Below are 56,159 nucleotides of genomic sequence, written 5' to 3'. Positions count from 1 at the left end.
GCGCACGAGCGGTCGTCGTGGGCGAGCGCCCGGACCGCGAAGACCAGGCCGGCCACCAGCGCGGCGGCCAGCAGCAGGGCCAGGTAGCGGCGCAGCGGGATCTCCCAGACGCTCTCGCGCAGCCGCGCACCGAATCCGCGTGCCATCACGCCTCCCCGTCCTCGTCGTGGTCCGGGATGTGCAGGGGACGCCCGGCGAGCGCGTCGCCGGGCCAGTCGCGTGAGGCCCGCCACAGCAGCGCGTTGCCCGCGGGCCGCAGGTTGGACAACTGCTCCAGCTCGAAGCGCAGCCGGTCGCACACCTTCGGGTCGGGCAGCGCCAGCGGGTCGGTCAGCTGCCACACGGCGTGCAGCAACCGCCTTACCCGCAGGTGCAGTACGGCGTCCACCCCGTCCGGCGGGGTGTGGCCGGCGTCGGTGCGGCCGAGCGCGACGGCGGCCCGCCGGTCGTCGTGCCCGGCGTGGTCGTGGCCCTCGGCGTCGTGCGCGTGGAAGTAGGGGGCGGAGGCGATGAAGCGCAGCGACCGCAGCCAGGTCCGGGTGTCCTGCGCGGGGAAGGTGTCGCGCAGGTGGGCCACCGCCGAGTCGGCCGCGCCCAGGGCGAGTTCGTGGTGCAGCCGGTAGGGGGCGCGGGCCGGGTCGTCGTCCTGGGCGGTGGGCGCGTAGTGCGCGACGAGCGTCTCGTGCGCGGTGCGCCACTGGGTGTGCCCGGTGTCGCGGTGGTGCAGCCGCAGCAGGAGCAGGGTGCGGACGAACGGGTCGCCGACGAACCGGCCGGGCACGGCGGGCAGGCCCTCCTCGGCGAGCCGGGTCTCCAGTGACCGGACGTCCGCCGGGCCGAAGTCGTCGGGCAGCAGGGCGGTGGCGAGCGCGCACGCCGAGTCGTGGTCGTGGGCGGCGGCCAGCACGGTGAGTTCGCCGAGGCGGTCGGCGGGCACCAGCCGGTCAAGGAGCGCCAGATGGGCGGGCGTCCCCTCGTGGTCCTCGTGCAGCCGTAACTCGGCGGTGAGCAGCTCGCCCAGCGAGGACACCTCCGGCAGGTGCTGGGCGGCGGACTCGGCGAGCAGCGTGATCCCCAGCGGATTGCCGCCCGTCAACCGGTGTGTGGAGTGGGGGAGTTCAGGTGGCATGGGAACGTCGGCGCAGGCGGCGCCCATCAGGTGCAGGGTGTCGTCGGGGCTGAGCGGCGGCAGTGACACCAGCAGCGCACGCGAGGAGGGGGCCGCCGGGTCCGGCGTCCAGTCGTCGCGCCGGGCCACCTCGGGCAGGGCCCGCCGTACGGCGTTGCGCAGCGCCGGGCGGCCGGTGCCGCGCAGCGCGCCGACGAACGCCACCTGGTCGGCGACGCCGTCGGCGCGGTCGTGCAGCACGGCGTCGGTGAGCCCTGGTCCCGGCGCGCTCTGGAGGTTGTCGAGCAGGACGAGCGGGCGCCCCAGGCGCCGCATCCGCGGCAGCACCCCGGTGTAGGCCTCGGTGAGGTCGGCGAGCAGCGCCCGCACCACGTACCGTTCGGCGTGCTCGCGGGAGGTGCCGCCGGCCCGGAAGTGCCCGGACAGCAGCATCAGTCCGCGCCGGGCGTTGCGGCCGGCGTTGGGGTAGTCGCGCCACCAGGTCGCGGCCTTCTGGTGGCGCCGGTGCACGAAGCTGTCGGAGACGGACTCCAGGGTCGCCTCGATGGCGGAGGACACCAGCGGTCCGGTGCCGGTGGCCGCGGCGACGACGTTGGCGGCGACCCGCCCCGCCCACCGCCCGGCGAACCCGGCGATCCACGTCCCGCTCTCGTTGAGCAGCAGGATCCGCTCGACCTCGCGCCGGATGCGTTCGGAGTCGGCGTCGCCCCAGCCGCCCGCGGCGATGGCGACCAGTCCCGACATCAGCCGCGGGAAGGTGATCCGCCCGGCGCCGGTCACCGGCTCGGCGAGCTGCTCGGCGAGCACCAGCAGGGCCTGCGACACCGGGGACCAGGCCTCGGCGGGCCGGCCGCCCGGCGCCGCCGTGAACTGGGGGTCCTCGCAGTCGATCAGGGCGACCGGGGTGTGCCCCTGGTACGCCTCGCGCAGTTCGCCGAGCGCCGCGCTCTTGCCGAGCCCGCGCCCGCCGGTGAGCACGACGAAGGGGAGTTCCCGAGGGTGTTCGACCGGGTGCGCGCGATGCTGGTGCGGTCGCAGCCCCACCAGGCGTGCGGCCAGCCCGGCCGGTTCCGTGTCGAACAGTGCCCCGCGTCCGTGCAGCCGTCTGCCCACCGCATCTCCCCCCGCCCCCCGTGGTGTTCTGCTTCAGGGTAAGGAGAGGGAGTTGGTTCGGACTAGATCGCGTGATGTCCCTTGGGTCACGAACGGGCGGGTTCGGTCAGCCGACGGTGATCGAGTCCAGCTTCTCCCGCAGGTAGGTGTGCGAGTCGACGGCCTCGTACGCCACGCGTCCCACCGGCGCGGGCACCGACTCGACGCGGGTGCCCGGGGTGCACTCGCCGAAGTAGACCAGGGACATCAGCTCCTCGGCCGGGGCGTCCGCGGGCGGCGGCAGCACCCGGTGCCGGCCCGAGCGCCAGCGGTCGCCGGTCCAGCGGGCCATCAGGTCACCGATGTTGATGGTGAAGGCGTCCGGGTCGAAGGGCGCGTCCTCCCAGCCGCCGGCGTCCGTGTGGACCTGGAGTCCGCCCTTGCCGGCCTGCCGGTCGAGGATCGTCACGGTGCCGAAGTCGGTGTGCGGGCCGATGCGGAACTGGCCGGGCTCGGGCTCCCCGACGACCTCGGTCCCCGGGTACCAGTTGATGTTGAAGCCGTACGTCGGATGGTCCATGTGCCGGGAGAAGAAGTCGGGTTCGAGCCCGAGCGCCTCCCCGAGCAGGGACAGCAACTGCTTCTCCAGCTCGGCCATGCGCCCCAGGTACTCCTCGCACAGGTCCCGCAGCTGCGGCACCTCGTCCGGCCACACGTTGGGCGCGTACCACTCGGCGTTGACGACCGGGTCCGCGAACGGCTCGTGGGTGGCGAAGGTCAGCGACTCCTTGAGGTCGGGCGGGGTCTCGGTCCCCTCCGAGTAGCCGTTGGCCTCGGCGCCCGGCCCGAGCCATCCGCGCCCGCCGACCTTCGCGGCGTAGGGCTGCTTGGCGGGGGCGGGGAGGGTGAAGAAGGTCCGGGCGGCCGCCCGGATGCGCTCCCGCAGGGACGGGTCCACTCCGTGGCCGGTGACCAGGAGGAATCCGGCGGTCTGCAAGGCCTCATCGACGGTACGGGCGATCCGCGCCCGCGCCTCGGGGCCGCCGTCGAGCCAGGGCCCGAGGTCGACGGTCGGGATGCGCGGGGCCGGGGTGACGGGGGTGGCGGGGGCGTCAGTCACCGATGTCCTCATTCCACAGTGCGGGGTTCTTCCTGATGAAGTCGCGCATCATCGCGGCGCACCCGGGATCGTCGAGCAGCACGATCTCCACGCCGTGCTCGGCCAGCCACTCGTGCCCCCCGTGGAAGGTGGCCGCCTCGCCGACGATCACCCGCGAGATGCCGAACTGGCGGACCAGACCGCTGCAGTACCAGCACGGCGAGAGGGTGGTGACCATGGTCGTCCCGCGGTACGACCGCTGCCGTCCGGCCGCCCGGAAGGCGGCCGTCTCCGCGTGCGTGGAGGGGTCGTCGTCCTGGACGCGGCGGTTGTGGCCGCGCCCCAGGAGGGTGCCGTCGGGGCCGTAGAGGGCGGCGCCGATGGGGATGCCGCCCGCGGCGAGACCCGTGCGGGCCTCGGCGACGGCGGTGGCGAGCCACTCGCGTGCCTGTGCCTGGTCGATGCGCTGCATGGTCCCACTCTGGGGTGGCCGAAACACGAGGGCAACGTGCGGAAAGTACTCTCCCGGCAACCCGCAGCCGGACGAACTGTCAGCGCCCTGGAGGTTCCCGTGCCCGCACTCACCCTCCGTGAAGTACTGGCCCTCGACCCGGTCCGGGCCGCCGAGCCCGAGCTGCTCGCCGGAGGCGGAGCCCTGGACCGGCCGGTGCGCTGGGTCCTCCCCCTTCTTCTCGGCTTCGCCCGAAGTGGGGGGACCCCCGTCAGCGAGGTGTACGAGGGCGCGAACTTCCTCGACGGCGGTGAACTCCTGCTCACCAACGGCTTCGGCCTGGTCGGCGCCGACGAGGAGACCCGCCGCCGCTACGTCCGCGAACTGGCCGCCCGGGGCGCCGCCGGCCTCGCGGTCGAGATCGGCCGCTCCCTGCCCGGCATGCCCCCCGAGGTCAGCGACGAGGCCACCCGCCTCGGCCTGCCGCTGCTGGCCCTGCGCCGGGCGGTGCCGTTCGTGCGGATCACGGAGGCCGCCAACCGGGCCATCGTCGCCCGCGGCCTGTCCGGGCGCTCGGTCGTCCGGCCGTGGGGCGACGACCACACCGCCGCCCTGCTCGCCGACCTGGCCGACCGCCACGCCCTCAACCAGCCGGAGGTGGAGGCCCGGGCGGCGCTGGCCGGGTTCCACCCCGCGCCCGGCGCCCGGCTGATCGGGGTGTCCGTGCACGGCACCCGCGAGAGCGGCCCCGTCGACCGGGCGGTACGGCTGCTCGGCGGGGCGGGGTTCCTGCGCGCCGCCTTCCCCGGGGACGTCCTGGCCCTGCTGGCGCTGCCCGCGTCACCGGTCCGCCCCGGCGACCCGGTCCGGGCCGTGCAGGACGCCTTCCGCGCGACCGCCGAACCGGGCCTCACCGTCGCGGTCGGACACCCCGTCGCGGCGGGCGGCGGCTGGCTGCGCTGGAGCGACACCCTGCGCGCGGCCCGTACGACGCTGGAGCTGGCGCTGACCGTCCCGGCCGCCGAACCCGGCGCAACCGACGGCCCGCTGGTCACCTCCTCGCGCGCCCTCGCCCTGGAGCGGGAGCTGACGCGCGGTGGCGTGGACGCCAACCGGGAACGCCTGGCGGGCCTGGTGCAGCACGCCCTCGGCCCCCTGCTGGCCTGGGAGGCCGCCCACCCCAGCGACCTGGTCCGCACCCTGGAGATCCACCTCCGCAACGGCTGCTCGCCGACCCGCACGGCGGCCCTGCTGCACATCGGACGCCAGTCGCTCTACCAGCGCCTGGAGCGGATCGAGTCGCTCCTCGGCCTGGAGATCGACGACCCGGACCTGCTGGGCGAGCTTTTGGCGGCGGCCTGCGCCCACCGGGTGGTGCGCGGCACGGCGGCCGCGGTCCCCGCCGGGCTGCGGACGGTGGCCTGAGGGACGCGCCCGCCGACCGGCTCTGTAACCTGTGCCGATCACCGCCGCGCGCGCGGCAGTTGAGCCTCGGTGGAAGGACAGGTCATGGGTGCTGCTCCGGTTCTGGAGGAGCTGCGGGAGGTCTGCCAGCCGCAGGCCAAGCTCGCGAGCCGCAACGGCGAACACTGGGCGGGCCGGCTCTACATGCGCAGGATCTCGCTGCGGGCCACCCGACAGCTGGTCCGCACCCCGGTCACCCCCGACCAGCTGACCTGGACCATGGTGGTGTGCGGGGTCGCGGCCGGAGCCGCCCTCATGATCCCCGGCCTGACCGGCGCCGTACTGGCCGTCGTCCTGATGCAGCTGTTCCTCCTCTTCGACTGCGTGGACGGCGAGGTCGCCCGCTGGAAGGGGCAGAACAGCGCCGCCGGCATCTACGTCGACCGGCTCGGCGCCTACCTCGCGGACGCGGCCCTGCTGGCCGGGGCCGGCTACCGCGCCGCCGCGTCGGGGGTCGGCGGCTGGCTGTCGATCGGTATCGCGACCTCCCTCGGCGTGGTCCTGCTGAAGGCGTCCACGGACCTGGTGGACGTGGCCCGCGCCCGCCGCGGGCTGACCGTCGTCGGCGACGAGGCCACCCGGCCCCGCTCGCAGGGCGTCGCCACCGTCCGGCGCCTCGCCGCCGCGTTCAGGATCCACCGGGTGACCAACGGCATCGAGGCGTCCCTGGTGCTGCTCGTCGCCGCCGTCGCCGACCAGGTCACCGGCGGCCTCGAACCCACCCGCTGGGCGCTGGGCGCCCTGGCCGTCATCACCTGGGTGATGGTCCCCGCCCACCTGCTGTCGATCCTGTCGTCCTCGCGCCTGCGGTGAGCCGCGCTCACCCCATGCGCTCCAGTACGGCGTAGTCGGCGAAGCTGCGGCGGTAGCGCAGGTGCCGGGTCTCCTGGGTGTGCCGGCGCTGCCACTCCTCGACGTCCGCCGGGTCCTGGCACGGCCCCGACCCGGCACCGCAGTCCGCCTCGTCCCCCGACACGCAGCGGGCCTCGTACTCCGGCCGCGCGGACGGGTCCTGCACGATCGAATACGGCACGTACCGGAACACCCGGCGTCCCGGCCGCGGTTCACCGCCGTGCTCCCGCCGCTGGTGCTGACGCAGGCGGACGTTCGCGTCCGTCTCCGCGCTGCCGTCGAAGCCGGCCCGCGCCTCCTGGCGCCGGGCGGCGAGCCCCTCGCAGTCCGCGCAGCCGGGCACCGGCTCGGGCGGCCTGCGGGTCGCCGCCTCGTCGAACGCGAGGCCCGCCCCCTCCCTCCCCTCCCGCGAACGGCCGTTCCGCCCGCACCCCCGCGCTCAGCCGCTCCTGTGCCGTCGCCAGCCGCAGCCGCGCGGGATCGGCCTGCCACTCCCGGCCACCGCCCACCGGCCGCAGCAACGCGTACGGCCCCGACCTGTCCTGGTACTCGCCGAACTCACCGAACTCGCCCCGCTGCGGGTCGTGGACGAGCGTTCCCGGTTCCCACCGTTCAACCATGTCCCACTCCGTGCTCCATACGTCACTCTGGGTGTACCGAGCGTCGCGCAGGGGAACGGTCGGTATCAATGCCCGACGCGTGCCACTGGCCCACTGTCACGAAGGAGACGTCCGTGAGTCGACGCAACGCCGACGGGGGAGCGGGGCTCAGCACGAGCACGGCCGCCGTGTTCGGCGAGGTGCTCAAGCACTTCCGCGAGGCGGCCCCGCTGACCCAGGAGGGGCTGGCGCGGGAGATCCCCTGCGACCGCTCCCACGTCGCCCGCGTGGAGGCGGGCACGCGGGTGCCGCAGGACACGTTCGCGAAGAAGTGCGACGAACTGCTCGCCACGGGCGGGGTGTTGCTGCGGTTGTGGAGCCGGATCGACTGGTACCCGCAGGTGGAGCATCCGGACTGGTTCGAGCGCCGGGCCCGCATGGATGCCGAGGCCGTCGCGGTGCGGGCCTATCAGACGCAGGTGATTCCCGGACTGTTGCAAACGCCTGAGTATGCGCGGGCGTTGTTCTCCCGTCGCCTGCCCAAGAGGGCGGAGGTCGAGGAGCGTGTCCGAGCGCGTCTGAGTCGACAGCAGCGGTTCTTCGTCGAGGGCGGCCCGCTCTACCTCGTGGTGTTGGACGAGAGTTGTCTGCGGCATCGGGTGGGCGGTGTCGACATCATGCGGGGCCAGTGCGAACACTTGCTGAGCGTGGGCAGGCTGCCCAACATCCGGATTCAGATCGCTCCCGCGAGCCGCGCTGACATCGACCGCCCTGACACCTCGCTGTCGTTGATCGAGCTGCCGGACGGTCATCGATGGCTGTATTCGGAGTCGCTCGACCGTGGGCACTTCACCGATGATCCAGCCATCTTCGGTTGGCACAGCCGGACTTATGATGTGCTCCGGGCGGACGCCCTGTCAGCCCCCGGTTCCGCCGCTCTGATCAGCGACGTGATGGAAGGGTATGGCCACCATGACCAGTCACGATCTGAGCGCCGCGATCTGGATCAAGAGCAGCTACAGCGGCGCAAACGGCGGGGACTGCGTCGAAATCGCCCCCGGTTTCCCCGCCCTCGTCCCCGTCCGGGACAGCAAGACTCCTGACGGCCCGGTACTGCTTCTCACCCGGGCCGCCTGGGCCGCGTTCACGGCCGCTCTCCACTGATCCGCGTCACGACACCGGAGCGACCGCCGGCCGGCTTCCGCGGGCCGGCACCGCGCACATCACCGCGTACACCCCCGCACTCACGGCGAAGCCCACCAGCGGCGTCACGTCGCCGAAGGCCGGGTGGTGCTTCGGTACCCAGCCGACGTACTTCTCCTGGTTGGAGAAGAGCGGGACGGACACCGCCACGCCGATCAACAGGGCTGCCAGACCGCGCCAGTTGGTGAAGGAGCGGTCGGTGAGGCGGGCGGTGAGCTCCTGGACGCCGGTCCGCGAGCGCAGCCCGCGCTCGACCAGGACCACACCCAGCCAGGGCGCCACCCAGTAGGCGATGACCAGCAGGAACGCCTCGTACGCCGACCCCGCGTCCGACAGTGAAGCCCAGGCCGCCGCCGTACCCACCACGCCGGACAGGACCACCAGCACGCTGCGGCCCAGCCACGGGGGGAGCTTCAGGCCGAGCGAGGTGACCGAGATGGCGGAGGAGTAGACGTTCAGGGCGTTCGCCGAGACCGCGCCCAGGATGATGGCGATCAGGGTCAGGTCACCCAGCCAGCCCGGGAGATGGCCGGTGAACGCCGCCGTCGGCGTGGCGTCCCGCGGTGCCGCGATCGTCGCCGAGGCCGCGCCGACGACCGCCACGATCGACACCGACACGAACAGGCCGAGCGCCGGGTACAGCACGGTCCTGAACCGGTCCGCGGTGCGCGGGAGATAGCGCGAGTAGTCGGTGGCGTACGGGTTCCAGCCCGCCGCGTAGCCCCAGGCCGTGCTGAACGCCAGCAGGAAGCCGCCGATTCCGCCGCCCGTGCCGCCCCCGCCGAGGTGGCCGTCCTTGAACGTCCACACCCCGGCCAGCAGGAAGATCAGCGCGAGCGCCGGGAACGCGTACCGCTCGAAGACGTGCACGAAGTTGTGCCCGACGAAACCGATCGCGATCTCGGCGGCCACCACCAGCAGCAGCGAGGGCAGCGGCCGCAGGCCGGTCAGCGTGTTCAGGGCGAAGGCCGCGCTGAGACTGTTGACCGCGAACCAGCCCACGCCGGCCAGCAGCGCGTTGACCCCGGACGGCAGCAGATTGCCCCGGTGGCCGAAGGAGAACCGGCCGATCACCATCTGCGGGACACCGAACCGCGGCCCGTCCAGGGACAGCACGCCCTGGGTGAGCGCGCCGAGCGCGGTGCCCAGCAGGATCGCGGCGGTGGCCTGCCAGAAGTCCAGCCCGAAGAAGAGGACGGAGATCACGCCGATGTAGACGGTCGCGAACTCGATGTTGGGGGAGGCCCAGGTCCACAGCAGCTGGAGCGGGGAGCCGTGCCGTTCGGCGTCGGGGATCGGTTCCGACCCCGCCGTCTCGACGGCGATGACCTTGTCACCGTAAGCGGGGGCCGGTGTGCCGGCGGTGTCGGCGGGAGCAGTCGTCATGCGAGGTAAGTGTCCGGCCCGCCCGGGCCCCGGCCCAGGGGCGCACTGTCCGCTTCGGGCGGCTCACCGGCGTACAACCTGTAGGGCCCGCCACCGGGCGGGAGACCTCGCTCAGTCGCTCTTCGGTTCCTCGCCGGTCTCCTTGCGCCGCAGTTCCTCCTCGCGGCGGCGCAGGTCCGCCTCCCAGTCCTCCAGGAGGGCGGCGTCATCCTTCTTGCCGTCCTTGCCGTCCTTGGCGTCCCCGTTGAGGGACTTGAGGAACTCCGGGTTGTCGTCGGGCGCGACGAACCGGGCGCGCTGGTCGCGCTGCCAGGGGCCGCCGGCCGGGCCGCCGGTCGCGCCGCCGCGCTGCTTGCCCGCCACCAGCCACGCGACCGGGCCGACGAGCACCTCGCCGAACAGCAGGATGATGATGACCCAGACCACCTTCGGCAGCCCCCGCACCTGCTCCTCGGGGGTGTTCAGGCAGTCGATGAAGGCGTAGATCCACAGCGCCAGGACCAGCAGGAACGGCAGATACCTGAGCATGGCGGTGCGATCCCCCAGGAGAAGGCGACAGGGCGCGGGACGGCCCCGGTGACCGGGCCAGAGTAGCGGGTGCCCGATACTGGACCGCATGGCTTACGACGATCTCCGCTCCCTGCTCAGGGCCCTGGAACGCGAGGGTGACCTCAAGCGCGTCAAGGCCGAGGTCGACCCGTATCTGGAGGTCGGGGAGATCGTCGACCGGGTGCAGAAGGCCGGCGGGCCCGCCCTGCTCTTCGAGAACGTGAAGGGCTCCTCGATGCCCCTCGCGATGAACGTCTTCGGCACCGACCGCCGCCTGCTGAAGGCGCTCGGCCTGAAGTCGTACGGCGAGATCTCCGAGAAGATCGGCGGACTGCTGCGGCCGGAGCTGCCGCACGGCTTCGTCGGGGTGCGCGAGGCGTTCGGGAAGCTCGGCGCGATGGCGCACGTACCGCCGAAGAAGGTGAAGGCGGACAACGCGCCCGTGCAGGAGGTCGTCCTGCACGGCGACGACGTCGACCTCGACCAGCTGCCCGCCCTGTTCACCTGGCCCCAGGACGGCGGCTCCTTCTTCAACCTCGGGCTGACCCACACCCGCGACCCCGAGTCGGGCATCCGCAACCTCGGCCTCTACCGCCTCCAGCGCCACGACAAGCGCACCATCGGCATGCACTGGCAGATCCACAAGGACAGCCGCAACCACTACCAGGTGGCGGCCCGGCGCGGGGAGCGCCTCCCGGTCGCGATCGCCTTCGGCTGCCCGCCCGCCGTCACCTACGCCTCCACCGCCCCGCTCCCCGGCGACATCGACGAGTACCTCTTCGCCGGCTTCGTCGCGGGCAAGCGGATCGAGATGGTCGACTGCAAGACCGTGCCGCTCCAGGTCCCCGCGCAGGCGGAGGTCGTCATCGAGGGCTGGCTGGAGCCCGGCAGGATGCTGCCCGAGGGGCCGTTCGGCGACCACACCGGCTTCTACACCCCGCAGGAACCCTTCCCCGCCCTCACCATCGACTGCGTGACCATGCGGAAGCGGCCGCTGCTCCAGTCGATCGTCGTGGGCCGCCCGCCGACCGAGGACGGACCCCTGGGCCGGGCGACGGAACGCTTCTTCCTGCCCCTGCTGAAGATCATCGTCCCGGACATCGTGGACTACCACCTGCCGGAGGCCGGCGGCTTCCACAACTGCGCGATCGTCGCGATCGACAAGAAGTACCCGAAGCACGCCCAGAAGGTGATGCACGCCGTCTGGGGGGCACACATGATGTCGCTGACCAAACTGATCGTGGTGGTCGACTCCGACTGCGACGTGCACGACCTGCACGAGGTCGCCTGGCGCGCCCTCGGCAACACCGACTACAGCCGCGACCTCACGGTCGTCGAGGGTCCCGTCGACCACCTCGACCACGCCTCCTACCAGCAGTTCTGGGGCGGCAAGGCCGGCATCGACGCGACCAGGAAATGGCCCGAGGAGGGCTACACGCGAGACGGCGGCTGGCCCGAGATGGTCCTGTCCGACCCAAAGACGGCGGCGACGGTCGACCGCCGCTGGAAGGAGTACGGACTGTGACCTCCGCATCCGCGGCGCTGCCCCAGCAGCCGGGACGCACCAAGGCGTTCCTGCGCCTGGTGATGATCGAGCACTCCGTCTTCGCGCTGCCCTTCGCCTACATCGCCGCGCTCACCGCGATGTTCCAGTGGGACAAGAACGTCCACTGGGGCCGGCTGCTCCTGGTCACCGTCTGCATGGTGGGCCTGCGCACCTTCGCGATGGCCGTCAACCGGATCATCGACCGCGAGATCGACGCCCGCAATCCCCGCACCGCCCACCGCGAACTGGTCACCGGCGCCATGTCGGTGCGGCACGCCTGGACCGGCGCCCTGATCGCCCTCGTCGTCTTCCTGGGCTCGGCCGCCCTGCTCAACCCGCTGTGCCTGGCGCTCGCCCCCATCGCCGTCATCCCGATGGTCGTCTACCCCTACGGCAAGCGGTTCACGAACTTCCCGCAGGCCATCCTCGGTCTCGCCCAGGCGATGGGCCCGATCGGCGGCTGGCTCGCGATCACCGGCGAATGGTCCTGGGACGCGGTCGTCCTCGGGCTCGCCGTCGGCGTCTGGATCGGCGGCTTCGACCTGATCTACGCCTGCCAGGACATCGAGACCGACCGCGAGATCGGCGTCATGTCGGTCCCGGCCCGCTTCGGCGTGCCCGCCGCGATCTGGGGCGCGCGCGTCTGCCACGCCGTGACGACGGCCCTGCTCGTCTGGTACGCGGCGGCCACCGGCGCCGGAGGCTTCTTCTGGTTCGGCCTGGCGGTCGTCGCGGGCGCCTTCGTCTACGAGCACTCCATCGTCCGCCCGCACGACCTGTCCCGCCTCAACCGGGCGTTCTTCAGCGTCAACGGGTTCATCGGAATTGCCCTGTTCGTGTGCGCTCTGCTGGATCTCCTGGTGCGTGGCCTGACGGTCTGACGACGGTGGGGCCCGGCCGGTCCTGAGGTCCCTTCCGTCCGCCGGTACGCTCAAGGTGTGAACGCAGGAGAAACGCAGCGCGCGCCTTGGATCGTGGGGGTGTCGGGAGCGTCCGGTACGCCGTACGCGGCGGCCGTGCTGCGCGCCCTGCTGGACGCCGGTGAGAGCGTCGACCTGGTGGTGTCCCGGGCCTCGCGGCTCACCCTGCTCGACGAGACCGGCATCTCGTTCCGGGACGCGCACTGGCGGGACGACCTGCGGGAATGGCTGTCCAGGGGCGCCGACGGCAAGCCCGACACCTTCGACGTGGACCTCACCAGCGTATGGCACTGGGGGGCCGGCGACCTGGCGGCGGGACCGTCCTCGGGGTCGTACCCCTCGAAGGGCATGCTGATCGTGCCCGCGTCGACGGCCTGCGTCGCCGGAGTCGCCCTCGGCCTCTCCAAGGACCTGCTGCAACGGGCCGCGAGCGTGGTCCTGAAGGAGCGCCGCCCGCTGGTCGTGGCCGTACGGGAGACCCCCTTGAACGGCCAGACCCTGCGGCACCTGGTCACCCTGGACGACGCCGGCGCGAGCGTCGTACCGGCCTCGCCCGGCTTCTACGCGGGCGCGACCCACATCCAGGACCTGGTGGACTTCGTCGCCGGCCGGGTGCTCGACGCGGCGGGCGTCCGGCACCGGCTGTACCGGCGCTGGAAGGGCGAACTGGGCGGCTCCCGGCCCGAGTGAGCGGCCCGCGCCACCGACCCGCACCAACTCAGACACTTCTCTTCAGTCTCTTCAGCGGAAGGCTTCGATCGCATGGACGCGGTGGACAGGCAGCTCATCCAGGCCCTGAGAGAGAACGGCCGGGCCTCGTACGCGGAGCTGGGGCGCCTCGTCGGACTGTCGGGACCCAGTGTCACCGACCGCATCAACCGGCTGGAGGCGGCCGGCGTCATCACCGGCTACCGCGCCACCGTCGACGCCGCCTCCCTGGGCCTCGGCGTCATCGCCCTGATCGGCATCTCGCTCTCCGACGCCGCCGACCACGAGGACGTGGCCCAGCGGATGAAGGACCTCACCGAGATCGAGGACTGCTGGTTCATCGCGGGTGACGACTCGTTCATGCTCAAGGTGCGGGCCACCGACGTCGACGGTCTGGAGAGGATCATCCGGCGGCTGTCCGGCACCAAGGGCGTCTCCCGGACCCGTACGACCATCGTGCTGTCCACGAAGTGGGAGAACCGGGTCGGGGAGCTGCCGGAAGAGGTGTAGCGGCGTGGGCGTACGGTTGGCGGAGTCTGTCTCACACAAGAGCAGGAAGAGGTAGGGCATGGACGTCGGGCTCAAGCGCGAGCTGGAGGAGAAGGTCCGTTCCGGTGAGCGGCTGACCCGCGAGGACGGCATCGCGCTGTACGCGTCGGACGACCTGGCCTGGCTGGGCGGACTCGCGCACGAGGTGCGGACGCGGCTGAACGGCGACGTCGTGCACTTCAACGTCAACCGTCACCTCAACATGACGAACGTGTGCACCGCCTCCTGCGCCTACTGCTCCTTCCAGCGCAAGCCGGGCGAGAAGGACGCGTACACGATGCGCATCGAGGAGGCCGTCCGCCTCGCCAAGGCGATGGAGGGCGAGAACCTCACCGAGCTGCACATCGTCAACGGGCTGCACCCCAACCTGCCGTGGCGGTACTACCCGCGGTCCCTGAGCGAGCTGAAGAAGGCCCTGCCGGACGTCTCGCTGAAGGCGTTCACGGCCACGGAGATCCACCACTTCGAGACGATCTCCGGGCTGTCCGCCTCCGAGATCCTCGACGAGCTGATCGACGCCGGCCTGGAGTCCCTCACCGGCGGCGGCGCGGAGATCTTCGACTGGGAGGTCCGGCAGCACATCGTCGACCACCGCACCCACTGGGAGGACTGGTCGCGCATCCACCGGCTGGCGCACGAGAAGGGCCTCAAGACGCCGTGCACCATGCTGTACGGCCACATCGAGGAGCCCCGCCACCGCGTCGACCACGTGCTGCGACTGCGTGAACTCCAGGACGAGACCGGCGGCTTCCAGGTCTTCATCCCGCTGCGCTACCAGCACGACTTCGTGGACGTGAAGGACGGCAAGGTCAGGAACCGCCTCCAGGCCCGCACCCAGATGGCGACCGGCGCCGAGGCCCTGAAGACCTTCGCGGTCTCCCGGCTGCTGTTCGACAACGTGCCGCACGTCAAGGTCTTCTGGGTCATGCACGGCGTCCAGACCGCGCAGCTGGCCCTCCAGCACGGCGCCGACGACATGGACGGCTCGGTCGTCGAGTACAAGATCACGCACGACGCCGACAACTACGGCACGCCGAACAAGCTGACCCGCGAGGACCTGCTCGACCTGATCCGCGACGCCGGCTTCCGGCCGGTGGAGCGCAACACGCGCTACGAGATCATCCGCGAGTACGACGCCCCCGACCCGGCCCGCCGCGAGTCCCCGCAGGCCATGCGGGTGTGAGGCCCGGGGGCGCCCGGGGGCGGGCGGCCCCTTCCGTGTCGTAAGGGTTACGATCCTTCCGTGGCCCTTACCTTCACGCTCGACCCCGCCGTCACCCCCGCCCTGCGCGACGGCGTCCTCGACCTGTGGACCGATGTCTCCAACGCGGGCGGCGCCGTCGGCTTCGTACCGCCCGTGACCCGCGAGGCCGTCCGGCCGGAACTGGTCAGGCACCTCGCGGGCATGGCGGAGGGGCGCGTCCGGCTGCTCGCCGGCCACGACGAGGACGGACGGGTCGCCGCCACCGCCTTCTTCGGCGTGAACACCCACCGGCTGATGACCCACTGGGTGTGGCTCCACACGGTGATGGTCCACCCCCGCCACCAGGGCAGGGGGTACGGCCGGGACCTGCTGGCCGCCGCCGCGGACGCGGCCCGCCGCCTCGACGGCGTCGAGGCGATCCGGCTCACCTGCCGCGGCGGACTCGGCCTGGAGCGCTTCTACGGCTCCTGCGGCTACAAGGAGGTCGGCCGGGTCCCCGGCGCGATCCGCGTCGCGCCCGGTGACGACCGGGACGACGTCACCATGCTCCAGCCCCTGGCGTGACGGCCGCGCCCGCCCGCACCCCCCTGCGGGATCGGGCCACCGCCGTGCTTCACTGGAGGGTGCGCCCTTCGGGACGTTCCGGACTGTTCGAAACGGAAGAGTGGATTGAGATGTTCCGCTACACACTGATGCGCCTCGGGGTCTTCGTGGGCTGCCTCGTGGTCGTCTGGGGCCTCGTCTACTCGGGCATCGCACCGCGCGGCCTCGGCGACGCCAACTACATGTGGATCGTCCTGCTCGCCCTGGTCGTCTCCGCCCCGATCAGCTTCGTGGTGCTGCGCAAGGAGCGGGACCGGGCCTCCATGCAGGTCGTGGCCAAGGTCGACCGCATCAAGGCCAACCTGGACGCCAACCGCAGCCAGGAGGACGGCGCCGACGACTCCGCCCCCGCCCAGGGCCACGCCTCCTGAGACGAGGCGGAAGGACGACGCACGGACCCGGCGGGTTCCGGACGCCTCGCTCCGGGCCGCGCCCAACTACCCTGGGCCCATGGGTGCCGTGAAGACCAAACGCATGCCGCGGGCCGTTCGTGAGCAGCAGATGCTCGATGCCGCCGTGCGGACGTTCGGGCAGCGCGGGTACATGGCCGCCTCGATGGACGAGATCGCCGAACTGGCGGGCGTGTCCAAGCCGCTGGTCTACCTGTACCTGAACTCGAAGGAAGACCTCTTCACGGCCTGCATCCGCCGCGAGGCGAAGGCCCTCACCGCGGCCGTCCGGGCCGGCGTGCGCACCGACCTGCCCGCCGACCGCCAACTCTGGGACGGACTGCGGGCGTTCTTCACGCACACCGCGCAGCACCCGGACGCCTGGTCGGTGCTGCACCTCCAGGCCCGTACCCACGGCGAGCCGTTCGCCGCCGAGGTGGCCGCGATGCGCGAGGAGATCGTCGCGTTCGTGACGCAGCTGATCGTCGTCGCGGCACGCGAGGCGCACCGCGACCCCGACCTGCCCGAGGCCGAGGTCGCCGGTCTCGCCGAGGCCCTGGTCGGCGCCGCCGAGTCGCTGGCCGCCTGGGCCAACGCCACCGCCGGGGTCACCGCCCGGCAGACGGCGGCGACCCTGATGAACTTCGCCTGGGCGGGACTGGGCAACCTCATGGAGGGGCGGCCCTGGTCACCGCCCGAGACCGCTCACGAGGCCAGCGGATAGACCTCGCCGGTCAGGTGCACCCGGTCGCCGCCCCGCAGTTCGAACCGCCCGTCCCGCGCCGCGTACGTCACCGATCCCGGCAGCGCCACCGGAGCCCGGAACCATGCCCGCATCCGCACCGCGTCCGGTGTGCCGTGCGCGGCCAGGCAGCGGGCCACGGTCCACATCCCGTGCGCGACGGCCCCGGGGAAGCCGAACGGGCGGGCGGTGAGCGCGTGCAGGTGGATGGGGTTGCGGTCGCCGGAGGCGGCACCGTAGCGCCGCCCGACGTCCGCCCCGAGCCGCCACTCGGCGAGGACGGGCAGCGGGTCGGGGACGACGGACAGCGCTACGGCGGCGGGCGCGTCGACCGGGACACGGCCGGGCAGCGGTACGGCGAGGGCGGCCGGCGGTTCCGGTCCCCGCGCGGGGACCACCGCCGCGGCGCCGCCGGTGCGGTGCCGGGCCAGATAGGTGCTCCTGGACTCCCACACCACCCTCCCCGCCGACCGCACCTCGGTGACCACACCGGCCTCCGTGCCCCGCCGGTGCGGCGCCAACCCGTCGACGTGCACGGCGAGTTCGTACTCACCGGTGGCCGCCAGCACCGCGCCGCGGGTGATCTCGACCGACGTGTGGACGAGCCCGAGCAGCGGCAGCGGGAAGGCCCGCGCGCTCATCAGGCGCATCGCCAGCGGGAAGCCCAGCACATGCGGATACGTCAGCGGCAGCGAGTCGTCGCCGGTCGCGAACCCGCACACCCGCTCGTAGGCGGCCAGCCGCGTCGGGTCCACCCGTACACCGGGCAGTTCCAGCCGCGTGCGCGGGACGTCCGCGTCCGCGCGGGGCCGCTTGAACGGGGAGAGCAGTGCGCCGCGTGCGAGCAGGGGGCCGAGGGCCGGGGAACCGGTCAGCGTCGTGAGCACTACGCCCCCAGCAGGCTCTGGCCGCAGACCCGCACGACCTGGCCGTTGACCGCGCCGGAGGCCGGATGGGCGAGCCACGCGGTGGTCTCGGCGACGTCGGCGGGCAGTCCGCCCTGCGCCAGGGAGTTCATCCGGCGGCCCGCCTCACGGATGAGGAAGGGGACGGCGGCCGTCATCCGCGTCTCGATGAACCCGGGCGCGACCGCGTTGACCGTCACGCCGTGAGCGGCGAGGGCGCGCGGCGCGAGGCTCCGGACCAGGCCGATCACCCCCGCCTTGCTCGCGGCGTAGTTGGTCTGGCCGGCGTTGCCCGCGATCCCCGCGATGGAGGCGGTCGCCACGATCCGCCCGCCGGGCCGCAGCGTGCCGCCCGAGAGCAGCGCGTCGGTGGTGCGCAGCACGCTCGCCAGGTTCACCTCCAGCACCGGACTCCACCGGTCCGCCGGCATGTTGACGAGCTTCCGGTCACGGGTGACGCCCGCGTTGTGGACCAGGACGTCCAGACCGCCGGGCAGCGCGGCCGCGATCCGCTCGCCCGCGTCGGCGGCCGTGACGTCGAGGGTGAGGGCGGTGCCGCCGAGCCGCGCGGCGACCCGTTCCGCGTCCTGCCCCGCCGCCGGTGTGTCGAGTACGACGACCTGGGCGCCGTCCCTCGCCAGCGTCTCGGCGACGGCCTCGCCGATCCCGCGCGCGGCGCCGGTGACCAGGGCGGTGCGGCCGGCGAGCGGGAGGTCCCGGTCGGCCGGGAGCGTGGGGTCTCCCGCGCCGACCTCGATGACCTGGCCGCTGACGTAGGCCGACCCGGGGGAGAGCAGGAAGCGGAGGGTCGAGGCGGCGGCGGCCGGGTCGGTCAGGCGCACGAGGTTCACCGTCCGGCCCCGCCCGATCTCCTTGCCCAGGGAGCGGACGAATCCCTCCAACGCCTGCTGTGCGGCGGCCTGGTGGTGGTCGGCGGGGTCGAGGGGCGCCCCCAGCACGAGCACCCGGCCACTGGTGGCGACCGACCGCACCACCGGGTGCAGGGCCGCGTGCACCTCGGCGAGCGTCCCGACGTCCCGTACGGCCGTCGCGTCCAGCACGACGGCGCCGGGCCGGTCCGAGGCGCCGGTGAACTTCAGCCCCGTGGGGGCGAGTTCGAGGCGGGACGGGCCGGCGGTGAGGTGCAGCAGTTCGCCGGGCAGGTCGGGTTCCCGGGGGGTCCGGCGCCGGAGCGCGGCCGGCTGGGGCAGGCCGAGCCGGCGGGTGAGGAGGCGGCCGGGCGCGGTGGTGGTGAGGCGCAGATAGCGGTCGGCCATGTCCAACTCCCCGAAACGGTGACGAGAAAACTGACTCCGGAGTAAGGTTACCGGAGGTAAGGGGGTCGACGGGAGCGCCCCGGACGTGAGTCCCGCTCACCTTCGGGAAGCGGGAAAGCCCAGGTGGAACAGGGGAGTTGGCGGTTCGCGCGGGAGAGCGCGCTGGACCCTCGAGGCTGCACAGCCCTGGCCCCGGAACCCCCCGGAAACCGCACAGGCTCCACACGCGAACCCCGTACGATCCCCTCCTAACCGGCGGTAACCCCGATTCTGCGGGTTCTGTCGGTGAACGCCTCGGTGTGCGAGGTACGTACGTCTTGCAGCAGAGCAGTTCGTCGCTGCACGCCACAGGAGCCGCCCGTGTCCACCCCGCTTCCCTCGTTCGCCGCCTCGGCCGCCTTCGACGACGCTCCCGGTCCCGTGCTCGTGCAACCGGAGACCCGGCGACTGGACGGAGCCGTCCGCGAGGCGTACGTGCCGCCGTTCGCCCCACCCGTCAGCCACGGCTCGCTCGCGGAGCTGCCCTTCGACAACGCGGCCGCCGTACCGGACACGGTGGTCCTCAGCCGCAGGGACCAGGACGGCACCTGGAACGACGTGACGGCCACTCAGTTCGCCGACCAGGTACTCGCGTTGGCGAAGGGCCTGATCTCCGAGGGGCTGATGCCGGGCGACCGGATCGCCATCATGGCCCGCACCACCTACGAGTGGACGCTGCTGGACTTCGCCGCCTGGGCGGCCGGCCTCGTGACCGTCCCCGTCTACCCCACCTCCTCCGTCTTCCAGGTCCGCTGGATCCTCCAGGACTCCGGAGCGGTGGCCCTGGTCACCGAGAGCGCGGCCCAGGCGGCGGCCCTCGGCCCCGAACTCGACCGGCTCCCCGACCTGCGCCACATGTGGATCATGGAGAAGGACCACGTGGAGCGGCTCGCGGAACTCGGCCGGCCCGTCCCCGACCAGGAGGTAGCCGTCCGGCGGGGCATGCTCGGGCCCGACACCCTCGCCACCCTCATCTACACCTCCGGCACCACCGGCCGCCCCAAGGGCTGCGTGCTCACCCACGGCAACTTCTTCGCCGAGGTCGACAACGCCGTCGAACTGCTCTACCCGATCTTCAAGTCCCGGGCGGGCGACGAGGAGTCGGTCCTGCTCTTCCTGCCGATGTCCCACGTCTTCGGCCGCATGGTCGCCATCGCCTGCGTCCGCGCCCGGGTACGGCTCGGCCACGCACCCAGCCTCAAGGCCGAACACCTCCTGCCCGACCTGGCGAGCTTCCGCCCGACCTGCCTCCTGGCCATCCCCTACATGCTGGAGAAGGTCTTCAACACCGCCCGCGCCAAGGCCGAGGCGGCCGGCCGGCTGTCGTCCTTCGACCGCGCGGCCTCCGTCGCGAGACGCTACGGCGAGGCCCTGGAGGCCAAACAGACCGGCACCGGCAGCGGCCCCTCCCGGACCCTGCGCGCCGCCCGCGCCTGCTACGACCCGCTGGTCTACCGCCGTATCCGCAACGCCATGGGCGGCCGCGTACGGCACGCGATCTGCGGCGGCTCCCCACTCGGCGGCCGCCTCGCCGCCTTCTACGCCGGCGCGGGCATCGAGGTCTACGAGGGCTACGGCCTCACCGAGACGACCGGCGCGGCCACGGTGACACCCCCGCTCAAACCCCGGCTCGGCACCGTGGGCTGGCCGCTGCCCGGCACCCGCATCCGGATAGCCGCGGACGGCGAGATCCTGATCGCCGGCGAACAGGTGCTGCGCGGCTACTGGGACCCGGCGGCGGGCGGAGTGGTCCCGGCCGCACCCGACGGCTGGCTCGCCACCGGGGACATCGGCAGCCTGGACGACGAGGGCTATCTGACCATCACCGGCCGCAAGAAGGAGATGCTGATCACCGCGGGCGGCAAGAGCGTGGCCCCGGCCCCGCTGGAGAACTGGCTGCGCTCCCACCCGCTGATCTCCCAGTGCATCGTCCTGGGCGACGCCCGCCCCTACGTGTCGGCGCTCATCACCCTCGACCGGGACGGCATCACCCACTGGCGCCAGATGAACGGCAAGCACCCGGTCCCGGCCGAACTCCTCCTCGACGACCAGGAGTTGCACGAGATCCTGCAACGCGCGGTGGACGAGGCCAACAAGCTGGTCTCCCGACCCGAGTCGATCCGCCGCTTCGCCGTCCTGCCCGTCGACTTCACCGAGGAGGCCGGACACCTCACCCCGTCCATGAAGCTGCGACGGGAGTTCGTCCTGCGGGACTTCGAGCAGGAGGTGGAGGCCCTGTACGCGAAGTAGCCGCCCCCGGGCCCGCACGGCCCTTGACTTCCCAAGACCCCCGCGCGACATTCCCAGCCCTCGCACGTCCCCGTCGGGCTGGAGCGGTCATGACCTCTGAACTGCCGTCTCGAAGACGCGTGTTGGCGGGTGCCGGCGTCACCGGGCTCGCGGTGGCCGCCGGGACCCACCCGTCGGCCCGCGCCGCCGACCTGCCGCCGCTCGGCACCTACGACGTCGTCGTCATCGGCTCCGGCGCCGCCGGGATGACCGCCGCGCTGACCGCCGCCCGGCAGGGCCTGAGCTGCGTGGTCGTGGAGAAGGCCGGCACCTTCGGCGGGTCCGCCGCCCGCTCGGGCGCCGGGATCTGGATACCGAACAACCCCGTCATCCTGGCCGCCGGCGTACCGGACACCCCCGCGAAGGCGGCCGCCTACCTCGCCGCCGTCGTCGGCGCCGACGTGCCCGCCGACCGGCAGCGGGCGTTCCTCGCCCACGGCCCCGCCATGATCTCCTTCGTCATGGCCAACAGCCCCCTCCGGTTCCGCTGGATGGAGGGCTACAGCGACTACTACCCCGAGCTCCCCGGCGGCCTGCCCGGCGGCCGCTCCCTCGAACCCGACCAGCTCGACGGCAACGTCCTGGGCGCCGAACTCGCCCGCCTCAACCCGCCGTACCTCAAGGTCCCGGCCGGCATGGTCGTCTTCAGCGCCGACTACAAGTGGCTCGCCCTGTCCGCGGTGAGCGTCAGAGGCGCCGCCGTCGCCACCGAGTGCCTCGCCCGCGGCACGAAGGCCGCCCTGCTCGGGCAGAAGCCCCTCACCATGGGCCAGTCCCTCGCCGCCGGACTGCGCGCCGGCCTGACCTCCGCCGGCGTACCGGTGTGGCTCGACACCCCGCTCACCGACCTGTACACCGAGGGCGGCACCGTCACCGGGGCCGTAGTCACCCGCGACGGCACCCCGGGACTCGTCCGGGCCCGGCGCGGAGTCGTCGTCGGATCGGGCGGCTTCGAGCACAACGCGGCCATGCGCGCCCAGTACCAGCGGCAGCCCATCGGCACGGACTGGACCGTCGGCGCGAAGGAGAACACCGGCGACGGCATCCGCGCCGGACAGCGCCTCGGCGCCGCACTCGCCCTCATGGACGACGCCTGGTGGGGCCCGGCCATCCCGCTCCCCGGCGACCCCTACTTCTGCCTCGCCGAACGCACCCTGCCCGGCGGCCTCCTGGTCAACCAGGCCGGCGCCCGCTTCGTCAACGAGGCCGCCCCCTACAGCGACGTCGTGCACACCATGTACGAGCGCAACCCCACCGCCCCCGACATCCCGGCCTGGCTGATCGTCGACCAGAACTACCGCAACCGGTACCTCTTCCGCGACATCGCCCCGACCTTCCCCCTCCCCGACGCCTGGTACACCTCCGGCGCCGCCGCGAAGGCCTGGACCCTGGACGCCCTCGCCGGCTCCATCGGCGTGCCCGCCACCGCCCTGCGCACCACCGTCGACCGCTTCAACTCCCTCGCCCGCACGGGCGAGGACCCCGACTTCCACCGCGGGGACAGCGCCTACGACCACTACTACACCGACCCCGCCGTCCTCCCCGACTCCTGTCTCGCCCCGCTGTGGCTGCCCCCGTACCACGCCTTCCGGATCGTGCCCGGCGACCTCGGCACCAAGGGCGGCCTGCGCACCGACGCCCGCGCCCGCGTGCTGCGGCCGGACGGTACGACGATCCCGGGCCTGTACGCCGCCGGGAACGCCAGCGCCGCCGTCATGGGCCACAGCTACGCCGGCGCGGGCTCGACGATCGGCCCCGCGATGACGTTCGGGTACATCGCGGCCCGGGACCTCGCCGGGGTGCTGTGACCGGGCCTATCCGGCGGGCCTGCGGACGATCAGGAACGCCTGCGGGGTCGACTCCCCGAGGTCCGGATCGGGCTCCCGCACCGTGCTGGAGTGGGGCGCGAAGCCGGCCGCCTCCAGCAGCCCGGCGACCCGCTCCGGCCGCCGCCGCAGGAAGTCCAGCGTCACCGGGTGCCCCCACGGCCGGTCGTGGCGGCGCGGCTCGTCCCCCACCTGGAAGGCGACCAGCAGGTGCCCGCCGGGGGCCAGGACACGGTGGAAGCCGGCGAACAGTCCGGGCAGCCGGTCCTCGGGGGTGTGGATCGAGGAGTACCAGCAGGACACCCCGTCGAGGGCGCCGTCGGGGAGGTCGAGGTCCAGCATCGAGCCCTGCTCGAAGAGCAGCCCGGGGTTCTCCCGGCGGGCGATCGCCAGCATCGACTCCGACAGGTCGAGCCCGCGCACGGACAGCCCCATCGAGGCGAGCCGCCCGGTGGTCCGGCCGGGCCCGCACCCGACGTCGGCCACCGCGCCGCCGGCGCCCACCAGTTCCGCGAACACGGCGAGCACGGCGCGCTCCACCGGTCTGGCGGTGAGCTCTTCGGTGAACCGGTCGGCGTAGTCGTCGGCCACGGTGTCGTAGAAGGTGCGGGTGGCGGTGAGGAAGTCGGGATCGGTCATGGCCGCGGACCGTACACCGCGGCACTGACAACGGACCGGGAAGGCGACGGGTCCCGCGGGCCGGCCCCGGGAAAGGCAGGAGCCCCGCTGCCTTGCGGCACGGGGCTCCTTGGGTACTGCTATCTGTTCCGGATCAAAGCACCAGGCTCCGAGACCGAAGAACTCAGACGGGGGTGACGTTCTCCGCCTGCGGGCCCTTGGGACCCTGGGTGACGTCGAAGGAGACCTGCTGGTTCTCCTCCAGCGAGCGGAAGCCGCTCGCGTTGATCGCCGAGTAGTGAACGAAGACGTCGGGGCCGCCGCCTTCTTGGGCGATGAAGCCAAAGCCCTTTTCGGCGTTGAACCACTTCACGGTTCCGGTAGCCATAAGCCCTCCTTGGGCCCAAAGGGTTGCCCTGCTCCAGAACCCTGCAAGTGTGAAAACAAAATGCCGCACAACTGCATACGTCTGAATACGACGAGAGCCCGCGGTCACATGCTCCGCAGGCTCTGTACTGCAAGGGAAACCAAACTGCAACTTGCGGCGAGCCTAGCATGAGGGCAGCCGAAAGCAACAGAGGTCAAGATCACGTCACTCGGACGTTTGAACGCACCCCGGAACGGGCTTGACGGGGCGGTCCTGAAGTAGGGCACCTGCCGATACGGCGTCGGTCGACAAGCGGTCGCGACACAGGCACGAGGCCCGTCGGTCACGTCATCCAGCGCGGTCCGGGGGAAACACCGACCCGGACGACGGGGCGTCACCGCGACGACACTCACGCGCCGTCCGCGCACCCCTGGTGCCTGCACCGTACCGCATAGGGTCTAGCCTCGCGATGTGGACAATTCTCGCACCCGGCCGCGCGTCGGCCACATCCAGTTCCTGAACTGCCTGCCCCTGTACTGGGGGCTCGCGAGAACGGGCACGCTCCTCGACTTCGAGCTCACCAAGGACACCCCGGAGAAGCTCAGCGAGAAGCTGGTGCAGGGAGACCTCGACATCGGGCCCATCACCCTCGTCGAGTTCCTCAAGAACGCGGACGACCTGGTCGCCTTCCCCGACATCGCGGTCGGCTGCGACGGCCCGGTGATGTCCTGCGTGATCGTCTCGCAGGTCCCGCTGGACGAGCTGGACGGGGCCCGGGTCGCCCTCGGCTCCACCTCGCGCACCTCGGTCCGGCTCGCGCAGCTGCTGCTCGCCGACCGCTACGGCGTCCAGCCCGACTACTACACCTGCCCGCCCGACCTCAGCCTGATGATGCAGGAGGCGGAGGCGGCGGTCCTCATCGGCGACGCGGCGCTGCGGGCGAACCTGCTGGACGGCCCGCGCTACGGCCTCGCCGTGCACGACCTCGGCGCGCTGTGGAAGGAGTGGACCGGGCTGCCGTTCGTCTTCGCGGTCTGGGCCGCCCGCCGCGACTACCTGGAGCGGGAGCCGGTCATCACCCGCAAGGTCCACGAGGCCTTCCTCGCCTCCCGCAACCTCTCCCTGGAGGAGGTCGGCAAGGTCGCCGAGCAGGCGGCCCGCTGGGAGGCGTTCGACGAGGAGATCCTGGAGCGCTACTTCACCACCCTCGACTTCCGCTTCGGCGCCCCGCAACTGGCCGCCGTCACCGAGTTCGCCCGCCGCGTCGGCCCGACGACGGGCTTCCCGGCGGACGTGAAGGTGGACCTGCTGGAGCCGTGAGCGACGGGAGGCGCCGGGGCGGCCGGTGGGGATCCGGTCCGCCGGAGCCGTGAGCGGCGAGGGCCGAGGGGGTCGACGGGAATCCGGTCGGCCGGAGCCGTGAGCGGCGAGGGCCGAGGGGGTCGACGGGAATCCGGTCGGCCGGAGCCGTGAGGGGTAGGGGTTCGCGGCACTACGCTGCTGGGCAGTGCAGGCGTACGGGGGAAAGGTGACGCCCATGCAGCCGCTCGGAGCCGACGAGCCCACCGTCATGGGGTCCTACCGGCTGCTCGGCCGGCTCGGCTCCGGCGGGATGGGCCGGGTCTACCTGGGCCGCAGCGCCGGCGGCCGCACGGTCGCCGTCAAGATCGTGCACCCGCACCTGGCGCTCGACGAGGAGTTCCGCGCCCGCTTCCGGCGCGAGGTCGAGGCCGCCCGGCGGGTCGGCGGCGCCTGGACGGCGCCCGTCCTGGACGCGGACCCGGAAGCGCCGATCCCCTGGGTCGCCACGGCCTACGCGGCCGGACCCTCCCTCACCGCGGCGATCGCCGACGGCGGCCCGCTGCCCGCGGCCACGGTACGGGCGCTGGGCGCCGGCCTCGCGGAGGCGCTGGCCGCGGTCCACGAACTGGGCCTGGTGCACCGGGACGTCAAACCGTCCAACGTGCTGCTGACCCTCGACGGCCCCCTGCTGATCGACTTCGGGATCGCCCGCGCGACGGACGGCACCGCGTCCCTCACCTCCACCGGCGTCTCCGTCGGCTCCCCGGGCTACATGGCACCCGAGCAGATCCTCGGCAAGGGCGCGACCGGCGCGGCCGACGTCTTCTCGTTCGGCGCGGTCCTGGCGTACGCGGCGACCGGCGAGTCCCCCTTCCCCGGCGACTCCTCCGCCGCCCTGCTCTACCGCGTCGTCCACGAGGAGCCCCTGCTCGGCTCCCTGGGCGGAGACCTGCGGGACCTGGTGGAGGCGTGCCTGGCCAAGGACCCGGGGGCACGCCCGGCCCCGGCCGAGGTGGCCCGGCGGCTCGCCCCGGACGGCGCCGCCCGGCTGGTCGCCGGCGGCTGGCTGCCGGGCCCGCTGGTCGAACAGGTCAGCCGCGGAGCCGTACACCTGCTGAACCTGGAGGCCGCGGGGGCGGTCCACGAGGTCCCGTCGGGCCCGGTGGGCTTCAGCAGTCCCTCCGTGGGCGGACTCGCGCTGCCGGGCGGGGAGGCGGGGCGGGGGGCGGCCGCAGGGCCGGCGAACGGGGAGGACAGCGGCCGGGGGATGGTCGTGGGGCAGTTCGGGCCGGCGCCCGTCATGCCGGTCGGGCCGCCCGCGCCGTCCCTGCCCGAACCGCGTGACGCCCCCCGGGACGAGGGGTCCCGGCCCGGCCGACTCACCGTCAGCGTGGCGGCGTCGACGGGCGCGGGCGAGGGCGGCCGGGGCCGGAGACTGAGCTGCACGGTCGCCCTCGCGGTCGCGGGCGCGCTGGCGGCGGTGACCGTCGGATCGGTGTTCCTCTTCGACCTGCTGCCGAAGGACGGACACGACAGCGCGAGCGGCTCCGACGGCGGCCACACCGCCGCCGGCACCCCGGCGCCGTCCGCCGGCCGGTCCAGCACCGCGGCGGACCAGCCCTCCGCGGTCCCGGCCCGCTACCTCGGCACCTGGGAGGGCGAGGGCAGCGGCCTCGACGGCACGGTCCCCATGGGCACCTTCCGCCTCACCGTGCGCCCGGCGGCCGTGGGCGGCGAACTCGGCCGGCTGCGCCAGACCGACATCCTGGGCGGGGTCTGCGAGGACGTCCTGACCCTGAAGCAGGTGACGAAGACGCAGCTCGTCGCGGACTCGGTCGGCGCCAGGAACAACCACGACGGCTGCAACCCGACCGCCCACACGGTCCGCCTCACCCCGGCCGGCGACGACCTGAAGTACAGCTCGCAGAGCGAGGCGGAGGGGCGGCCGGTGGCGCGGATGTCGAAGGTCGGGTAGGGGACTACATCGGGGTCGTCACCGTCAGGTGCTCGCCGCTGCCCAGGTGCAGCATGCCCTTGCCCGGGGTCACCGGGCCGCCGACCATGCTGCGGTTGGTGCGGATGCCGATCAGCTCGCCCGCGGACGAGTCCTGCGGCGAGAGCAGGATGCCGCGGCGGGCCTTCTTCGTCTCGACCTGCCACCCGGAGAACCCGTCGCAGATCTCCTCCTCGTCACCGGCGATGACGAAGGCCAGCCCCTCGTCGGCGCCGCTCTGCAGGATGCGTTTGAAGACGCCCTCGGCGTCGCAGTCGTCCAGTACCTCGGCGTCGTCGGCCAGGATCACGATCGGCTGCTGCGGCGAGGCCGAGCCGAGGACCTCGTCGAGTTCGTCCTCGTCGACGTCCCGGCCGGTGAAGACCTTCAACACCCCGTCCTGACCCTCCAGTTCCCGCAGGGGCGACGGACGGGGCGCGGCGACGACGAGGCGTACGCCCTGCGCGAGATAGGAACGGGCGAAGTTCATCAGGACCGTGCTGCGCCCGGACTTGGCGGGACCGCCCACGACGAACGCGGGCACACCCTGCGCGAGATCCGGTCCGAAGGCGGTGAGTTCGTCGCCGCCGACACCCACCAGCGCCCACAGCGGGGAAGCCGACGTGGACGCGTCGCGCATCGCCCACGCGTCGGCGAAGGAGATCCTGCTCGGCAGCACGTCCACGCGGAACGGGCGCCTGGAGCGCGGCACTTCGGCGTCCCGTGCCGTCGCCGCCTCGCCGATCGCGGCCAGCGCCGCCGCCTGGCCCTGACCGGTGGTGTCCTCGGACAGCAGGGCGAACTGCGTCTCCGTCGCCGTCTCGTTGCGGTACGCCCGGCCCGGCGGGATCTCCTCCGGGATCTTGCGGGAGTTGATGTCCAGCGTCGAGAAGTCCCCGCGGTCGGCGAGCCGCAGACCGTACTTGTCCTCGGTGAGCGAGGAGATCCGGCCCACCAGCAGCTGCCGGTCACCGGTGATCACCGCGTGGATGCCGACGCTCGCGCCCTCCCGCATCATCGCCATGAGCTGGTCCGTCAGGTCCCCGTGGTTGTGCTCGCCGAGCGTCGGCAGCCAGCCCTCCCAGCGGTCGAGCAGCAGCACGATGTGCGGCAGCCGCTCGTCCGCCGAGCCCGACGCGGCCCGCTGCTCGCCGATGTCGGCGTACCCCTTGTCCGCGAACAGCTCCTGCCGCCGCGTGAGTTCCCCGGACAGTCGGCTGAACAGCCGCTCGACCCGCTCCAGTTGGTTGCGTCCGACGACCGCACCGCAGTGCGGCAGCCGGGTCAGGGCGTTGAGCGCGCCGTTGCCGCAGTCCACGCCGTACAGATGGACGTCGGCCACCGAGTGCGTACGGGCCAGCGAGCCGGCGATGGTGCGCAGCAGCTGCGAGCGGCCGGTGCGCGGGGAGCCGCCGACGATCAGGTGTCCGAAGGTGGCGAAGTCCACCGCGACGGGCCGGCGGGCCTGGTCGGCCGGCAGGTCGGCGACGCCGTACGGGGCCGCGGGCAGCGCGCCCTGGCTGCGCACCGGCGGAATGTCGTCCAGGAGCAGGGACTCCTCCAGGGCGGGCAGCCACGGGGTGTGCTGCTCCGGGATGTTCAGCGCCCGGTTGGCCTCCCGCACCGCGTCCACCAGCACCTTGAGGTCGGTGATCTCGTCGTCCTCGCGCGCCTCGGTCTTCGGCTTCTGCAGCGTGGCCCGGCCCAGGTCCTGCCAGGACAGTGCCCCGGCCCACGGAGCGAGCGCCCGCGGGTCGGCGGCTCCCGGCCGGCGCCCGCCGACGCGGCCGGACTGGAAGGGGACCAGCGAGGCGTGGCCCAGCCGGACGTACGCGCGGCCGGGGGTGCTCTTCGAGATGTGGCCGGCCTCGGGCGCGTCGATCACGTCGGTCGACTCGCCGGCGTCGGTCACCCGCAGCGCGATCCGCAGGTTGGTGTTGGCACGGATCTCGGGGGAGACGACACCGCTGGGCCGCTGGGTGGCGAGCAGCAGGTGGATGCCGAGGGAGCGGCCGCGCTGCGCGATGTTGACCAGGCCCGTGACGAAGTCCGGCAGGTCACGGACCATCGACGCGAACTCGTCGATGACGATGAGGAGTCGGGGGACCGGCGGCTGCGAGGGGTCCCGGCGCACCAGGTCCTGGTAGTCCTCGATGTCCTTGGCGTCGGCGGCGGCGAGGATGTGCTCGCGCCGCTTCAGCTCGGCACCCAGCGACTCCAGCGCGCGCTCGACGAGGTGCGCGTCGAGGTCGGTCACCATGCCGACGGTGTGCGGCAGCTTCACACAGTCCTTGAACGCCGAGCCGCCCTTGTAGTCGACCAGGACGAACGTCATGTTCTCGGGCGTGTTCGCCACGGCGAGCGCCGCCACGATGGTCTGCAGCAGCTCCGACTTGCCCGAACCGGTCGTACCGGCGATCAGGCCGTGCGGCCCGTCCCTGCGCAGGTCGATACCGAAGGGCCCGTCGTACGACTCCCCGATCACGGCCATGGTCGACTGCCCGCCCGTGCGCCAGCGGGCGGCGATCGCGTCCCGGGTCGGCGGCTCCAGCTGCAGCACGTCCAGCAGCCGGCTCGAACCGGGCAGCGCGGAGTCCTCGGTCTCCCCGCTGATGTCCCGCAGCGGCGACAGGGACCGGGACAGCCGTGCGCACCACGCGGCCGAGACGAAGTCGGGCCGCACGCCCGTCCGGCGCCGGGCACCGCTCTGCTCGACCCGCAGCCGGAACCGGTGGACCCGCTCGGTGCTCTCCGGGGCCTCCTGGCCGGTCTGGTGCCAGGCGTGGAAGGAGGGGAAGCCACCGGGGGCCTGCTGCACCGCCGCGGGAACCTCGGGGTCGTCGCCGCCGCGGGGTTCGGCGACCACGACCGCCTGGCACTCGCCGGGCAGGAACCGCTCCTCCTCGTCCAGGCAGATGGCGTACACCGCGACCGACGGGCCCTCGCGCAGCAGCCGTACGACACCGGGCATCGAGCGCAGCCGCCGGGAGCCGTCCCACACGACCACGACGTCGGGGTCGGAGAACGCCGGCCCGTCCTTGCTGCCCCGGCCGCTCTCCTTGAGGGCCTTCTGTCGTGCGTCGAGCAGCTGGGTCAGCTCACCGACACGCGCGCCGACGGTCTCGGCGTCCATCCCTATCAGGACGTTGACGTCCTGCCCGCCGGCCGGGCGGGAGTGCGGCAGCCAGCGCACCCAGTCCCAGCGCGGATGGGCCTCGTTCTCGGTGAGGACGTAGAACTGCACGTCCAACGGGCTGTGCAGTACGGCGGTCTGGGCGACGGCCCACCTGCCGAGCGCCTGCGCGGAGTCGCCGGGACCCGCGATGCCCACGACACCGAGGTCCTTCAGCGGCAGCGCGACCGGCGCGTCCTCGATCTGCCAGGTCACGTGGCGCTTGTGCTCGTCCTGCTCGGGATCGTCGAGCACGACCTCGGAGGGGAGGCGTCCGGTACCGACGCGCAGCAGCAGGTGATCGGCGTCGGTGCGGCGCCGCTCCCAGAGCCGGGTACGGGGACCGGTGCCGAAGGCCAGCACCGAGGCGGGGTCGGGGATGGAGGTCCGCCGGTCGAGCCGCTCCACGCGCAGCGCGTCCTCGGCGTCCTTCTCGATCCGGGCCTTGGTCTCCTTGTACTCCTTGACCTGCTTGGAGTGGGACTTGCGGCCCTGCTTCTTGTCCATGAAGTAGTTGCCGAAGAGCATCAGCGGGCTCATCAGCGCCATGATCATGTAGTACCAGCGCCCGAAGATCATGACCGACACGACGGCGCCGACCAGCGGCATGAGCGCCATCAGCCAGGGCAGCGGACGGGCCTCGTAGTCACCGGGCGGATTCGGCAGCCGGAACATCGTCCGCCGCTCGGCGGGGCGCAGACGCGGCGGGCGGTTGTAGTCCAGCCCGGCACCGTCCTCCGACCACTTGAGCGCGGCGTTGGGCGGGGTGTACCGGGCGATCTCCAGAAGGCTGTTGCCGAGGGCGAGTTGGCCACCCAGGGGCCAGGACCCGCCGTCGAACTCCTCGCCGTCGAGCCGGGGCGTCCACTCCTCGCCCCCGCCGTGCAGAGCCACTTGGCAGGTGCCGTCGATGGCGATGGACAACGTGGCCGCGCGAGCCGGGAGTTCGGGGTCGTCGACCCGGATCTGGGCGGCGGCTCCGCTGCCGATGTCGTACTTCCCGACCCCGAGCCGGTGCACCGCCCCGCCGGCCGGCCCGCCGGCCACCCGGAACTCAACGACACCCGTGGGCTCGCCGTGCAGGCAGCCGGCCGGGTCGTGCAGGCTGACCACGGCGCCCTCGCGGAGCGGGGACCCGACGATGTCGGCGTCGGGATCGAGGGCGTACCCGTCGACGAAGGCGGCGGGCGCCCCACCGTGTTGTCCCCGGGGCCCCCCGATCGGGATGACCTGGGCGCCACCGGCGTCCCCCGGGCCGCCGAGGCCGAGGTGCCGCGCCAGCTCCCGAGTGATGTCACCGACCGAGGACTCCGGATCGGCGTCGAGCACCACGTCGGCACTGGCACCGCCGATGGGGTCGACGACGGTCAGACTCAGGCGCACGTTGGTCCTCCTCGCTGGCTCCACGCCGGCTCCCCGCTGAGCTCGGAAGCCGCCCCCGGAACGCTGAACACAGTGGGACCGACCATAGCCGCCGCACCTTTCCCCCGGGCAACGGGATGCGCGGCGGTTCACGATTCCCCCGCACGACGGCATGGGCACCGGTTCGCGAATCCTCCCCGCACGACGGGACGCGCGGCGGTTCACGATTCCCCCGCACGACGGGCCTGTGGGCCCAACGACCCCACCCGTACACTCTTTGCGCATGCGGACGCGGTCCTCGACCGTCAACTCCGCGACAGAGCCACGGGGGAAGGCCCTGCGGCCACCAACGGGAGGGAGTGCCGTCATGGCCAAAGACACGGATCTCACATATGCCGAGATGGAGAAGGTCGCCGGCGACCTGATCAAGGACATGCACGATCTGGAGACCCAGATCGCAGGCGTCGAGAAGCGCGTCAAGGCGCTGGTGGAGAACGGCTTCACCACGCAGAAGGCCTCCGGCGCGTACGAGGAGTCCATGCGCGACTTCACCAAGGGCGCGACGAAGACCGTCCAGGGCCTCCACGGCCTCTCCGAGTTCCTCAAGAAGGCCAAGCAGGCCTACGAGGACCTGGACGAGCAGCTGGCGAAGAGCGCCAAGGGCTAAGTTCGCCCGGATGCGGACACGTCGGCCCGGCGGCTGTTCCGAGCCGCCGGGCCGACTCTTCGATTGAGTGAACGGGGGAGGCAACTTGTCGGATCAGACGGCCGACATCGAGCGCATCAAGGAGAGCTCGAAGTCGCTCTCCAGGGTCCACCGGGACTTCAGGAACCACTCGAACCCTGCCGCCGGGTTGAGCGTCTCCACTCTGGGAGACAAAGGTCTGGTCGACGTCTTCGACGACTTCGGTGACAACTGGAAGATTCACCGAGAACGCCTGATGGACGAAATCGAGAAGCTGGCGAAGATTCTCTCCACGGCGGCAAAGGCGTACGAGGACATCGATCACCAGCTCGCCGAGGCCCTGCGAAGCACGGACAAGAAGACGTCCGGTGCCGAGGGAGGTGCCGAGTGACCCGCCCTCGCGCTGAGGAGTGGGCGGTAATCGGCGAGCAGGCGGATCCGATCCCGGGGGACCCCGAGGAAGTCGCACGTCTCGGGCGGAGTCTGCGGAAAACAGCAGAATCCATCAAGAAGCAGGCGGACGAGATCAACGCGCTCTCATCTGTCGAGGCGTGGAAGAGCAAGGCTGCCGAGGAGTTCCGAGGACAGGCCGAAGAGGCTGAGGGAAAGCTACGCAAGGCGTACAGACGCTACGAAGTCGCGTCAGACGCGCTCGGCGAGAGGGTGATCGACGGTGGCAGCTCCAAGGAGTACGCCTCCGAACTCCACCGCGCGCAGAAGATGGCCGACAAGGCGCGCCAGGACGCCCAGAACGCCGACGACGAGCACAAGGCGAGCACCGGCGGCCTCGACAAGCTGCCCAAGGACACGGCTGACGACGATCCCGGCAGGAAGAAACTGGCGAAGCGTCAGGAAGCGGCGACTTCGGCGATGGAGCGTGCCAGGAAGGACCTCGAAGCCGCGAAGGACATCCGTGACGCGGCCGCGAAGAGGGCACGCGACTCGATTCGGCACGCGATCGACCATGACGGGCTGAAGGACGGTCGCTGGGACAAGTTCAAGGACTGGGTGCACGACCACGCAGGAGCCATTGACGAAATCCTCAAATGGTCCGGCTGGATCGCCACCGTCTGCGGAACGATGTCCTTGTTGGTGGGCTGGATCCCTGTCATCGGACAGGCGCTGGCGGCGATTCTCGGTACCGTCGCACTCATTGCGACTCTGGTGTCCCTGGTGGGACACGTCGCTCTGGCGTTGGCCGGTGAGGGCAGCTGGTTCGATGTTGCCCTCGATGTTGTCGGCATCGCCACGCTGGGCATCGGCCGTGGAGCCATCGCCGGGGCCAAGGGAGCGTCCCTCGCTGCCAAGAGCGTGGCACGGTCCTCGGCGGCCAGGGCTCTCAGGGCGGGTATCAGGGCCAAGCCCGGCACCGCGGCGTACAACAGAGCCCTGAACCAGGCGTGGAGGCGGGCGAACGAGGCCAGCGGCGGCGCGCTGCGCGGCAAGGCCGGCTTCAACGCGGTCAAGGATGCGCCGAAGGGCTGGAACCCTGGTCTGGCCCGGCTGAAGGACGCCTTCAGCCCCAAGTCGATTGGCAAGGAGGCTTGGGAAAGCCTCAAGGGGGTCAAGGAATTCAGTCCGAGCAATCTCAGGAAACTGGGTGACGCCGATACGTGGGCAGGAGTTCGTCCTAGATTCGGTGATTCCGGCATCGCCTCGATCGAGAAGAGCATGGGAGACATTCAGCAATCCCTCCGGGCTGACGACGCCGTGAAGGCCGCAAGCGACGTGTTCCGGACCCAGACACGGATCTGGGCCGGCTCGACGGCCGTCGCGTCGTCCACCGACCTGCTCGACAAGGGCGAATTGACCGGCTGGATCGGCGACCGCGTGGGGATACCCGGACTGGACGACGGTGTCTGGTCGGCGACCGGGATCAAGGAAGCCACGACGACGAGTGACGGGTGAGCACGGCGAGTGAGGGCTGAGCAGTCAGTGGACGACGAGGAGCAGTGGGAGAGAGCCGGGCATGTGGTGCGCCCAAGGGGTATGCGCCCGTACGGTGTCGATGTGGTGCGGCGGGCTCGGCTCTACGCTGACGGCAAGACCCTTGTCGTGCGCGACCGGCGACGGCGCGAGCGTCGGTTCGAGGTCGGTGCCGCGGGAATCAGGCGAGCCGTCTTCTACCCCCCGCCCGGCGACCTGTGGGACACCGTGTCCACCCGTCCGGCGGAACGCTGGGGCGTGCTTGTGTTCAAGGGAGAGGACGAGCGAGCCATCCTCGAAGTCCCCCTCGCCGAGTGGCTGCCGGAGGCGAGCGTCGTCGGGGCCCTGGACCTGCGGCCGAAGAAGTGCCTGGACCGCACGGGCTTGAAAGAGCTTGTCTCGGCCCTCGCCGTTCCGTTGGAGGAAAGCCCGAAACCTCGAGCCGAGGCAGAGGAGAGACCAGAGGACGGTCGAGGCGACAAGCCCCACCGGGCCGTGAACGGGGAGCTGCCCCGCTGGTTCAGCTGGGTCAGAGGCATCGGCATTCTCGGTTGGTTCGTCGCTCTGGTCATGGCCTTCGCCGCTCATATCGACGTGGCTGTTCCTCTAGCTGCGGGCTTTCTGTTCCTGGTGCCGGCAGCTGACCTCGTGGTGCGTGTCCGTGCCTGGTGGCGCGGCCGGCGGCAGGCAGACACGCGGCTGGCCGACGCCGTGCTCAGCCCCGCCCCGGCAGACGAGGCGACGGCGACGCGGAGATTCCGTCGCACAGCGTCCGTATGTGTGCTGCCCGCCGAAGTGGTGGTGACCGACACCGTCGGCCGGGAACGCCGACTCGGGCGTCACGGCGCCCATGGCGTCGCACGTCTGGTCCGTCTGGTCGTCGCGGACACCCGCCTGCCGTTGGGAGTGGAGTTCCGCGACGGAAACGGTGAGGCGCGGGCGCTGATCCCCTGGGCTCACTGGTTTGCCGGGCCGCAGGGACCCGAACGCTGGGCCGAGATGGTGGCGGCCCTCTCGGTCCCCGTGACGGACGAAGCAGTGAAAGGGACCGGAACCGGTGGGACTCGTTCGGGAAGCACGGAGCCGTGGTGGAGGGGGCATCCCCTCGCTCAGGAGGCCCGCCTGATGTCGCCGATGGCGGCGAAGGAGGCCAGAGCGGAAACCAGTTGGACCGGTTCGGTCATTGGCGGCAACGAGCTGATGCTCATCCCGTTCTTCAGCCTGCTCCTTCTTGTCGGGCTCTTCGCTGACGACGCGGCATGGCGCGTCGCCGGGGTGCTGTCCGCGCTCACCATCGTGGGCGAACTGGTTCCGGCGGCGATGAGCCGGCTGATCAGCTACCTCTCGTACGACAGGCCGTAAACAGGACCCCTGGCGTCAGACCTTCGACCGTACCGACGACATCGGAGCCGTAGTGACCCCGACCTCAGGCGGCAGCGCCGACAGCGCCGCGCCTCCCGCCGACTACCGACTTCTCCTGCCGGAAGGCTGGTTCCGTGTGCGGATCGATCCGGTCGGCCGTGAGCGGTCAGTCGAGGCACTGGTCGACCGAGAGTTCGCGGGCGTCGACAACGCGCCGCACATCAAGCGGCAACTCCGTGACGAATTGCTCGCACAGGCCGCCGCGGCCTTCGACGGTGGCGGAATCGAGCTGTATCTGAGCCTGCAACAGGCAGGGACACTGACCATCCCCGCCTCTCTGCTGATCACGTTGCTGCCGCCACCCTCAGGCGGCACCCTGCCGGGTGTGGCCGACTTCGCGAACGATCTCGCCGGAGAGGCGGACGCGGAGGTTTCGATCAGGGAGTTGTCCGCAGGCCCGGCGCTGCGAGTACGACGGGCCACTGGGCAGCCCGACCGTCAGATGCCCGCCGGAGTCCCGGGAAGCACCGACGAGGTGCTCCCGTCGATCACCCTGGACTACCAGCTCCCGGTTCCGGGAACCGGCGCCCATCTGCTGCTGACCTTCTCCACGCCGCTGGTGCGGATCGCCGACGCGATGACCGAACTCTTCGACGCGGTGGCCGGTTCACTGACCTGGATCAGCGAGGAGGCTTCCCATGAGTGACATGCAGGCCTGCGGCATCGTCTGCCCGACCGACTGGGTGCCGCTGCCGCAGGAGCCGGACGACAACGTGAAGGACTGGGCGAAGCGGACCGCCGCGGAACTGTACGAGCGCAGCAGCACGGCGGGCCACACGCTGGACGAGAAAGCCCTGAGGAAAGACCTGCGGTCCTGGGCCGATGACAGCCGCAGCCGCGCCCCGCTGTATGGCTTCGCCTTCTACCCTGACGGCTTCGACTTCGCGCTCGCCCTCCTCGAAGTCGAGGTGATTCTTCCCGACGAAACGGTCCCGCAGATCTCTCTGGACTGGCTGGCCGAGACGTTCAGCGCGCACGACTTCGGGCCGCCGGACATCTCGCGCACCGACCTGCCTGTAGGCCCTGCCGTACGCCTCCGACAGAACTTCGCCGCCGAGGGCTCGCCGCGCGGCGGTGCGGGGGTCCTGCTCCGGACGGTGACCTACGGGATCCGCCCCACCGGCACCGACGGCGCGCTAGTGCTCCTCGTCTCCTGGACGGCTCCCGGCCTCGAGGAGGAGATGGAGGCGGCGGCGGACAGCATCGCGCAGACGATCACTGTGGAACTGACGGCTTCGGAAGTGACCTGAAAGGACCGAGAAGGTGGGGGCCAGTGCTCCGCTGCCAGAGGTCGTTGGGATCGAATGCGCCGCGGCTGCCGGCCGGACTCATGAACCAGAATGGCTTCAGCATGCCGAACTCGGGTTTCACCGGCTTGGTGGTGGTCACCTCGATCAGAAGCCTCTTGCTCGGACGGCGGGTGATCACAGGTTCGACTGAGGTGTCCCGAACGGCCACTGCCGCCACGTATGAATCCACATAGGCGCGCTGGCGTGCAGCTGTATCGCATCCGCTTTCGAGTGCGCCCCCGACCGCGACGTAGAGTGCACGCAGTCCGAACAGGCCGACGCGGCGGACATGGTGGTTTTTCGCCTCCGGGCGAAGAGAAAAGGCCGGGCCCGCGGGCCAGCCGGACAGCTCACCCTGGATGTCGTGTCGCCGGGTGTCGCGGAGCCATCGCAGACCAAACACCCTTGGTGCCGTGCCGGTTGCGAAGACGGTCGCGTCCCGGGCGAGGAGCGTCTCGCCCGGCTCAGGTGTCCGGGTCGCTAGGGGTCTCGTGCCTGCAGTGTGAGGTGGCGGCCCTGTGGAAGCTGTCTCAGGACGGACCTGTAGTTTGACGCCGGTTCAGCGGTTGACGGACTGGATTTCCTGGACGGTGACGTCCTGGGTGGTTCCGAAGGTGCCGTCGGGCAGGTCGCCTCCGGCTCCGCCGGTGCCGGTCCAGGTGATGGCCCAGGTGATGGTCGCGCGCAGTGTGTAGGTGCCGTCGCCGGAGGAGCGGAGGTAGGTGATTCCGCAGGGTGGGGTCCGGTCGGCTTTCCCCTTCGCGTACGGCTCGCCGATCGATCCGTCGTCGTTGATCGTGCACGCGCCCGAGGCGGGGTGGGTCTCGGCGTCGGTCGTACCCGGTTCGAGTTTCAGGGAGACCGGCTTCGCGGTGGTGGTGGCCTGGATGCTGACGCCGGCGGCGTTGAGGGCGGCGGTCACCGAGACCTGCTTGAATCGGGCCTTGTCCAGCCAGGCCCACGTGGGCAGGTTCACCTTGGTGGTGGCTGTCGGGGCGAAAGTCACCTTGGTGTTCGGCAACTTGATGCGGTTGTAGGCCAGTTCGGCGAGTATTTGCGGTGTGACCGCGTTCTTCACGGCGGGGGTGACGCCGTTGTCGACCCAGAAGGGCAGCTTGTCGCATTCCCAGGCGCCCGGCTCGTCCAGTCGGCTGTCGTCCTGGGTGGCGACCCACCAACTGCCCTTGTCGGCGTCGTCCTTGTTGTAGTCGTGGTACTTGCCGTCCTTGTAGGCGTCCCGGAACTCCGCCTGTCCCGCTTTGGCGTAGTTGGGCTGTCGCGGGTCGTTGACGACCGTGTCGTACGCCTTCTCCATACGGCCGGCGAACTCCGCGACGGACATGGGCTCGTACCAGCAGGCGGGCGGGGTCCAGTCGCCGACGGGCGTCACAGCCTCGGACGAGCTGCCGCTGGGCCTCGTGGAACCGGCGTATGTGATGCGCGACTCGATGGCCCCGTCGGACTGCTTGCCGCTCGCCTCGTAACTGCCTTGCGACGAGCCGCCGTGCCTCCGGTCGGCGAGTGCTGTGCCGGGCAGCAGAGCAAGGGTGGTGGCTGTGCCCGTGACAACGAGCCACTTCGCGCCCCTCGTCATGGCATGCACTTCTTGTTGCCCCTCTCGGAGCTCAGCTTGCTCGTCTGCCAGACACCCTTCGCGTTCCTGTCCATCCGGGTGTTGTAGAGCACGTACGACTTGGCCGTCACGGCCGTCTTGTCGACCTTCTTGGTCTTGCGGTCCTTGTCGTACGCCTTGCTCTCATCAGCGCAGTACACGAGGCCCACGGAGTCCTTGTCGAACTTCGTGAGCGAAGGCTCGTAGTACCGAGTCGTTCCGGTGATCGTGTAGTTGTCGTCCGTGTAGCCCTTGATCCAGTCGGCCGCGCCCAGCAGAGCGCTGCCCGCGTAATAGAACGGGATCGCCTTCGACTCCACGTCACCGCTCGTGATCGCCGCGTCGGTCGCTTCGATACGGTGCTTCGCGTCCGCCAGCACCGCTGCCTCGTCCGCGTCGCTGGAGGTCCAGCTGTCGTACACGTGCTTCACGTCCGCCGGCAGGGACACCTGGGGACGTTCGGCGGCGTCCGCGGAGGTGCTGGGTGAAGCCGAGGGAGCGGCGTCGCCCGTTCCGGCACCCGCGATGTTGCCGCTGTCCTTCGAGTCTTCGTCCCCGCCACCACAGGCTGTCAACAGCAGGGCCGCGCTTGCGGCGAGCGCGACAGCAACGGGCAAAGTGTGGCGCTTCACAGTGGTCTCCCCGTGAGACGAGAGGTCGGTCAAGAGCACAGACGGTATCGATGAGGTTACCGGTTTCGCCGTCGCGAACTTCGACAGGGGGAAGAGGAGGAGCCGATCACTGCGCCGCTTGGTCAGTCGGTGCCTACTGGTTGTCTATCGGGGTCGCTTCGGCGTCGGGGTCGGGGAACGCGACCGTCTGCAGGATGGCAGTAGCCATGTCGCAGAACTCGCCCCAGTACTCCATCGCCGCCGTGTCAATGGTGAAAACCGCGGTGAAGGGCCCGGTCGGGAACGGTATGTGGACCTGGACCTGACCGGTCAGGAGCTTGGCCTGCTCGCCGGTCGCAGTGATGTCGGGGCTCAGGGTGAGCTCCCGCAGCGTGATGCGCGAAACGGCGGGACCGCATGGCAGGTCGAGCCAGCGCGCATCGTTCATCGGATCGGAGCACAGCGCCGCGAGGATGCCCTGTGCGGCGATGTTCGGGTCAGCGTGATCGGAGGCGTAGGCGGCCACGGTGAAGGAGCAGTGGGCGACTCCACCTGTGTCCAGGGCGAAGAGGCCGAAAGCCGAGAAGGCGAGTCCCGCTGTAGCCATGGCCTCCGTGAGCAGTTCGTAAAAGGGAGCCGTCGACTGCCAGAGCGTGTCGTCGCCGCCGGGATAGAGGCCGTGTACGAACTCTCTGGCAGCCGTGGGCCGCTCTTCTGCGGAAGCCGCGACGGGCAGCGCATGAACGCCCTCCGGGACCACGAACGTCATAGGCGGGATGATCTGTGCGTCCCGTGTGACATCCAGCTGTACTGATTCCGTCATTGCGGGTCCTCCTTCGGCATCACGTCGGTACCCGAGGGAGCCACATAGCGGGTGAGTGTCTGAGTGGTGCCGTTCGAGAGCGGGACGCGCAACTCGACCGCCACGGTGCCGTCGGGAAAGCGCTCCAGTGATGGTGATTCGGTGACGGGCAGGACCGTACCGACCGAGCGGGCGACAGACAGAGGAGGGTCCGCCACGAGTTGGGCGACGCGCTCGCGCTGTTGCGGCGTCAGGGCCCCTTGCGCCACGGGTTGCCTTTCCCCCCGAGCCCTGCTTACGAGCTTGGCCGCGTCACCGGCCTTCCACCGGGTCCACGACCCGTCCTCGAACCGAACCCTGACATCGGATCCGTTCGCGGGGTACGCCATCCGATCGATGGCAGTGATGGAGTGCCTGGGCACCTGCCACAGTTCATCGGCGGGAGCCAGCCCCGCGGACGCGTCCACTCCCAAGATGAGCAGCCGCTGATCGGTCAGCACGAACTCGGTGCGGAGACTCTTCGGCCGACGGGCCGGGTCCAGTTGCCAGGGGAGCGTTCGGGCAATAGTGCCCTCGGCCGCCCACATCACTGGAAAGTCATCCACTTCGTTCTCGGGTTCCTGAGGTTTCCCGGGGCTGCCTGGCTCACCGACCAGCCGGCCGCTCGGCGCTGCGACGTTCCCGATCATGTTGATCAGGCGGGGAATGCCCAGCAGCGCGATGTCCAGCGCACGTATGCCTGCCCGGTCGGCCTTGCCGCGAGGAGTGAAACCGTCACCAGGGGGCCAGCCGGTCAGCTGGGCTTCGATGTCCCGCCGTTCGGTGTCGCGGAAGGAGCGGAGGCCTGCCACGCTCGGCGCGAATCCGGTGGCGAAAGCGACGTTGGCTCGCATGAGCAGGCTCTCACCCGGGGGCGGATACCAGTCCACAGGTCGTGTCCTCTCAGTGTGCCGTCGCGGAGTCCTGGAAACGATCTCCAGGGTTCATCATCTCTCCGATGTGCGACGGTATCGAAAACGCCTTGGGAAGAATCTTGATGGTCGCGTCGATTCCCCGCCCGAGCTTGCTCATGGAGTCGATGTTCTTCAGGCCCGGGATGCCGCCGGTGCCGAGCAACTGGCCGTTGCGGATGTTCTTCTCCGCTACGAGGCTGATGCGACTCATGATGCCGCCTTCGGCGGAGATGTGGCCTCCGGCCTTGAGGCCGAAGAGGCCGATGTTCTTGCCTCTGACGGTGAAGTTCACGGCGCCCGCGACATTGTCGCCGAAACCGACGATGTTCCGCCCGATGGTGCTCACGCCCTTGAAGTCCGCGCCCAGTTCCGCCGCGCGTGCGGCGGCGACGGCTCCGTCGGCAACTTTGACGCCCTTGGCGAAGGCGCTGATCCCAGGAATGGAACCCAGCGCGTCGAAGCCGATGTTCACCCAGCTCACGTCGGCGCCGGCGGCCTTGGCCACGAGGTGCGTCACCAGGGCGAGCCCGCTGCTGACCACGGCCGCCGCGGCGAAGATGGCGCCGATCGGCTCGAACGGTGCGGTGAGGATGGCAAGCATGCCGAGGATGCCGCTCAGGTCGCTGAGTAGATCGCCGACCAGTTTGATGGCATCGGCGTGCTGCTCAATCCAGTCGCCGGTGGCGTCCCACGCGTCCGTGATTCCGTTGCCCAGCTTGTCCCAGAAGCCCGGCTCGTCCGGGGCGATGTCGCCGGCCTTGTCCAGTTCCTTGCTGATCTGTGCGGCGGCCCGCTTGAACCGGTCTTCGAGGTCGTGGACGTCGCTGATGACCTTGTCGACCGCGCCGGAGGCCTTACCGAGTTCCTCGCTGCCCTTGCCGTCGCCCTTCTGGTCGGCTTTCGCCTGGGCGTCGGCCTTGGCGTCGAGTTTTTCGCCGGCTCTTTTCTCCAGCAGGTCGGTCTCGTCCTGGAAGTCCTGGAGTTCTCCGGCCCAGCGGTGCAGTGCGCGTGAGGCTTTGTCGAAGGAGTCGTGGCCCTTGCGGATGAGGGGGGTGACGTCCTTGCCGACGTAGTCGACGAACGCTACGGCGGTCTTGCCCTTCCACGCGCCGCATTCGATCCGCTCCAGCTCGCCCAGGGCGGTGCCCAGTTCGCTCGCCAGCCCGCCGAGCTTCTTGGCGAGAGCGCGGGTGTCCTCCACGTTTCCCGGCGTGGGGTCCCAGCCTATGTGGGGAAAGGACCTGCCGCTCATGTCACTTCCCCTTCTGCTTCGTCCGGAGCGATTCGGCGAGATCCACGTCGAGCTTGTCGAACGACTCGCCGATCTTGTCGATCATCTTGACGGCTCCGTGCGTGTGCTTGCCGAGTTGCTTGATGCCGTAGGCCCAGTCGTCGGCGAAGTCCTGTACGTCTTCGATGAGTTGTCCCTCCCCGACGACTTCGGCGTCCGCCCCGCGGAGGGTTTTGCGGGTCGCCTCCATCTGGTCGCTCACGGTGGAGAACGTCTTCCTCAGATGGGCGAATACGGTGTCTTCCAGGCGCAGGTCAGTCATGCCGTGATGTCGGCCTTTCCGGGGAGAACCGATGAGGGCCGTGCCGCTCAGCGGTTGACGGACTGGATTTCCTGGACGGTGACCTCCTGGGCGGTTCCGAAGGTGCCGTCGGGCAGGTCGCCGCCGGCTACTTGCCGTCCTTGTAGATGTCCCGGAACTCCGCCTGTCCCGCTTTGGCGTAGTTGGGCTGTCGCGGGTCGTTGACGACTGTGTCGTACGTCTTCTCCATACGGTCGGCGAACTCGGAGGCAGGCGTGGGCTCGTACCAGCAGGCGGGCGGGGTCCAGTCACCGACGGGCGTCACAGCCTCGGACGAGTTGCCGCTGGGTCTCGTGGAACCGGCGTACGTGATGCGGGACTGCAGAGTGCGCCCCTCGGTCGAGCCCTCCGGCTTGGCCGTTGAGCCTTCGTTCCCACCACCAGGGTCGACGTCAGCATGCGCCGGAGGAGTGACGAGGGCACAGGTGACGCCAAGAACCGCTGCCACGAACCACCCGCCACGGGTCACGGGGTGCACTTGGAGTTGCCCCTCTCCGAGGTGAGCGTGGCGGTCCGCCACACGCCCTTGGCGCTCTTCTCCAACCTGGTGACGAAGAGAAGGTACGACCTGTCGGTCACCGGGGTCTTCTGGGCCTTGCCCGTCTTCAGGTCCTTGACGTACGCCTTGCCCTCGAAGGAGCAGTACGTGAGGGTCGCCTTGCCTGTTGCGTAGACATCGACCGCCGGCTTGAAGTACCGGGTCTCACCCGTCATGGACTTCTTACTGTCCACGAAGTTCCTGACCCATTGGGAGGCTCCCACCAGGGCGTCGCCCGTGTAGTAATAGCTCAGCACCGGTGTGTCGGCGTTGCTCTCGGTGATGGCGTAGTCCAAGGCGTCGATACGCCGAGAAGCGTCCGCCAGGACGTCGTCCTTCGTCGGATCCCCGGCCTTCCAGCCGGCGAACACGTTCGTGACGTCACTGGGCAGTGTGACCTTCGGATACTGCCCGGAAGCAGGGCTCGCGCTCGGAGACGCCGAGGTGGTCGTGTCGCCGGAGTCCGTTCCGGCGATCTTGTCGCTGGCCTTAGTGTCCTCGTCCCCGCCACCACAAGCTGTCAACAGCAGGGCCGCGCTTGCGGCGAGCGCGACAGCAACGGGCAAGGTGCGGCGCTTCACAGTGGTCTCCCCGTGAGACGAGAGGTCGGTCAAGAGCACAGACGGTATCGATGAGGTTATCGGTGGGGTCTCCTGGGCTGAGCCCGGCGCATGGTCTCGTGCTTCTTGTGTGAAGGTGCCTTCACGGAGTGCAGGTGGTCGCATCGGTCCCAGACCATGCTTGTTCTCGCATGAGCCACCCGTGGGATCATCCCATCGCAATCCGATCATCTATCCCAGGGGGACGAGCGCCATGCTGACAACGCGACGGAGGATGGCCGCGGTCGGCCTTCTTGCTGCTGTCACCTTCTGCGCGACCGGTTGCAGCAGCGATGCCGGTGGCGGCTCGGGCAGCGACAAGATCGCGGGAGCCGGTTCGGCGGAGGGCGGTTCGTCGTCGCCGTCTGCGTCTGCCTCCCACCCCGCGGAGAAGAACGCGCCGAGCTTCGATCTGCCGTCGGATCTCAAGATCGACGTCGAGAGCAAAGCGACCGGAGACGCGACCAAGGACGCCATCCTCCGCGATGCCGCGTACTCAGCCCAGGCCAACATCGAAGCCTTCGCTCAGGGGGAGAGTCAGGCCGTCAATCTGAACCGGTACTTCGCGGGAGATGCCCTCACCTACTGGGTCAAGCAGGTCGCGGACTTCAAGAAGAGCGGCCTCACTCTCACGGGTTACTACCGCTACTACGACTTCAAGGTCACGGATGTCGCAAACGGCAAAACGGCCGCGGTCAGTTACTGCGAGGACCAGAGCAAGGGATTCAGCAAGAGGGTCAAGACGGGCAAGGTGCTGCGCACCTCGCCGAGCGACAAGAGTTACGTCCTGTACACGCTGCAGGCGTCGAAAGACCAGGCCGGCGACTGGCAGGTGACGCGGCAGAGTTGGAAGAAGGGGGACGCCACGTGCGTGCAGGGATAGGAACGACCACCCGGCCGGTCCTGCGGGCGGCTGCAGCCGTCGGGCTCGTCATGGCGCTGGGGGCATCGGTCCCGGCGTACGCGGACGACACCCGGGGTGGCGGTGGAGGCACCGGAAACACCGGCGGTGCTGCCCCGGACTCCGGAGCCGACTCCGGCAACGGCACCATCGGTGCCCACATCCGCATCGCCCAGAGCAAAGCCGGTTCCGGGGGCTCCACCACCACCGCGACCTCCTCCAACGTCAACTGGAAGCCCCCGGTTTGCTGGTACGAACCCATGTACACGGCGAAGGAGTACGAGGAGTTCATCAAGTCCGCGTACAACGGGGCAGGCGAACCGGCGGCGAGCTACGCCGAGAAGCGGGACAAGGAGAAGTACCACAAGGGCGACGACGGCCTGTGGTGGCAGGTGAAGTTCCGCAACGACGACTACACCACCGCCTGTCCCGTCACCACGGACAACTGGGAGATCTGGGTTCCGCCGGCCGACCCCCGGCCTGACCCGAACAAGCTGACACCGCAGATCCTCTCGGAACTCGCGTACAACTCCACCAAGTTGCCCACCCCTCCCGTAATCCTGAACCCGAGCCCCGATCGACTCATCGTGAACCTCGGCACTCGGGTGAAGTTCGCGGGGGACTTCGACCGGGTCTGGACGACCGCCAGCATCAACTACAAGGGCGTCGCGATGGCGGCCACCACCGTTGCCACCCCCGTGGCCCTCAAGGTGGACGCCGGTACCGCCGACGCCGACCCGCAGACGTGCACGTACGACCTGCTCAAAGGCGACGGCGGCTACGAGGTCGACAGCAGGGGCGCGGGCTGCAACGTCACCTACCGCCGCTCCTCGGGCGGCGGCACCTACCCGTTCAAGGCGTCGATCACCTGGAAGGTCACCTGGACCGACTCGGCCGACCCGGATGGACCGGCACAGCAGCCGGGTCTGCCGGACGGTCTGTCGACGTTCGAGCAGAACGTGGCGGTCAAGGAGATCCAGTCCGTCAACCGGTAGGTCCGCCCGTCAGCCGGTGGGAAAGATCACGCCACCCCCACCCGCTTTCGTGAGCGCTTCGTGCAGGCATCATGAGCGCCGCGTGACGAACCCCCCACCCGCTGCCCGTCGGTGGGACGGTGGTGGATTCGCTACCGCACAGCGCGTCGGCCGTTGTCGTGCGGTATTCAACGGGGTTGCGGGCCTGTTCAGTTGCAGAGGGGTAACGAGGCGCAGAGTGAGCGGGATGACGTCGGACGCGCCTTGAGGGGCTTATGTGCGGCTGATACGGTGCCATGGCTTGACACTCACCTCTGCGATGGCTATTCGGCCAGGTCGGGTGGTAAGTCCAGCACGTCCCAGAGGGGCGGTCGGGGGTGAAGTGTCTGCATTTGCAGGGAATCTGGCAGACATTTTCTTGGGTGTACGGGGAGCGGTTGCGTGAGGATCCAAGAGCGTACGGGGGCGGGCGCCGGTCGTTCCACCGCTCCGGTTCAGCCGTCGGTCGGTGACCGGCTTCCCACTCCGCCTCGCGAGCGCAAACCCGCGTTGGCGGCGCTCGCGGTGCTGTTGATCCTGCTGGGCGCGCTCGGGGCGACGATGCTCGTGCTGCAGGCCGGCGACCGGATCGAGGTCGTGAAGATCACGAAGCCGATCCCCGCGGGCGGCTCGGTGAACTCCAGCAACACGACGTCCGTCCTGGTCGCCGAGGACAGCGGCATCCACTACGTGTTGTGGGAGCAGTTGGACACGCTGAAGAGGCTCAAGGCGCAGAGCGCCATTCCGGCCGGAGTCGTCGCCGTGGGAGAGATGTTCGGCAACGAGGCCAGGCTCGAAAGCGGGAAGGCGACCGTCGGCCTCGCCCTCAAGGAGGGCCAGTACCCGACCGGTCTCAAGGTCGGTGACGTCGTGGCCGCCTACCGCGTCGGCAGTGACAGCGGCTCCGGCTCCGGCTCCGGCGAGAGCGGTTCCTCGACGGGCGGCAACAGTGTGCTGGCCGACCGGGCGACCGTCCGTTTCGTGAACTCCGACAAGGGCAGCGACGAACTGGTCAGCAGCACGAACCTGCCGATCACGCTGATCGTCGACAACGACGAAGCCGCCGGGCTGGCGCAGGCTGCTTCGAACGGCGAAGTGGCCATCGTTCTCATCCCCGGCAACTGAAGGCGGCGCCGACCCCATGGCCCTCATCGCTCTAGCCGCCGACAAGGGTTCCCCCGGCGTCACCACCGCGGCCGTCGCTCTCGCGGCGGTCTGGCCGCGGCGGGTGCTGCTGGCGGAGACCGACCCGGCCGGTGGTGACCTCGTGTACCGCAGCGCCGCCGCGCACGGCGGTCCGCTGAACCCGAACACCGGCATGCTGTCGATCGCGGCTACCGCCCGGCGCGGTCTCGTGCCGGACCAACTGTGGGACCACGTACAGCCGTTGAGCGGTGGCCTCGAGGTCCTCGTCGGGCTCGGGAGCGCCGAGCAGGCGGCAGGTCTCGCAGGGCTGTGGCCGACCCTCGGCCACGCCTTCGCCTCCCTCGCCGACTCGCCGAACGCGCCCGCCGACGTCATCGCCGACTGCGGCCGTATCAGTGGGGACACCCCGGCGGTCGAACTGTTCCCGCATGCCGCGCTGGTGCTGCTTCTGGCGCGCACCGAGCCGGAGGCCATCGCCCGCGTCCGTGACCGGGCCGCCGCCCTGTCCACCAAGCTGCACGGCGGGCCGCGCGGTGCCGCGAGCCTGTCGAACCCGGTCATCGGTGTCGTGCTCGTCGCCGATCCCGGCGAGGCGGGCAAGCTGGTCAACCAGGTCAACGACATGCTCGTGCACGCCCAGACCGGTGCCCGGGTCGTCGGCACCATCGCCGACGACCCGTCCGGCGCCGAGCAGTTGGCCGGCCGTAAGCGCGGCCGGCTCGACAAGTCCCTGCTCATCCGCTCGGCCCGCAAGGTCACCGCGGACCTCTACCAGCAGTACGGCGCCGCCTGGGCCGTACCGCAGCAGGGCCAGGTCCACGGCCGTGCGGGGGCCGGGCGATGACCGCTGTCGACCACCAACTGGTCAAGCGGTTCCGGCAGGACGCCGGTGACCGGATCGCCGAGCAGCGCCGCCTCGACCAGGCATCCGGCGTCACACCGATGTCCAGCGAGGACGAACGGCACTACGCCCGCGCGGTCATAGCCCAGATCCTGGAGGACTACGCACGCGCCGAGATCAACGCGGGCCGTACGCCGCTGGACGCCGAGACCGAGGAGCAGTACGCGGCCGCCGTGCACGCGGCCCTGTTCGGGGTCGGCAGGCTCCAGCCGCTCCTCGACGACGCCGAGGTCGAGAACATCGACATCAACGGCTGCGACCAGGTGTTCGTCGGATACGCCGACGGGCGCGAGGTGAAGGGTGACCCCGTCGCGGAGACCGACGAGGAACTCATCGAGCTGATCCAGGTGCTCGGCGCCTACTCGGGTCTGTCCTCCCGTCCGTTCGACTCCGCCAACCCGCAGCTCGACCTGCGGCTGCCGGACGGGTCGCGGTTGTCGGCCGTCATGGACGTGGCGCGGCGCCCGGCGCTGTCCATCCGCCGCGCCCGCATGGGCAAGGTGTTCGTCTCCGACCTCGTCGGAAACGGCACGGTGACCCCCGAAGTCGCCCATTTCATGGCCTGCGCGGTCCGCGCCCGCAAGAACATCATGATCGCGGGGGCGACCAACGCGGGCAAGACGACGCTGCTGCGGGCCCTCGCCAACGAGATCCCGCCGCACGAACGGCTCATCACCGTGGAGCGTGCGCTGGAGCTCGGCCTCGACCAGTTCCCCGAACTCCACCCGAACGTCGTGGCGTTCGAGGAACGGCTGCCCAACTCCGAGGGTCAGGGCGCCATCGCGATGGCCGAACTGGTGCGCCGTTCCCTGCGTATGAACCCCTCGCGCGTCATCGTCGGTGAGGTCCTCGGCGACGAGATCGTGACGATGCTCAACGCGATGTCGCAGGGCAACGACGGCTCGCTGTCCACGATCCACGCCAACAGCTCCCACGAGGTCTTCAACCGCATCTCGACGTACGCCCTCCAGGCGTCCGAGCGACTGCCCATCGAGGCGAGCCAGATGCTGATCGCGGGCGCGGTGAACTTCGTGGTGTTCATCCAGCGGCGCAACGACTTCCACACCGGCGGCCGGCTGCAACGCATGGTCACGTCCGTCCGCGAGGTCAACGGCGTGGACGGCCGCGTGCTGTCCAGCGAGGTGTTCGCCCAGGCGCCGGACGGCCGGATCGTGCCGCACGCGCCCATCGCCTGCCTGGAGGACCTGATCGCGCACGGTTACCAGCCGCACGGAACCTGGGGGTGAGCATGACGTACTCGGCTCTCGGTACGCTCGGCACCATGGGCGGCCTGTTCTCGGCCACCGTGCTGTACTCGATCGGCTGCGGTGTCGCCGTCGGCGGCGGGATCGGGCTGTTCGTGGTCGCCGTCCGCGGCCTGCCCGCCAAGCCCGAACACGAGAAGCACCGGGCCAGCGAGCGGGCGAACGAGCTGATCCGGTTCGCCGGCCGGCGCGGCTCCCTCGCGGCCCTCGTCGGCATCGCCGTCCTGCTGCTGACCCGCTGGGCGGTGGCCGGCGTCGCGGCCGGCGTCCTCGTCTTCTTCTGGGACCGCCTCTTCGGCGGCGCCGCGGAGGAACGGGCCGCCATGCGCCGGGTGGAGGCCCTCGCCTCCTGGACGGAGTCCCTGCGCGACACCATCGCCGGCGCGGTCGGCCTGGAACAGGCCATCCCCGCCTCGGCGCGTGCGGCGGCGCCGGTGCTGCGGCCCCATCTCGACGCGCTCGTCGACCGGTTGCGCTCCCGCACCCCGCTGCCCGACGCGCTCCAGATCCTCGCCGACGAGATCGACGACGCCTCCGCGGACATCATCGTCGCGGCACTCATCCTCAACGCCCGCCTCCGGGGCCCCGGTCTGCGCCAGGTGCTCGGCGCGCTCGCCAAGTCCGCGCGTGAGGAGGTCGACATGCGCCAGCGCGTGATGGCACAACGGTCCTCCACCCGCCGGTCGGTGCAGATCGTGGTGGCGGTCTCGATCGCCTTCGTCCTGGGCCTGTCCGTCTTCAACCGCGACTTCGTCAAGCCCTACGGCACCGCGGTCGGCCAGCTCGTCCTGGCCATCGTCTGCGGCCTGTTCGCCCTCGGCTTCTGGTGGCTGCGCAAGCTGTCCACCATCGAGACCCCCGAACGCTTCCTGGTGCGGGACGACGCCTCGGTGCAGTTCGTACGGCCCCGGATGCCCGCCCCGACCGGCCAGGGCCAGCCCGGTCCCGGCACGGGCCCCGGTCAGGCGCCGCCGTTCCAGTCGGAGGAAGGTGTACGCCGGTGAACCTCACGATGCCGGTCGTGATCGGCGCGATCCTGGGCCTGGGCGTCTACGTCCTCGTCCGCGCCCTCATGCCGTCCCGGCGCAGCGCCGTCGCGCAGGTCGCGCGGATCGACGCGATGCGGGCGCGGGGGGCGGCGTACGAGTCGGCCCGGACGACGCAGGACGCGGGCCGCCTCGGCTCGGTGCGCGCCGAAGTCGGGCGGCGCATCGCCGAGTTCTACTTCCAGCAGGGCTGGGAGCAGCGCTCGCTGCGCGCGGACCTGGCCGTACTGGACCGCAGTTGGGAGAAGTTCCTCGCGACCAAGGTCCTGCTGGCGGCGGCGGGTCTGTTCTTCGGGCCGTTGCTGTTCGCGGTGGTCCTGACGCTCGGCATGGGCCACAGTCCGGTCATCCCCGTGTGGCTGGCGCTGCTGTTCGCGGCCGTGTTCTTCTTCCTGCCCGATCTGGAGGTACGGCGGGACGCCGCCGCCAAGCGGCGCGACCTGCGGCGCGTGATCGGCGCGTACCTCGACCTCGTGTCCATGAGCCTGGCGGGCGGCCGGGGCCTGCCTGAGGCGCTGATGGCGGCGGCCGAGATCTCCGACGGCTGGGCCACGCACCGTATCCGCAGCGCGCTCGCCGACGCCCGGATCACCGGCATCAGCCAGTGGCAGGCACTCGGCGCGCTGGGTGAGGAGCTCGGTGTCGAGGAACTCAAGGACCTCTCCGCCTCCCTTGCCCTGGTCGCCGACGACGGCGCCAAGGTCCGTGAGTCCCTGGCCTCCCGGGCCGAGACCATGCGGCACCGCGAACTCGCCGAGATCGAGGGCAGCGCGGGTGAGAAGTCGCAGTCGATGCTCGTGGCCCAACTGCTGCTCTGTGCGGGCTTCCTGGTGTTCCTGATCTTCCCGGCGGCGATGCGGGTGTTCCAGGTGTGAACCGCTCGGCTCGGTCCCTTCGTCCTAGTTCCCGTATCCACCGCCAGACAGCCAGCCGACCTGAGAGGACAACTCCCATGGCACCCACAACCGAACGAACCGTCCGCACGGGCATTCCCGCCGTGGACTTCCTGGTCACCTTCCTGCAGGGCCGTGTGCAGCGCGCCCGCTCCGGCGAACTGGACCGCGGCGCGTCCGCGGTCGAGTGGGTCATCATCTCCGCGGTCGTCGTGGCGATCGTCGGTGTGGTCGCCGCGATCATCAACACCGCCCTGAGTGACGGCGCCAACAAGGTCGGCGACTGCATCAAGGGCGCGAACGCGAGCGGCACCTGCTGATCGGAGGGGACAGGGCGACGGGGCGACGGGATCACGGGGTTGTTCGTGGGAGCAGGCAGATGGATGCGCCGCAGGGCGGGGGCCGCGCGTGAGGCCGCCGCCACCCGCGGCGACTCCGGGATGACGGCGATCGAGTTCGTCTTCCTCACCCCGGTCCTGTTCTTCATGATCTTCGCGACGGTCCAGTTCGCGCTGTACTTCTTCGCCGACCACGTGGCCCAGGCAGCTGCCCAGGCGGGCGCCCGCAAGGCCCGCGCGACCGCCCACGACCAGCCGGGCGGCTGGCGGGGCGAGGCCCGCACCGTGGTGGACAGCTACATCAGCCAGCTCGGCCCCCAGCTGGTCCTCTCCCCGGACGTGACGATGCTCCAGCCGGAGCCGAACACGGTGGGCGTGGAGATCACGGCCAGGATCCCGACGGTGTTCCCGGGACTCGACCTGACGGTGCACGCGCGGTCCTCGGGCCCGGTGGAGCGGTTCGTGCGGGAGGGGGAGAACTAGGCATGAACGTCTCCGCCCCGCGCCGCCGCCTGCCGGTGGACGACCGCGGCCTGTCCACGGTCGAGGTGGTGATCCTCGCCCCCGTCATGATCATGTTCATCCTGGTGCTGGTGGCTTTCGGGCAACTCGTCGACGGCCGGGGCGCGTTGGACGGGGCCGCCCGGGACGCGGCGCGAGCGGGCTCGATCCAGAAGGACCACGGGACGGCTCTGGCCGAGGCGCGCAAGGCGGCCGAGGCCGACCTCGCCGACGTCTGCTCGGGCCCGGTGTCGGTGACGCAGACGAGCGCGGGCTTCGAACCCGACACCATCTTCACCGTCGAGGTGAGCTGTCAGGTGCGCGGCCTGGCCATGCTGGGCCTGGACGTCCCGACGACGCTGAAGGCCAGCTTCAGCTCACCGCTGGACCCCTTCCGGAGGACGGCGTGAGCGACCTCGTAGGAGTGTGCCGGTCCTGGTGGGACGCGCGTCGGTCGGAGCTGGACGACCGCGGCTCCGGGGCCGGCGCCGTCATCATCTTCGCCCTCGTCTTCCTCTCCCTCTCCGCGTTCGTCATCGACGGCGGAATGTCCATCTCCAAGCGGGAACGCGCGGCGGACATCGCGGAGCAGGCGGCCCGTTACGCGGCCCAGGACATCGACAAGGAAGCCCTCTACGGCAACCAGGGTGGCGCCGCGCCGATCAACTTCCAGGACTGCGACGCCCGCGTGAAGGCGTTCGCCCGCGAGATGGACATGAACGGCCCGGACACGGCGGCGACCCACTGCGTGACGGCGGACGCCCAGCAGGTCACCGTGGAGGTCCAGTTGACGTACTCGCCGGTGTTCGTCGGCATGTTCTACGGCGGTGACGTGGTCGTGCACGGGCGGGCGGTGGCGGAGAACGAGGTGGGCTGACGGTACGGCTCACGTGCCGCCGCTGTCGCCCTTGCCGCCGCCCCCCGTCTCCTCCGTCCGCACCCCGTCCCTGACCTTCTTCTCCAGGTCCAGGTCGAGCTTCTTGAACTCGCGCACGACCGCGTCGGACATGTCGGCCAGCGCGTCGAGCTGCTGGCCGATGTCCTCGCGCCCGTCCTCCCAGTGGGACTCGAACGCGTCGAGAGCGTGGTTGACGCTGCCGTCGCCGATGTCGTCCTCGTAGGACTTGAACAGCTTCTTGGTGTGGTTCAGACGGGTCTTGAGGTCACGCAGCCGGCCGCCGTACGTCTCCAGCTCGCTCAGTGGGAGTGCGAGGTCGCTCTTGCCGTTGCCCATTTTCTGTCCCCCAGCCGGGCCTCGTAGTCTGACCGGAACGGTACAACGATCGTGCCGGCGGCAACCGTTGAACGGGGTGGACGGACGACATGGCCCGCTACATGGAGACACTCACCGTCGAGCGCGGCGGTTTCCGGATCAACGTGCCCGAGTCGTGGTGGGAGTTCGACGTGCGGCCGGAGTCGCGGGACGACTCGATCCGGCGGATGGTGAACGAACGGGTACGGCAGCGGCCGGAGCTCGCCCAGTACCGCGACACCTACACGGCGTTCCTGCGGAAGGCCGCCGCGGACGCGTGGAAGTCCGGTGCGCTGTACTGCGGTTGCATGGCGGAGAGCTTCGGCGGTGACACCCCGATCACCGGCTCCGTGACGGTGTCCCTCGTCGGTGGCCGCACGCGGGACGGTGCGCCGCTGTCGACGGACCCGGCCACGATGGCGGCCGGCCTCGCGACCCGGGAGGCGAAGAAGGAGGGCGACGCCTGGCGCAAGGTGACGACCGTCGACATCCCGGGCGTGGGCACGGTGGCGCGGACGTACGGCATCGAGGACATCGAGGTACCTGACGACGCGCTGAAGCGCACGATCCGGGCCGTGCTGATGCAGACGTTCATCCCGGTGCCGGGTCAGGAGGGCAAGGTCGCGCTGGTGGCGGGCAGCAGCCAGGTGCTGGACCTGGCGGACTCCTTCTTCGACATCTTCGACGCGATCACGTCGACGTTCCGGTTCTCGTCGAGCTGACGTGCCCTTCTCGACCGGCCCGACCGCGGACTGTCCGCCGGACCCGGCGGCGTACTCGCCGCCGGGTCCGGCGGCGCCCGTCAGAGTGATCGGTCGTCCCGGTCGATCACATCCTCCAGCGCGTGGGCGTACCGCCTGAAACTCTCCTTGGCGCCCTCCCGCGCGGGTGCGTCGGGACGCAGGAGATCCGGCAGGAACGTGACGCGCCACATCCGGAAGACGTCCGACACCACCCGCTCGTCGTCGACGCCCAGCAGCGAACCGGCCATGCGCACGACGGTGACGATGAGTCCCGGTGCCGCTTGCAGACCGGGCCCTCTCACTGTGGCGGTGCCGACCAGAGCATGCATGAGAGTGGTCAACTGGAGGTCGCCGGCCATGTGCAGCATGCGCCGCAGCACGGCGGGGTCGTCGGTGTCGGGTGGATAGGCCTCGATGCATCCCGAGTACAACATCAGGTACTCGGCTGTCACCTCGCGACCCTCGTTCCAGCCTCCCTGCCGCTCGAAGACAGCCATCGTCTCGCCGGTGAAGTCACCGATGTCGCGGACGAGTTCGAGGAGGCTGTCCAACTCGTCCCGCCGCGCGGCCACGAAGGCCTCGAGCGAGACATCGCGCAGAGACCTCGCTCCGGAGGCCGTCACGGCGCCCAGCTCCAGGATTCCCCACAGCGGAGCGAACACGTCGTACCCGAGACCCGTTTCGGAGATGGGGGCGTACTGTTCCGTCATTTAAAGAGACCTCGCATCAATCAGAACAGACCCATGAAGTGTTGTGTGATCGCCTCTTGGGTGGGCAGGACGTTGGTGATTCCATTGTTCAGGATTTCCAGTCCTTCGGGAGTGTTGACGAAGAATTCGGGCTGATTTCCATTCGGGCCTCCCATCTGGCGGACGGAATTGGCAAATTCCTCTGGGACCTGAACGCGCACGACGTGGCCACCGCGGCCGTACGCGGTCGCGGCCCTGGTGAACTCGTCCGTCAGATAGACGCCCGCCTGCGGCGTACCCGCCCGCTGTCCCGCCGCGGAGAGGTCCAGACCGAACCGCGGCCCCTGCCAGTCCATTGAGCCATGGTACAAAACCGTATACGGAGAAAGCCCGAACGGGTCGATCTGCCGGAACGGGTTCGACGTGTACGCATAGGGATTCGGAGCCGGTTCCAGCCCGAGTGGGTCGACGGACGAATAGCGGCCCGTCTCGGGGTCGTAGTAGCGGTGGTAGTTGTAGTGGAGTCCGGTTTCGGGGTCGTGGTACTGACCGGGAAACCGGAGTGGTGTGTAGGCCGTGTTGTCGGCCTGCCATGTGGTGATTCCCCACAGGGTTCGGCGTGAACGCCAGGCGATGTTCCCGGTCTCGTCGAGAAGTTCGGTGGGAGTGCCGACGAGATCGGTGACGATCGCGAAGAAGCGGGAGTCGATCTCCTCCTGGGTGGCCCGATGGGTGAGGCGTTCGGTCTGGGCCACGGGGAACAGGCCGTCGTGGTCCCAGGTGAGCGTCACCGGATGCGGATGGTCAGGGGCGGTCGTCGTCTGCTCGGTGAGGTTGGGGCCGTCCCAGGTGAAGTGGGTTTCCTCCACGACCGTCGTGCCGTCGGCAGCCATGCGCTGCTTGGCTGTACGGCGGCCGAAGGGGTCGTAGCGGTAGCGCCACAGGGTTCCGTCCGGGGTGCTCACCGCGGTGAGGCGGTCCTCGGCGTCCCATTCGTATCGCCAGACGTCAGGCGTGCGTGACAGGCGGGTCTTGCGGCGCACAACGACGCGCCCCTCGTCGTCGTACTCGAAACGAACGGAGCCGGCGCGGGTCAGGCGGCTCCCGGTGTACGCACGGTGACCCTGCGCTTCCTGACCGGCATGCCGTTCCGGCCAGGCTGCCCGGCTCTGGTTGCCCGCCGCGTCGTAGGCGTACGACTCGGCCCAGTTCCGGGCACGGACGTCCGTCACTCGGCCGGCGTCGTCCAGTCCGAGACCGATCTCACCACCGACGGGGTCGTCGATGCCGACGAGGTGGCTGTCCGGACGGAAGGCGTACGAGCGGCGCTGGACGACGTCCTGGGACGCCGTGACGATCTGATCGACCAGCCGCCCCGCCGAGTCCCAGCCCTGGACGAGACCGAGGGAGTCGCCGATCATGCGGGAGATCTCACGACCGGCGGCGTCGTAGGAGAATGCCAGGACGCGGCCGGAGGTGGTCAGCGAGGTCGCGCGGCCCGCCGCGTCGTAGCCGTGGACAGCGCGGGCACCCATGGGCGTCGTCCGCGCGGTGCGCCGACCCGTCGCGTCGTAACCGAACGACAGCGTACGGCCGTTCACCGTCTCGGCGAGCGGCCTTCCCATGGCGTCGCGGTCCCAGACCATCTCGCAGCCCGGGCTCGCGGCCCGAAGGATCCTGCCGCCGGTGTCGTACTCGTACGTGGTGACCGAGCCGTCCACGTTCTTGGAGGACAGCCGGCCCAGAGCGTCGTACGCGTAGGAGACCGACTGCCCCAGCGGATTCGTTCGTGCCACCAGGCGACCCA

At 70.6% G+C, this 56,159-nt stretch carries 58 protein-coding genes (2 of these 58 running past the window's edge); 34 read left to right on the top strand and 24 right to left on the bottom strand.

Translation table 11 applies throughout. The annotated features are described in order from the left end of the window. The 4 genes from ABZT03_RS05160 to ABZT03_RS05145 form a co-directional block, all read right to left on the bottom strand. Positions 1-146, bottom strand: the beginning of a protein-coding gene (locus tag ABZT03_RS05160; RefSeq protein ID WP_356033661.1) for a hypothetical protein. 1,402 nt of this gene lie to the left of the window's left edge; only the first 146 of its 1,548 coding nucleotides appear in the window; its start codon is at positions 144-146; its stop codon lies beyond the left edge, outside the window. Continuing rightward, the gene (locus tag ABZT03_RS05155; RefSeq protein WP_356033658.1) at positions 146-2,242 is read right to left on the bottom strand and encodes a hypothetical protein; all 2,097 of its coding nucleotides are present in this window, start codon (positions 2,240-2,242) and stop codon (positions 146-148) included. Before ABZT03_RS05155 ends, ABZT03_RS05160 begins: the two co-directional genes overlap by 1 nt. A 106-nt stretch (positions 2,243-2,348) precedes the next feature. Beyond that, positions 2,349-3,353, bottom strand: coding sequence for a 2-oxoglutarate and iron-dependent oxygenase domain-containing protein (locus ABZT03_RS05150; RefSeq protein WP_356033655.1), 1,005 nt, complete (start codon positions 3,351-3,353; stop codon positions 2,349-2,351). Beyond that, positions 3,334-3,792 (bottom strand): nucleoside deaminase, encoded by a 459-nt coding sequence (locus ABZT03_RS05145; protein WP_356033652.1) that lies wholly within the window; start codon positions 3,790-3,792, stop codon positions 3,334-3,336. The genes ABZT03_RS05150 and ABZT03_RS05145 overlap by 20 nt, the downstream gene beginning before the upstream one ends. Before the next feature lie 99 nt (positions 3,793-3,891). Between ABZT03_RS05145 and ABZT03_RS05140 the strand changes: the two genes are divergently transcribed. Together ABZT03_RS05140 and ABZT03_RS05135 are read left to right on the top strand one after the other, a co-directional pair. After that, entirely contained in the window at positions 3,892-5,196 is a 1,305-nt protein-coding gene (locus ABZT03_RS05140; protein WP_356033650.1) for a PucR family transcriptional regulator, read from the top strand. 84 nt (positions 5,197-5,280) lie between these two features. Continuing rightward, positions 5,281-6,048 carry a CDP-alcohol phosphatidyltransferase family protein gene (locus tag ABZT03_RS05135; RefSeq protein ID WP_356033648.1) on the top strand — a complete coding sequence of 256 codons (768 nt, stop codon included), beginning with the start codon at positions 5,281-5,283 and terminating at the stop codon, positions 6,046-6,048. A 7-nt stretch (positions 6,049-6,055) separates the two neighbouring features. On the opposite strand, the gene ABZT03_RS05130 is transcribed toward ABZT03_RS05135, so the two are convergent. Next, a complete protein-coding gene (locus ABZT03_RS05130) occupies positions 6,056-6,430 on the bottom strand; it encodes a hypothetical protein (protein ID WP_356033645.1) in 375 nt (124 codons plus the stop codon). Between the two features lie 390 nt (positions 6,431-6,820). On the opposite strand from ABZT03_RS05130, the gene ABZT03_RS05125 reads away from it, so the two are divergent. Next, positions 6,821-7,789: a helix-turn-helix transcriptional regulator gene (locus ABZT03_RS05125; RefSeq protein ID WP_356033643.1), complete on the top strand. Its 969-nt coding sequence runs from the start codon at positions 6,821-6,823 to the stop codon at positions 7,787-7,789. Further along, positions 7,737-7,850: a DUF397 domain-containing protein gene (locus ABZT03_RS05120; protein ID WP_356033674.1), complete on the top strand. Its 114-nt coding sequence runs from the start codon at positions 7,737-7,739 to the stop codon at positions 7,848-7,850. The genes ABZT03_RS05125 and ABZT03_RS05120 overlap by 53 nt, the downstream gene beginning before the upstream one ends. A gap of 6 nt (positions 7,851-7,856) precedes the next feature. Here the strand turns inward: ABZT03_RS05120 and ABZT03_RS05115 are convergent, their stop codons facing one another. After that, positions 7,857-9,275 (bottom strand): cytosine permease, encoded by a 1,419-nt coding sequence (locus tag ABZT03_RS05115; protein WP_356033640.1) that lies wholly within the window; start codon positions 9,273-9,275, stop codon positions 7,857-7,859. Between the two features lie 111 nt (positions 9,276-9,386). After that, positions 9,387-9,803, bottom strand: a complete 417-nt coding sequence (locus ABZT03_RS05110; RefSeq protein ID WP_356033638.1) for a PLD nuclease N-terminal domain-containing protein — start codon at positions 9,801-9,803, stop codon at positions 9,387-9,389. An 88-nt stretch (positions 9,804-9,891) separates the two neighbouring features. On the opposite strand from ABZT03_RS05110, the gene ABZT03_RS05105 reads away from it, so the two are divergent. The 8 genes from ABZT03_RS05105 to ABZT03_RS05070 all read left to right on the top strand — a co-directional run bounded on the left by ABZT03_RS05105 (position 9,892) and on the right by ABZT03_RS05070 (position 16,467). After that, positions 9,892-11,349 (top strand): menaquinone biosynthesis decarboxylase, encoded by a 1,458-nt coding sequence (locus tag ABZT03_RS05105; protein ID WP_356033635.1) that lies wholly within the window; start codon positions 9,892-9,894, stop codon positions 11,347-11,349. Continuing rightward, positions 11,346-12,251 carry a menaquinone biosynthesis prenyltransferase MqnP gene (mqnP, locus tag ABZT03_RS05100; protein ID WP_356033633.1) on the top strand — a complete coding sequence of 302 codons (906 nt, stop codon included), beginning with the start codon at positions 11,346-11,348 and terminating at the stop codon, positions 12,249-12,251. The genes ABZT03_RS05105 and mqnP overlap by 4 nt, the downstream gene beginning before the upstream one ends. Before the next feature lie 57 nt (positions 12,252-12,308). Continuing rightward, positions 12,309-12,980: a UbiX family flavin prenyltransferase gene (locus ABZT03_RS05095; RefSeq protein WP_356033630.1), complete on the top strand. Its 672-nt coding sequence runs from the start codon at positions 12,309-12,311 to the stop codon at positions 12,978-12,980. A gap of 72 nt (positions 12,981-13,052) precedes the next feature. Next, on the top strand, positions 13,053-13,508 hold the full coding sequence (locus ABZT03_RS05090; RefSeq protein WP_356033627.1) for an Lrp/AsnC family transcriptional regulator: 456 nt from the start codon (positions 13,053-13,055) through the stop codon (positions 13,506-13,508). A 58-nt stretch (positions 13,509-13,566) separates the two neighbouring features. Next, on the top strand, positions 13,567-14,730 hold the full coding sequence (gene mqnE / locus ABZT03_RS05085; protein WP_356033624.1) for an aminofutalosine synthase MqnE: 1,164 nt from the start codon (positions 13,567-13,569) through the stop codon (positions 14,728-14,730). Between the two features lie 60 nt (positions 14,731-14,790). Then, positions 14,791-15,315, top strand: a complete 525-nt coding sequence (locus ABZT03_RS05080; protein ID WP_356033622.1) for a GNAT family N-acetyltransferase — start codon at positions 14,791-14,793, stop codon at positions 15,313-15,315. Positions 15,316-15,425: 110 nt separating this feature from the next. Beyond that, entirely contained in the window at positions 15,426-15,725 is a 300-nt protein-coding gene (locus ABZT03_RS05075) for a DUF4229 domain-containing protein (protein ID WP_356033619.1), read from the top strand. 79 nt (positions 15,726-15,804) lie between these two features. Next, positions 15,805-16,467: a TetR/AcrR family transcriptional regulator gene (locus ABZT03_RS05070; protein WP_356033616.1), complete on the top strand. Its 663-nt coding sequence runs from the start codon at positions 15,805-15,807 to the stop codon at positions 16,465-16,467. On the opposite strand, the gene ABZT03_RS05065 is transcribed toward ABZT03_RS05070, so the two are convergent. Both ABZT03_RS05065 and ABZT03_RS05060 read right to left on the bottom strand, forming a co-directional pair. After that, the gene (locus ABZT03_RS05065) at positions 16,449-17,372 is read right to left on the bottom strand and encodes a MaoC/PaaZ C-terminal domain-containing protein (protein WP_356033614.1); all 924 of its coding nucleotides are present in this window, start codon (positions 17,370-17,372) and stop codon (positions 16,449-16,451) included. The genes ABZT03_RS05070 and ABZT03_RS05065 overlap by 19 nt on opposite strands. After that, positions 17,372-18,667: a 3-oxoacyl-ACP reductase gene (locus tag ABZT03_RS05060; RefSeq protein WP_356033612.1), complete on the bottom strand. Its 1,296-nt coding sequence runs from the start codon at positions 18,665-18,667 to the stop codon at positions 17,372-17,374. The genes ABZT03_RS05065 and ABZT03_RS05060 overlap by 1 nt, the downstream gene beginning before the upstream one ends. A 360-nt stretch (positions 18,668-19,027) precedes the next feature. Between ABZT03_RS05060 and ABZT03_RS05055 the strand changes: the two genes are divergently transcribed. Continuing rightward, positions 19,028-20,956: an AMP-dependent synthetase/ligase gene (locus ABZT03_RS05055; RefSeq protein ID WP_356033609.1), complete on the top strand. Its 1,929-nt coding sequence runs from the start codon at positions 19,028-19,030 to the stop codon at positions 20,954-20,956. Positions 20,957-21,045: 89 nt separating this feature from the next. Further along, complete coding sequence (kstD, locus tag ABZT03_RS05050; protein WP_356033606.1) at positions 21,046-22,803, top strand: 3-oxosteroid 1-dehydrogenase; 1,758 nt, start codon at positions 21,046-21,048, stop codon at positions 22,801-22,803. A 6-nt stretch (positions 22,804-22,809) separates the two neighbouring features. Here the strand turns inward: kstD and ABZT03_RS05045 are convergent, their stop codons facing one another. Both ABZT03_RS05045 and ABZT03_RS05040 read right to left on the bottom strand, forming a co-directional pair. Then, complete coding sequence (locus tag ABZT03_RS05045; protein ID WP_356033603.1) at positions 22,810-23,460, bottom strand: methyltransferase domain-containing protein; 651 nt, start codon at positions 23,458-23,460, stop codon at positions 22,810-22,812. Positions 23,461-23,623: 163 nt separating this feature from the next. Then, a complete protein-coding gene (locus ABZT03_RS05040; protein WP_003992177.1) occupies positions 23,624-23,827 on the bottom strand; it encodes a cold-shock protein in 204 nt (67 codons plus the stop codon). Between the two features lie 450 nt (positions 23,828-24,277). On the opposite strand from ABZT03_RS05040, the gene ABZT03_RS05035 reads away from it, so the two are divergent. Together ABZT03_RS05035 and ABZT03_RS05030 are read left to right on the top strand one after the other, a co-directional pair. Further along, positions 24,278-25,126 carry a menaquinone biosynthesis protein gene (locus ABZT03_RS05035; RefSeq protein WP_356033601.1) on the top strand — a complete coding sequence of 283 codons (849 nt, stop codon included), beginning with the start codon at positions 24,278-24,280 and terminating at the stop codon, positions 25,124-25,126. A 217-nt stretch (positions 25,127-25,343) separates the two neighbouring features. Beyond that, a complete protein-coding gene (locus tag ABZT03_RS05030; RefSeq protein WP_356033598.1) occupies positions 25,344-27,083 on the top strand; it encodes a serine/threonine-protein kinase in 1,740 nt (579 codons plus the stop codon). Between the two features lie 4 nt (positions 27,084-27,087). Here the strand turns inward: ABZT03_RS05030 and ABZT03_RS05025 are convergent, their stop codons facing one another. Next, positions 27,088-31,656, bottom strand: coding sequence for an FtsK/SpoIIIE domain-containing protein (locus ABZT03_RS05025; protein ID WP_356033595.1), 4,569 nt, complete (start codon positions 31,654-31,656; stop codon positions 27,088-27,090). Positions 31,657-32,002: 346 nt separating this feature from the next. Between ABZT03_RS05025 and ABZT03_RS05020 the strand changes: the two genes are divergently transcribed. The 6 genes from ABZT03_RS05020 (at position 32,003) to ABZT03_RS04995 (ending at position 36,918) form a co-directional block, all read left to right on the top strand. After that, positions 32,003-32,302 (top strand): WXG100 family type VII secretion target, encoded by a 300-nt coding sequence (locus ABZT03_RS05020; protein ID WP_356033593.1) that lies wholly within the window; start codon positions 32,003-32,005, stop codon positions 32,300-32,302. 85 nt (positions 32,303-32,387) lie between these two features. Beyond that, complete coding sequence (locus ABZT03_RS05015; protein ID WP_356033590.1) at positions 32,388-32,711, top strand: hypothetical protein; 324 nt, start codon at positions 32,388-32,390, stop codon at positions 32,709-32,711. Then, entirely contained in the window at positions 32,708-34,228 is a 1,521-nt protein-coding gene (locus tag ABZT03_RS05010) for a putative T7SS-secreted protein (RefSeq protein WP_356033587.1), read from the top strand. Before ABZT03_RS05015 ends, ABZT03_RS05010 begins: the two co-directional genes overlap by 4 nt. Before the next feature lie 27 nt (positions 34,229-34,255). Beyond that, positions 34,256-35,608: a hypothetical protein gene (locus ABZT03_RS05005; RefSeq protein WP_356033584.1), complete on the top strand. Its 1,353-nt coding sequence runs from the start codon at positions 34,256-34,258 to the stop codon at positions 35,606-35,608. 52 nt (positions 35,609-35,660) lie between these two features. After that, positions 35,661-36,314 (top strand): hypothetical protein, encoded by a 654-nt coding sequence (locus ABZT03_RS05000; RefSeq protein ID WP_356033581.1) that lies wholly within the window; start codon positions 35,661-35,663, stop codon positions 36,312-36,314. Further along, positions 36,307-36,918, top strand: a complete 612-nt coding sequence (locus ABZT03_RS04995) for a hypothetical protein (RefSeq protein WP_356033578.1) — start codon at positions 36,307-36,309, stop codon at positions 36,916-36,918. The genes ABZT03_RS05000 and ABZT03_RS04995 overlap by 8 nt, the downstream gene beginning before the upstream one ends. Here the strand turns inward: ABZT03_RS04995 and ABZT03_RS04990 are convergent. The 9 genes from ABZT03_RS04990 to ABZT03_RS04950 form a co-directional block, all read right to left on the bottom strand. Next, positions 36,884-37,360 (bottom strand): hypothetical protein, encoded by a 477-nt coding sequence (locus tag ABZT03_RS04990; protein ID WP_356033575.1) that lies wholly within the window; start codon positions 37,358-37,360, stop codon positions 36,884-36,886. The genes ABZT03_RS04995 and ABZT03_RS04990 overlap by 35 nt on opposite strands. A 156-nt stretch (positions 37,361-37,516) precedes the next feature. Next, the gene (locus ABZT03_RS04985) at positions 37,517-38,551 is read right to left on the bottom strand and encodes a hypothetical protein (RefSeq protein WP_356033573.1); all 1,035 of its coding nucleotides are present in this window, start codon (positions 38,549-38,551) and stop codon (positions 37,517-37,519) included. Next, positions 38,548-39,201 (bottom strand): hypothetical protein, encoded by a 654-nt coding sequence (locus tag ABZT03_RS04980; protein ID WP_356033571.1) that lies wholly within the window; start codon positions 39,199-39,201, stop codon positions 38,548-38,550. The genes ABZT03_RS04985 and ABZT03_RS04980 overlap by 4 nt, the downstream gene beginning before the upstream one ends. 133 nt (positions 39,202-39,334) lie before the next feature. Continuing rightward, entirely contained in the window at positions 39,335-39,949 is a 615-nt protein-coding gene (locus ABZT03_RS04975) for a hypothetical protein (protein WP_356033568.1), read from the bottom strand. 50 nt (positions 39,950-39,999) lie between these two features. Then, positions 40,000-40,911 carry a hypothetical protein gene (locus ABZT03_RS04970; RefSeq protein ID WP_356033566.1) on the bottom strand — a complete coding sequence of 304 codons (912 nt, stop codon included), beginning with the start codon at positions 40,909-40,911 and terminating at the stop codon, positions 40,000-40,002. A 13-nt stretch (positions 40,912-40,924) separates the two neighbouring features. Beyond that, complete coding sequence (locus ABZT03_RS04965) at positions 40,925-42,187, bottom strand: enoyl-CoA hydratase/isomerase family protein (RefSeq protein ID WP_356033564.1); 1,263 nt, start codon at positions 42,185-42,187, stop codon at positions 40,925-40,927. A gap of 1 nt (position 42,188) precedes the next feature. Then, on the bottom strand, positions 42,189-42,488 hold the full coding sequence (locus tag ABZT03_RS04960; RefSeq protein ID WP_356033561.1) for a hypothetical protein: 300 nt from the start codon (positions 42,486-42,488) through the stop codon (positions 42,189-42,191). Positions 42,489-42,615: 127 nt separating this feature from the next. Further along, positions 42,616-42,792 carry a hypothetical protein gene (locus ABZT03_RS04955; RefSeq protein ID WP_356033559.1) on the bottom strand — a complete coding sequence of 59 codons (177 nt, stop codon included), beginning with the start codon at positions 42,790-42,792 and terminating at the stop codon, positions 42,616-42,618. 200 nt (positions 42,793-42,992) lie between these two features. Beyond that, complete coding sequence (locus ABZT03_RS04950) at positions 42,993-43,646, bottom strand: hypothetical protein (protein ID WP_356033556.1); 654 nt, start codon at positions 43,644-43,646, stop codon at positions 42,993-42,995. Between the two features lie 253 nt (positions 43,647-43,899). Between ABZT03_RS04950 and ABZT03_RS04945 the strand changes: the two genes are divergently transcribed. The 11 genes from ABZT03_RS04945 (at position 43,900) to ABZT03_RS04895 (ending at position 52,545) form a co-directional block, all read left to right on the top strand. After that, positions 43,900-44,547, top strand: coding sequence for a hypothetical protein (locus ABZT03_RS04945; protein ID WP_356033553.1), 648 nt, complete (start codon positions 43,900-43,902; stop codon positions 44,545-44,547). Beyond that, on the top strand, positions 44,532-45,560 hold the full coding sequence (locus ABZT03_RS04940) for a hypothetical protein (protein WP_356033550.1): 1,029 nt from the start codon (positions 44,532-44,534) through the stop codon (positions 45,558-45,560). Before ABZT03_RS04945 ends, ABZT03_RS04940 begins: the two co-directional genes overlap by 16 nt. 420 nt (positions 45,561-45,980) lie before the next feature. Beyond that, complete coding sequence (locus tag ABZT03_RS04935; RefSeq protein ID WP_356033548.1) at positions 45,981-46,703, top strand: hypothetical protein; 723 nt, start codon at positions 45,981-45,983, stop codon at positions 46,701-46,703. 16 nt (positions 46,704-46,719) lie between these two features. Then, entirely contained in the window at positions 46,720-47,568 is an 849-nt protein-coding gene (locus tag ABZT03_RS04930; protein ID WP_356033546.1) for a hypothetical protein, read from the top strand. Continuing rightward, on the top strand, positions 47,565-48,872 hold the full coding sequence (locus ABZT03_RS04925) for an ATPase, T2SS/T4P/T4SS family (protein ID WP_356033543.1): 1,308 nt from the start codon (positions 47,565-47,567) through the stop codon (positions 48,870-48,872). Before ABZT03_RS04930 ends, ABZT03_RS04925 begins: the two co-directional genes overlap by 4 nt. 2 nt (positions 48,873-48,874) lie before the next feature. Continuing rightward, complete coding sequence (locus tag ABZT03_RS04920; protein ID WP_356033672.1) at positions 48,875-49,894, top strand: type II secretion system F family protein; 1,020 nt, start codon at positions 48,875-48,877, stop codon at positions 49,892-49,894. Continuing rightward, positions 49,891-50,811: a type II secretion system F family protein gene (locus tag ABZT03_RS04915; protein WP_356033540.1), complete on the top strand. Its 921-nt coding sequence runs from the start codon at positions 49,891-49,893 to the stop codon at positions 50,809-50,811. The genes ABZT03_RS04920 and ABZT03_RS04915 overlap by 4 nt, the downstream gene beginning before the upstream one ends. Positions 50,812-50,888: 77 nt before the next feature. Next, entirely contained in the window at positions 50,889-51,149 is a 261-nt protein-coding gene (locus tag ABZT03_RS04910; RefSeq protein WP_356033537.1) for a hypothetical protein, read from the top strand. 63 nt (positions 51,150-51,212) lie between these two features. Beyond that, the gene (locus ABZT03_RS04905) at positions 51,213-51,650 is read left to right on the top strand and encodes a TadE family protein (RefSeq protein ID WP_356033670.1); all 438 of its coding nucleotides are present in this window, start codon (positions 51,213-51,215) and stop codon (positions 51,648-51,650) included. Positions 51,651-51,652: 2 nt separating this feature from the next. After that, positions 51,653-52,078 carry a TadE/TadG family type IV pilus assembly protein gene (locus tag ABZT03_RS04900; RefSeq protein WP_356033535.1) on the top strand — a complete coding sequence of 142 codons (426 nt, stop codon included), beginning with the start codon at positions 51,653-51,655 and terminating at the stop codon, positions 52,076-52,078. Then, positions 52,075-52,545, top strand: a complete 471-nt coding sequence (locus tag ABZT03_RS04895; RefSeq protein WP_356033532.1) for a pilus assembly protein TadG-related protein — start codon at positions 52,075-52,077, stop codon at positions 52,543-52,545. Before ABZT03_RS04900 ends, ABZT03_RS04895 begins: the two co-directional genes overlap by 4 nt. A 9-nt stretch (positions 52,546-52,554) precedes the next feature. On the opposite strand, the gene ABZT03_RS04890 is transcribed toward ABZT03_RS04895, so the two are convergent. Continuing rightward, positions 52,555-52,902 (bottom strand): hypothetical protein, encoded by a 348-nt coding sequence (locus ABZT03_RS04890; RefSeq protein ID WP_356033529.1) that lies wholly within the window; start codon positions 52,900-52,902, stop codon positions 52,555-52,557. 89 nt (positions 52,903-52,991) lie between these two features. On the opposite strand from ABZT03_RS04890, the gene ABZT03_RS04885 reads away from it, so the two are divergent. Beyond that, positions 52,992-53,642, top strand: a complete 651-nt coding sequence (locus ABZT03_RS04885) for a hypothetical protein (RefSeq protein ID WP_356033527.1) — start codon at positions 52,992-52,994, stop codon at positions 53,640-53,642. Between the two features lie 80 nt (positions 53,643-53,722). Here the strand turns inward: ABZT03_RS04885 and ABZT03_RS04880 are convergent, their stop codons facing one another. Further along, positions 53,723-54,373 carry a hypothetical protein gene (locus ABZT03_RS04880; RefSeq protein WP_356033525.1) on the bottom strand — a complete coding sequence of 217 codons (651 nt, stop codon included), beginning with the start codon at positions 54,371-54,373 and terminating at the stop codon, positions 53,723-53,725. A 20-nt stretch (positions 54,374-54,393) separates the two neighbouring features. Beyond that, positions 54,394-56,159 carry the 3' portion of a DUF6531 domain-containing protein gene (locus ABZT03_RS04875; protein ID WP_356033522.1) on the bottom strand. 2,770 nt of this gene lie beyond the right edge of the window, so only the last 1,766 of its 4,536 coding nucleotides appear in the window; its start codon lies off the right edge, out of view; its stop codon occupies positions 54,394-54,396.

The sequence above is a fragment of the Streptomyces sp. NPDC005574 genome (assembly GCF_040605435.1).
In the GTDB taxonomy this organism is placed as follows: Bacteria; Actinomycetota; Actinomycetes; order Streptomycetales; family Streptomycetaceae; genus Streptomyces.
The sequence above is the reverse complement of the archived record's forward strand: the minus strand, read 5'-3'. Positions and strand labels throughout refer to the sequence as shown.

Bases quoted from the DNA above. Each gene is read 5' to 3' on its own strand.
- ABZT03_RS04900 (WP_356033535.1), top strand. From the start codon at position 51,653: ATGAACGTCTCCGCCCCGCGCCGCCGCCTGCCGGTGGACGACCGCGGC.
- ABZT03_RS05150 (WP_356033655.1), bottom strand. From the start codon at position 3,353: ATGAGGACATCGGTGACTGACGCCCCCGCCACCCCCGTCACCCCGGCC.
- ABZT03_RS05030 (WP_356033598.1), top strand. From the start codon at position 25,344: ATGCAGCCGCTCGGAGCCGACGAGCCCACCGTCATGGGGTCCTACCGG.
- ABZT03_RS04960 (WP_356033561.1), bottom strand. From the start codon at position 42,488: ATGACTGACCTGCGCCTGGAAGACACCGTATTCGCCCATCTGAGGAAG.
- ABZT03_RS05045 (WP_356033603.1), bottom strand. From the start codon at position 23,460: ATGACCGATCCCGACTTCCTCACCGCCACCCGCACCTTCTACGACACC.
- ABZT03_RS04880 (WP_356033525.1), bottom strand. From the start codon at position 54,373: ATGACGGAACAGTACGCCCCCATCTCCGAAACGGGTCTCGGGTACGAC.
- ABZT03_RS05075 (WP_356033619.1), top strand. From the start codon at position 15,426: ATGTTCCGCTACACACTGATGCGCCTCGGGGTCTTCGTGGGCTGCCTC.
- ABZT03_RS04920 (WP_356033672.1), top strand. From the start codon at position 48,875: ATGACGTACTCGGCTCTCGGTACGCTCGGCACCATGGGCGGCCTGTTC.
- ABZT03_RS05070 (WP_356033616.1), top strand. From the start codon at position 15,805: ATGGGTGCCGTGAAGACCAAACGCATGCCGCGGGCCGTTCGTGAGCAG.
- ABZT03_RS05115 (WP_356033640.1), bottom strand. From the start codon at position 9,275: ATGACGACTGCTCCCGCCGACACCGCCGGCACACCGGCCCCCGCTTAC.
- ABZT03_RS04995 (WP_356033578.1), top strand. From the start codon at position 36,307: ATGAGTGACATGCAGGCCTGCGGCATCGTCTGCCCGACCGACTGGGTG.
- kstD (WP_356033606.1), top strand. From the start codon at position 21,046: ATGACCTCTGAACTGCCGTCTCGAAGACGCGTGTTGGCGGGTGCCGGC.
- ABZT03_RS05135 (WP_356033648.1), top strand. From the start codon at position 5,281: ATGGGTGCTGCTCCGGTTCTGGAGGAGCTGCGGGAGGTCTGCCAGCCG.
- ABZT03_RS04945 (WP_356033553.1), top strand. From the start codon at position 43,900: ATGGCCGCGGTCGGCCTTCTTGCTGCTGTCACCTTCTGCGCGACCGGT.
- ABZT03_RS05105 (WP_356033635.1), top strand. From the start codon at position 9,892: ATGGCTTACGACGATCTCCGCTCCCTGCTCAGGGCCCTGGAACGCGAG.
- ABZT03_RS05040 (WP_003992177.1), bottom strand. From the start codon at position 23,827: ATGGCTACCGGAACCGTGAAGTGGTTCAACGCCGAAAAGGGCTTTGGC.
- ABZT03_RS04930 (WP_356033546.1), top strand. From the start codon at position 46,720: ATGGCCCTCATCGCTCTAGCCGCCGACAAGGGTTCCCCCGGCGTCACC.
- ABZT03_RS05020 (WP_356033593.1), top strand. From the start codon at position 32,003: ATGGCCAAAGACACGGATCTCACATATGCCGAGATGGAGAAGGTCGCC.
- ABZT03_RS05060 (WP_356033612.1), bottom strand. From the start codon at position 18,667: ATGGCCGACCGCTATCTGCGCCTCACCACCACCGCGCCCGGCCGCCTC.
- ABZT03_RS05090 (WP_356033627.1), top strand. From the start codon at position 13,053: ATGGACGCGGTGGACAGGCAGCTCATCCAGGCCCTGAGAGAGAACGGC.
- ABZT03_RS04890 (WP_356033529.1), bottom strand. From the start codon at position 52,902: ATGGGCAACGGCAAGAGCGACCTCGCACTCCCACTGAGCGAGCTGGAG.
- ABZT03_RS05145 (WP_356033652.1), bottom strand. From the start codon at position 3,792: ATGCAGCGCATCGACCAGGCACAGGCACGCGAGTGGCTCGCCACCGCC.
- ABZT03_RS04910 (WP_356033537.1), top strand. From the start codon at position 50,889: ATGGCACCCACAACCGAACGAACCGTCCGCACGGGCATTCCCGCCGTG.
- ABZT03_RS04985 (WP_356033573.1), bottom strand. From the start codon at position 38,551: ATGACGAGGGGCGCGAAGTGGCTCGTTGTCACGGGCACAGCCACCACC.
- ABZT03_RS04925 (WP_356033543.1), top strand. From the start codon at position 47,565: ATGACCGCTGTCGACCACCAACTGGTCAAGCGGTTCCGGCAGGACGCC.
- ABZT03_RS04965 (WP_356033564.1), bottom strand. From the start codon at position 42,187: ATGAGCGGCAGGTCCTTTCCCCACATAGGCTGGGACCCCACGCCGGGA.
- ABZT03_RS04975 (WP_356033568.1), bottom strand. From the start codon at position 39,949: ATGACGTTCGTGGTCCCGGAGGGCGTTCATGCGCTGCCCGTCGCGGCT.
- ABZT03_RS05110 (WP_356033638.1), bottom strand. From the start codon at position 9,803: ATGCTCAGGTATCTGCCGTTCCTGCTGGTCCTGGCGCTGTGGATCTAC.
- mqnE (WP_356033624.1), top strand. From the start codon at position 13,567: ATGGACGTCGGGCTCAAGCGCGAGCTGGAGGAGAAGGTCCGTTCCGGT.
- ABZT03_RS04885 (WP_356033527.1), top strand. From the start codon at position 52,992: ATGGCCCGCTACATGGAGACACTCACCGTCGAGCGCGGCGGTTTCCGG.
- ABZT03_RS04905 (WP_356033670.1), top strand. From the start codon at position 51,213: ATGCGCCGCAGGGCGGGGGCCGCGCGTGAGGCCGCCGCCACCCGCGGC.